The sequence below is a fragment of the Methylobacterium sp. B4 genome (assembly GCF_003201865.1).
Lineage (GTDB): Bacteria > Pseudomonadota > Alphaproteobacteria > Rhizobiales > Beijerinckiaceae > Methylobacterium.
Genome location: NZ_QJJJ01000028.1, coordinates 1 through 55,021, shown reverse-complemented (window position 1 = coordinate 55,021; position 55,021 = coordinate 1). Strand labels below are relative to the sequence as shown.

The window sequence follows — 55,021 nt, the reverse complement described above, 5'->3', positions numbered from 1 at the left end:
TTGTCGCCGATATTGCTGCCGAGGCCGAGATAGGCGCGCGTCATGGCCGCTGCTCCGGGTTGCGCCCCCGCACGATCTCGATGGCCGCGTAGTCGAGCACGGCCGGGATCGGCGCGCTCGGCTTGTCGATCCGCACGCTGAGCGTCTCGATGCGGGCAAACCGCGCGAGGCAGGCCTGCGCGATGGCCTCGGCCAGAGCCTCGATCAGCGCGAAGCGGCGGTTGGTGGCGATGTCGAGGGCGATCTCGGCCAGATCGGCGTAGCTCACGGTCGCCGCCACGTCGTCGCTGCGGCCGGCCTCCGACAGGTCCAGCCGGCAATCGAGCGAGATGTAGAAGCGCTGGCCGAGCCGCTCCTCCTCCGGCAGCACGCCGTGGCGGGCGAAGACCGCGAGGCGGTGGACGAGGATGCGGTCAGCCATGGATGCTCCCGGGACGCATCACCGCGTCGAGCACGCGCAAGGCCTCGACATGCGGCGCCACGTCGTGGACGCGCACGATGTCGGCGCCGAGCGTCCCGGCCAGCACATGCGCGGCGAGCGAGCCGACCAGGCGATCGCTGGGCGCGGTCTCGCGATCGTGCAGGCGCCCGACCAGGCTCTTGCGCGAGACGCCGACGAGGAGGGGAAAGCCGAGCGCGCGAATTTCAGGAAGACGGCGCAGGGCCTCCAGATGCTGCTCCCAGCTCTTGCCGAAGCCGATGCCGGGATCGAGCACGATGTCGCCGTCCGGGATGCCGGCGCGGCGGGCGATGTCGAGGGAGCGCTCGAAGAAGCGCAGCATGTCCGCGACGATGTCCAGCGACCCGTCGATCGTCTCGCGATTGTGCATGACGATGACCGGGGCGCCGTGATCGGCCGCCACCCGGGCGATGTCGGGCTCTCGCTGCAGGCCCCAGACATCGTTGACGATGCGCGCCCCCGCCTTCAGGGCGACGGCGGCGGTCGAGGCCTTGTAGGTGTCGATGGAAACCGGGACGGCGAGGCCCGGCGCCACGGCCTCGATCACGGGCAGAACGCGGGCCTGCTCCTCCTCGGCCGGGACCGGAGTGTGGCCGGGCCGGGTCGACTCGCCGCCGACGTCGAGGATGTGCGCGCCGGCCTGGGTCAGCGCCGCGGCCTGCTCCCGCGCCTCGGCCACGCCCTGGAAGCGACCGCCGTCCGAGAACGAATCCGGCGTCACGTTGAGGATGCCCATCACCAGCGTACGCCGGCCGAGTTCGGGCAGCAGGGCTTGCAGAAGGGTGGTCGGGGAAGGGGAGGGCGGCATCGGATGTCGTCGCTCGTCGGGGCCGGGCCTTTCGGCCGGGCCCCTCGCCTAGCCCCTCGCCTGTCGTTTAGCCAGTTCCATTCCGTCGGGTGCGGGGACGGCCGTCGCGGAAAACCTCACGACGCGCCGCGATAGCAGCGGATCTCCGCCTCGGCCTGAGCGCGGCGCAGGTCGGCCACCCGGTCGTCGAACATCTTGGTCGACTTGAAGGCCGTGGTGCGCTGGCCGATACCTTGGCGCATCGAGAGGATGGTGCTCGCCTGCACGTACTTGTCGTAAGGCAGGATCGAAGCGAGCGCGTCGAGGGAGCAGGAGCATTTCTCCAGCGCCTCACGGGTCTGGCCGTTGGCCGCCATGCAGCCGAACACGTAATCGGCGCGCGCATCCGTCGGGTAGTCGTTCTCCTCGGCGCGCGCGGGCGCAGCGATCACCGCCGCGGCCACGAGGGCGGCGAGAAGCGCCTCAGGAATCCTTCTGGTCATAGTCCAGTCTCTCTTCGAGAAGTTCGCCGCCGTCCGGCTTCAGGGCTCGGGCCTCGATCGAGACGATCTCGCCCGGCACCTCCGGCGAGGTGACGAAGGTGTAGGTGAGGCCCTCGAAACCGCGCATCCGCTCGGTCTGCGCGTCGCCCACGAAGGGTTTCATCTCGACCCGCCAGCCCTCGACCTTGCGGCCCTTGAAATCGACCTGGACCGGCGTGACCGTCGACTTCTCGCGCAGACCCTTGCGGATCGCGTTCTTGATGTAGCGCGGGTTGGCCTCGAGCAGGCTCGCCAGGCCCTTCAGGTGGTTCTCGAGAAACAGGCTCAGAACCGGGTTGCCCGGCATGTCCTGGAAAGGACCGGCCGGCACGCGATAGCCGCCGGAGAACATCTGCACGCGGATGTCGCGGCTCTCGGCGCTCTTGCCCGGCTCGACGGTCAGCTTGATCTCGTCGTTGAGCGGCGGGCCGTAGGGCCCCTTCACGATACCGCTGCGGCGCAGGTAATCGTAGGTCAGGGTGCTGCCGGGCGTCGTGTTCTTCATCTGCGGCTGCTCGAACAGCAGGTCGCCGGCATTCGGCGCCGCAGCCGCCTTGGCGGTGTCTTGGGCGGCATCCTTGGCCGCTGGAGCGGGTCCGCTGTCCGACGCCGCCCAGGCGAAGGGGAGGGGCGCGAGAAACGTGGTCGAGAGAGTCGCCGCGAGGGCGACCGCCAGCGTAGTCCGTCTCAAAGGGGTGCCTTTTCGTTCAGCGGGTTTTGCACATTCGTCCCGATGCTGCGGTATATATAGTCCGGCGGGGTCTCGGCAGCCTCTTCCTTGGCAAGATCCCGCATTTTCGCGTGCAGCGGCGAAAGGGAGCAGGCCGGGTCGGTGTTGGCCGCGTCCCCCGTGAGGGCGAGCGCCTGACAGCGGCAGCCGCCCCAATCCTTCTCGCGCCGGTCGCAGGAGCGGCAGGGCTCCTTCATCCAGGACGTGCCGCGATAGGCGGCGAAGGCCGGTGACTTCGTCCAGATGTCACCCAGGGAATGGTCGCCGACATACCAGAATTCGAGGCCCGGAATCGTTTCGGCGGCGTGGCAGGGCAGGACCTTGCCCTGGGGCGTCACGTTCATGAGCTTGCGGCCCCAGCCGCCCGCGCAGGCCTTGGGGTACTTGGCGTAGTAGTCCGGCACCACGAGGTCGATGACGAGCTGACCTTTGAGGCGCTCGCGAGCGGCCTCGACGATGCGGATCGACTCGTCCACCTGCCGCTTGTCCGGCATCAGCGAGGCGCGGTTCACGTAGGCCCAGCCGTAGTACTGGGTGTGGGCCACCTCCAGCCGCTTGGCGCCGAGCTTGACTGCGAGATCGATGAAGCCCGGCACCTCGTGGATGTTGCCGCGGTGGATCACCGAATTCAGCGTCAGCGGCAGACCGAGTTCGGTGACGCGCGCCGCGAACTGCATTTTTTGGGGTTGAGCGTTCTTCAGGCCGCCGATCTTCTCGGCGTTCGCCGCATCGACCCCCTGCACCGAGAGCTGCACGTGATCGAGCCCGGCATCGTAGAGCGCGTCGAGCTTGGTCAGCGCCCCACCGACGCCGGAGGTGATCAGGTTCGAGTAGAGGCCGAGTTCGGCGCATTTGGCCGTGATCTCGACGATGTCGTTGCGGGCGGTCGGCTCGCCGCCCGAGAGGTGGACGTGCAGCACGCCGAGCCCCGCAGCCTCCGTCAGCACCCGCAGCCACGTCGCCGTATCGAGCTCGGCCGAGCGCCGGTCGAGTTCCAGCGGGTTCGAGCAATAGGGACAGCGCAGCGGACAGCGGTGGGTCAGCTCGGCGAGCAGACCCACGGGCGCCGGAATCACTTCCGCGGGGGAGGGGGCGGGGGTCGGTGCATTCATCGCTCCAGAACCCTTTTTTGCGCGAGGTCGGCCAGCATCACGAGGATGTCGGCCTCGATGACGGCCGGATCGGCGTCGTAGGTCTGACCCAGTGTGCGGGCGATCTGCGAGACCGAGGCTTGGCCGTCGACGAGCTTGAGGACCGCGACGGCATTGTCGTCGAGGTCGAAGGTGCGCTCGGGAGCGAGCAGCACATGCTTGGAGCGCACCTCATCGTAACGCAGGCGCACGCCGCGAGGCAGGCGCGGCACGTCGCCACCCGAGAAGGCGGCCGGCGCACCGGTCGGTGCCGCGGCAGGGCTTGCCTCGGGAACGAGGCCCTCGCCCGGCTGCCACGCATCCGGCGGAATCATGCCCGGCGCCACGTAGGCGAAGTAGAGCGCGTCGAGCTGAGTCCAGAGCACGTTGCACTTGAAGGTCAGCGCAGCCATGGCGGCGCGCTGCATCTCCGGCGTGGTGGCGTGGCGCTTGACGTAGTCGAGGGCGAAGTCGGCGTCGCGCGGGGCCTGGGTGAGGCGCTTGTCGAAATAGGCGAGCGTCTCCTTGGTGATGAAGTCGTAGTTCTTCAGCATCCCGGCGACGCGCTCCGAGATGATGGTCGGCGAGAACATCTCGGTCAGCGAGGAGGCGATGGCCTCGAGCAGGCTGCGCTCGGAGACGAAGTGGACATAGGCATCCACCGAGAAGCGCGTCGCCGAGAGGATGCCCTGGGTCGAGAGCACGTAGTCGCGCGCGAAGCCGACCCCTTCCGCCAGCTTCAGCCAGCGCTCGATGCCGCCGTCGCCCTCGTGATCACCGTCGTGATCGACGATGCGCTGGCGCCAGATCCGGCGTAGCTGCGCGTCCGGCAGGCGGGCCAGAAGCGCCGCGTCCTTCACCGGGATCATCGCCTGATAATAGTAGCGGTTGAGCGCCCAGGCCCGGACCTGATCCTTGTTCAGCTTGCCGTCGTGCAGCAGGCGGTGGAACGGGTGCAGGTTGTGGTAGCGGCGGGCGCCGATGTCGCGCAGGGCCGCCTCCAACTGCTCGTGGCTCAGCAGGCGCTGCTCGGCTTCTCCGACGGGGGGCGGAAATTGGGCGGTCATGGCGTTCGGTTTCCCCGACTTTGGTCGCGCTTCCTGGAGCTTTTTCGAGATGGGGTGCGGCCCGCGTGACGGACAGTACGCCCACTGCACGATTGTATCGTGCAAAAGATATTGGGTCCGGCATTAAATTGCTAGGCCGGGTGTCGGCGCCGCTGCGCATCCCGGGCTCCGACCCGCTCAGAGGTGGAGGGTCAATCCGTCATGGGCGACCGTCCAGCCGCGGGCCTCGACGCCCGCGCGCTCTGGCGAATCCTCGACCAGGACCGGGTTGGTGTTGTTGATGTGGACGAAGACCCGCCGGCCGATCTCGACGCCCTCGAAGGAGGCGATCGAACCCGTCTCGCCGTTCATCTGGATATGGCCCATGCGCCAGCCGGTTTTGGTGCCGACGCCCGCACGGATCATGTCGTCGTCCTCCAGCACCGTGCCGTCGAACAGGAGCGCATCGACGCCCGCGACGCGGGCCTTCAGATCCTCGGTCACCCGGGCGCAGCCGGGAATGTAGGCGAGGCGCTTGCCCCCGGCCTCGATCATCGTGCCGACGGTGGTCTCGGTCTCCGCCCCGATCTCCATGGAGGCGTCCTCCAGCCAGAGCGGCACCTTGCCGGGTACCGCAAACAGCGTGACGGAGAGGCCGGGCACCGGCTCGAAGGTCTCGCCGAGGGCGATGGTCCGCCGCTTCACCACGTCGGCGGCCATCACGTCGAACACGCGGTTGTCCGAGACGGAGGCCAGGATGCCGGGCGTGGCGTAGAGCGTGAAGGGCTGGCCCTCGCGCAGCGTCAGCAGACCCGCGACGTGATCGACGTCACCGTTCGTCAGCAGCACCGCGTGGATCGGCGAGTGGCGCAGGCCCTCGCGCGGATGCATCTGCGGATTGGCCTGGATCTGCTGGCGGATGTCGGGCGAGGCGTTCAGCAGGAGCCAGCGTTCCCCGTCGGGGGAGACTGCGATGCTCGACTGCGTGCGCGGCTTGACCCTGGCGTCGCCCGCCCAGGCCAGCGAACAGATGGAGCAGCGGCAGTTCCATTGCGGAACGCCGCCGCCCGCGGCCGAACCGAGGATCACGACATGCATGGTTGGAACCCGCTGATGTCTGCGCCCTGCGGCCCGGCTCCAAACACCTTAGTTGAAGGTGTCGATCTCGGCCGACTCGTAGCTCGTGACTTCCATGCCGACGCAGATCTCGGAAACGATGGGGGCAGCCCACTTCATGGTGTCTCTCCTCGACTTTATGGAACGCCGGAAGCCCACGATCTCCTTCCTTAAGAAGATCGTAAGATGCTGACGGCGCACTCGTTTTCGTGCGCCGGAGGTATATCGCCAATTTGGGCGCGCCCCGCAAGAGCTACCTTGCCGTTTCCTCCCAAGTTCGCGTGAGCGCGGCCATGGACTTTGGTCGTTCCTCGGCTCACGGCGCGGGACACAGATCATGGGTGCGTCGATCCGCCTCCGGGCGGACACCGCTCAAGATCGAACCCGCCGCGCGGCGGAGCCCGTGCGACGGCGTTCGATTCCGCGGACGCCGCCGCGGGAGGCACCGGGGTCTGTATGCCGGATCAGGCGGCGCGCACCGTTCCCAGGAAGCGGGCCACCTCCCGGCCGAGGTGATCCGATTGCCGCGCGAGTTGGGTGGCCGAGGCGAGCACTTGGCTGGAAGCCGCCCCGGTCTCCTCGACGGTCCCTGCGACGCGGGCGATGTTCGTCGTCACCTCGCCGGTGCCCTGGGCCGCCTGGGCGACGTTACGGACGATCTCCTGGGTCGCCGCACCCTGCTCCTCCACCGCCGCCGCGATCGAGGTCGTCAGGCCGGAAATCTCGCGGATGCGGTCGGTGATCGAGATGACGGCCTGCACGGCCTCGTCCGTCGACCCCTGGATCATCGCGATCTGCTGGGAGATCTCCTCGGTCGCCCGCGCGGTCTGGGAGGCGAGCTCTTTGACCTCCGCCGCGACCACGGCGAAGCCGCGACCGGCCTCGCCCGCGCGGGCCGCCTCGATGGTGGCATTGAGCGCGAGAAGGTTCGTCTGCCCGGCGATGCTGGCGATCATCCCGACGACGTCGTTGATGCGGGTCGCGCCATCCTTGAGAGCGTTCACCAGTTCGGCCGTCGCGTCGGCCTCCGTGACCACGACGCGGGCGAGATGGGCCGACCCGTCGACCTGCCGTCCGATTTCGAGGACGGAGGCGCCGAGTTGCTCGGCGGCGGCCGCAACCATGCCGACATTTGCCGCCGCCTGATCGGCGGCCACCGCGACGGTGGACGACTGGCTCGCGGTCTGGCTGGCGATGGTGCTCATGCTCCGGGCCGTCGCCTCCAACTGCGTCGCCGAGCCCGAAACCTCGGTCAGGACGCCGCCGACGGCGGCCTCGAAGGCGTCGGCCATCTTCCGCATGCCGACCTTGCGCTGCTCCTCGGCGGAAGCCCGCGCCGCCGCGCTCTCCTCTTCCAGCGCGCGGGTGCGCAGCAGGTTCTCCTTGAACACTTGGACGGTCCCGGCCATCGCGCCGATCTCGTCGCGCCGCCGACGGAAGGGGATGTCGAGGCCGGCATCGCCATTGGCGAGCCGGGTCATGATGCCGGTCATCGCGACGAGGGGATTCGTGACGCCGCGCACCACCCAGACCACGCCGCCGACGGCGAGGGCCAGCGCCAGCACGCTCAGGAGCCCCTGCAGCAGAAGCCGCTGCCGAGCGGCCTCGGCCGTGATCTGCGCCATGTCGTCGAGTTCGGCGACGGCGACGAGGACGACGTCCGCCAGGGCGTCGAGCCCGACATTGAACTGCTTGCGGTAGGCGGCCACGCCGGGGCGCGCGAGCGAGCGATCCGCCAGGGCCGGGTTCACCACCCGGATGCGCTCCGCCAGAACCCCGTCGAAATAGCTCGTCTGCGCGGCCTTGATCGTCGCCTTGAGCGAGGCCGCCCCGGCTTCGCCCTCCGCGATCGACTGCACGAGCTGGAAGACGAATTTCGTCTCCCGATCGAGCGCCGCGTATTCCGTCGCCTGCGCGGCCGAGATCAGCTTGTCCTGAGCCAGCACGTCGATGACGATCAGCGTGGCGTCGCCGGCCAGGTTCCGGGTCGTCCAGGAGAGACCGCGCGCCCGGAGCAGGTTGGACATGCGGGGATCGGCCTGCCGCAGGCGCATCTCGGTCGTGTCGATAAGCGCCTCGAGCGCCCGCAACAGGGCGACCGACTGCTCGGCCATACGGCGCGAGAGGGCCTTGTCGCGCTCCGCGACCGGCTTGGAGAGGGCGGTGTCGACCTCGATGCGGATGCGGCGCAGATCCTCGTAGCGCTCGCTGACGGCCTTCAGATCCAGTTCGGTGGCGGAGACGAGTTCGCCTGCGGAGGACAGCGAACCGTCGACGGCCTTCCGGCGGGCCGTCATGTCGGCGAGGCTGGCACCGAGATTGTCCTGTTCGAGAGCCAGGGCCGAGGTCGTGGCGCCGCGCTCGTAGCGCAGGCCTTGCATGCCGCGTGTCAGCGTCGAGACCATGCCGGCGAGCTGCTGGGCGTAGCGCGCCTTTTCCGACTCTCTCCAGGCATCGAAGCTGCCATGGCCGGCGAAAACAAAAATCGTCAGGCTGAGCAGAGTGATAAGGCCCACCAAGCGGGTCTTGATCGTCATCGTCCCTCGCAGGAAGTCGCGGCTTGTCCGCGAAAACCTACGCTGGCAGAATTAATAAACTACACTATATTGTAAGGACGGCCGCACGCTTGGGGGCCTCCAATGGATCCTGCGCGAGCCCGCGTGATGCTGCCGCGAAGCGGCCCACGAGGATTTCTCCGAGCCGGTTCTCGGTGGATGGTCCGGAGGTTCAGGCTGTTACGCTCGGACGCGTGTCCCCTGCGGGCTTGCGTGAAGACAGGTCTTTGGGGCGCGACGCCGAAAGGCGCCGGGAAGAGCACGCATCCGATGCAGTGAAGGCTCCGCTCCTGAGTTTCGCTTCAGTGGCGGAAATCCTGGCCGCGCAGGTCGAGCATGAAGCCCTTGCCGCGCACCGTGACGATCACGGGCCCGCCCAGGCGCACGAAATCGGAGAGCTTCGAGCGGAGATAGCCGACATAGACATCGACCACGTTGAGCGAGAGGCCGCCCTGGCTCGCCCAGAGCCGGTCGAAGATCTCGCCGCGCGAGATCGGGCGGTTGACCTCCTGCATCAGCAGGGCGAGCAGTTCCGCCTCCCGCGGGGTGAGCCGGGCGGAGGCCTCGCCGAAGCTGACCTGACGGATGTTGACGTCGAGGGTCAAACGGCCGGCCGTGAAGACGGTGCGCGGGGTGTCCGCCTCCCGCCGCCGGAGCAGATGCACTTGGAGCCGGGCCAGAAGCTCGTCGAAGACGAAGGGCTTGACGATGTAGTCGTCGGCGCCGAGCGCCAGCCCCTCGGCCCGGTCGCGCACCTCGTCGCGAGCGCTCAGGAACAGGATCGCTCCGGGATAGCCCCCTTCGCGCAGGGAGCGGCAGACGTCGTGGCCCGAGCCGTCGGGCAGGGTGATGTCGAGCACCACCGCCTCCGGGGCCTCGTCCCGGGCGGCACTCAGTGCGTCCTCGACCCGGCCGGCCACGCCGACGGAGAAGCCTTCCGCCTCCAGCCCACGAGCCAGAATGCCGCGGATGTCGATGTCATCCTCGACGATCAATACGCGCGTCGTCATGCGGCGGCGATCCTCTCCTGCCCCGCCTCGTTCCGTTCCGGCACGGCGCCGTCATCGAGCGCGGGCAGGTCGAGAACCACCCGCGCGCCGCCATGCTCGGCCCTGCCGAGGCTGATCGCGCCATCATGGCGCTCAACGACCCAGCGCGCCAGGGCCAAACCGATGCCGAAGCCGGCTTCCCCGGGCCGGGCCTCGCGGCGGAAGCGCTCGAACAGTCCCTCGCCCTCCTCGGGGAAGCCGGGACCGTCGTCCTCGATCACGATCCGGGCGCGGCTGCCCTGCGCTGTGCCGCGCCCGCTCAGGGAAACGACGATGCGGGTCAGGCCGGTGGCGTGGCGCAGGGCGTTGTCGATCAGGCTCTCGACGACCTGACGCAGCCATTCCGGGTCGGCGCTGATCTCGATGTCGCGGTCGCCGGGCTCCAGGCTGAGCTCGACCCGGCGGCGGGCCGCCTCGGAGCCCGCGCTGTCCACGGCGTCGCCGAGCACCGCGACCGCGCTCACGCTACGCCGGTCGAGTTCGATCTGGCCGGATTCCGAGCGGGCCACGCGCAGGAGATCCTCCACCCGCCGTTTGAGCCGCTGCGCCCGCTTGCGGATGGTGGCGAAGACGGGTCCGTGATCGACGGCCCGGCCGCCCGCGCGCTCCGCCGATCTCTGGGCGAGGTCGCACTCGCCGAGGATGACGGTGAGCGGCGTGCGCAGCTCGTGGCTGACATCGGCGAAGAAGCGGCGGCGCGAGCGGTCCACCATCTCCAGCCGCTCGTTGGCGGCACGCAGATCGGCGGTGCGGGCCTGGACCGTGTCCTCCAGCGCGGCCCGGTCGGCGGCGAGCCGGCCCTCGCGGCGGGCGAGCCGCGCCGCCATCCGGTTGAAGTTCGCCACCAGGAGCCCGAGCTCGTCGCGGGTCTCGACCGAGAGCCGGGTGTCGAGCGCCCCGCTGCCGACCGCGCCGGCAGCCCGGCGGATCTCCTCGATCCGCGCCAGGGTCGGCCGCGTGACCGAGCGGTAGAGCACCGCCACGAAGGCGAGCGCCAGCGCCACGGCGGTGAGGGAGACGGCGGTGAGACGCTGCGACAGGGTGCGGGCATCTTCCGAGCCCGCATTCATGCTGCGCCGCTCCGCCTCGATCAGCAGGGAGAGCGGCGGGCCCGTCATGGCACCGAAGGCGTTGAGGGCGCCCTGCATCGCCGTCTTGCGCCGGTCGGGATCGGTTTCCCGCCGCACCAGGGTGACCTGCCGGTCGAGCATCGCCCGAGCGGCGCGCACGTTGGCGAGCGGCCGGGTGCGGGCGACGTACTGGATGCGATCCTCCAGGCGGCTGCTCAGGGCCATGCCGCTGCCGATGGCGTCGTCGACCTGGGTCAGCGCCTGATCGACCCGGTCGCGGGTCACGGAGAGCGCTTCGGGCGGCGCGTCCGGGTTGCCGACGCTCTCGATGGCGGCGAACCCGTATTGCGCGAGCCGGCCGGAGAGTTCGGCGAGAAGCTCCATCCGGTGCTGGGCCGCCAGCGTGCGCTCGATGACGTTCTCGGTGAGCCGGATCGACCAGAGCACGCCGGCCGCCGCCAGCAGCGCGAGCAGGGCCGTGCCACCGAGCAGCAGGGCAAACCGGGCTTTCAGCGAGCGCATGATCTCCGTCTCCGCCGCAGGACCGGCAGCCGGACCATGTCACCGCCCGCGCGGTGCCTCAAGGGACTCCGAGCCGGCTTCAGACCCGGCCTACAGGTCCTTGGGCAGACTGCCCTTCGGGGCGCAGCGCCAGCTCTTCACGTGATAATCCGGATGCTCCTCCTGCCATGCCGCGAGCGTGCTCTGCGAGTTGCGCAGACACAGGAAGGGGTTCGGATTGTCGTAGTTCAGGTTGATCCGCTCGTCGTGGCACTTCGCCGGCTGGGCGATCAGGCAGACGGACAGGAGCAGGAACATGCGCGCGGCCTCGGTTCGGAGAGGACGCCGCGGCAGGAACGGATCGCTGCCGTGCGCCTCGGTCCGAGGCAAGGTGGGAGGAAACGGCAGGCCGGCAAGTCATTTTCCTGCGACCTGCCGTGCCAAGCCGGAAAAATCCTGCCGATCAGGCCGGCACGAACATCTCGCCCTTGCCGAGCGTCGCCAGATCGCCGGAATAGCGCCGGAGCGTCCCGCCGAGCAGGCCGGCCTGCGGCACGCTGAGGCGCTTGAGGCTCTGGGCCAGCAGCCGGGTGAAGACCAGATCCGGCGTTCCCGTCTCGACGAAGGTCGGCAGCAGCGCGCCGTGGCTCCCGGCGATCAGCGTGCCGCGGCGCATGCCGTAGCCCGGATGGTCGCCGAGCGCGCCGGAGACGAGGATCGTACCCGCGATCATGCGGGAGGCCGCGAAGGCCCCGGCGGAACCGGCCAGGATCATGCCGCGGCGCATGCGGTCGCCGAGATGGTCGCCCGCCTTGCCCCCGATCACGAGCGTGGCCCCGTCGAGCCCGGCCTTGGCGGCGTAGACCGCGCCGCCCGCGTGGTCGCTGGCATCGCCCTGGATCGTGATCGTGCCGCCGGTGGCGCCGGTGGCGGCGTAGGGGCCGGCGGAGCCCGTCACCGTGAGCGCGCCGCCTGCCATGCCCTCGCCGAGGCGCTGGCCGGCATCGCCCTCGACCCGGATCGAGCCCTCGGACAGGGCCGCGCCGACCCGGTCGAGCCGGGACGAGCCGCCCTCGATCACGAGGCTGTCGGAGCCGTCGAGGCGGATCTCGAACACGTCGCCGAGGGTCAGGCCGCGGCGGCTCGTGCCGATGGCGAGCTTGCCCGCCTCGGCCTCGGACAATCCGCTTAAGGCGAGGGGAGTGATGTTGAGAAGGTCGACCCGCTCCGGCAGATCACCGCGCAGTCTCAGCGTGCTCATGCGGCGGGTTTCTCCAACAGGTCGCGGAGGTGGTAGTGGTGCCGGCCGAGGTTGCCGCCGTAATTGCCGGCGGTGACGGCCACGAGCCCGTGCTTGGCGCCGATCTCGGTGGCGGCGTGCAGCGCCGCGCGCATCGACTCGGCGACGGCCGCGGACGTCAGCGCGTCGATGACGATCTCCAGCACCACGCCGCATTCGGGCGGCAGCGCCGAGCCGGCCCGGCCTTTCAGCGTCGGGCAGTAGGCGTCGTTGGTGGAGGCCATCATGCCCTTGGTGCGCCCGCCGACCTTCGAGCCGGAGCGGACGATGCCGCCGGGGAAGGGCAGGATCGCGCCGGGCACGGCCTTGGCCGCCTCGACAGCGATCTCGGCGACGACGAGCGTGTCGGCGTGCTTGCGGCCGAGGAACAACAGGTTGCCGCCGCCGACCGCGCCGTCCACCGCGCGCACCGAATCCTCGCACAGGAACTCCCCGTCCATGACGGGGATGCGCCAGTAGCGGCGCATCTTGCCCTCATGGTCGGGCAACCGCTTGGCGACCGCGAAGCCGTCGCCGAAATAGCGGATCGCGCCGCCGAGCTTGATCTTGGTCGGCCCCTCGACGCCGGCAAAGCAGGCGGTGCCGGGGCAGGTGAGGATGCACTGGCCGACGCGCTTGAGGAGTTGGTCCTTGAGCCCGTTCGGCTCGAAGCCGAACAGCAGGATGCGCACGCCGGGGCGCCCGTCGGGCGTTTCCTCGGGAGACAGCTCGGCGTCGATGCCGGCCTCGGCGCCGCAGCCGATCACCGAGGTGGCGAAGCCCGTCATCACCGTCGCCGCGATCATCGCCCATTTCGGCGTGTCGTTGGTGACGATGATCGCGGTCCCCGCGACGTCGAAGGCCTCGGCGAAGGTGTCCTCGACCTTGATGCCGTTGAGGGTGAAGTCGCTCATCGATTCCGTCCCATCACCCTCGACATCATGCCCGACACGCCACGTCTTCGAACGTCCCGGTATTCTCCGGGAAGGCGGCATCCGGCACCGCGAAGGTGTCGAGCCCGGCGCCAAAGCGGTCCTGCAGGTAACTCTCGGCGCGCTTTTCCATGCCCGCATCGGCCTCGACGTCGAGGCTGAGCGTCTTGCCCGAGAACCAGGCGACAACTTCGCCGTCCTCGACGATCGGTTGGCCGTCCTTCAGCACCAGCTTGGCGCGGGAGAACATCGCCGTGCGGTCCCGCTCGTCGCGGTAGATCGCGACGTCGGCCTTGGCGCCCTCGCGCAGGTGGCCGCGATCGGTCAGGCCGAGGAGCTTGGCCGGACCTGAGCGGGTGAGCTGCGCGATCTCGCTGAACGTGTACTCGCGCTCGATCTTCGGCAGGCCGGAGCGCTCGCCGACGATGGCCGGCAGCGTCGCGATCTCCTTCGCGCGCTCCTCGGTATCCATCAGCAGGTGGATGATGCGCGGATACTCGGTGAAGACGCCGCCGTTCGGGTGATCCGTGGTCAGGATGGTGCGCTCGGGATTGCTTGAGAGCAGCATCAGTTCCAGGCCGATCGCCCATTGCAGGGACGAGACGGGGCCGCGCGGCCGGTAGAGGAACGGCACCACGCCGCCGCCCTCGGCATCGCCCGCCGTCAGCACCCACTTCTTCGGCTTGGCGCCCTTGCGGCCGCCGAACTGGCGCAGGATGTCGAGCGAGATCGTCACCGTCTGGCCGAACACCACCTGACCCACGTCGTAGGTCGCGTTGGGGTGCTCCTCCATCGCCGCGTTGATGCGCTCGGCCGCCGAGCGGAAGCCGCCCGTCATAGGGTTCTCGGGATCGACCACGCCATAGGCGTAGAACTGGGCGTGGGCGAAGTGGATGCGCCGGCCTTCGGCCGCCTCCAGCGTCGCGACGAGCGAGTCGTCGGCGCCGGGCAGGCCGAGATTGTTGCAGTGGACGTGCAGCGGGTGCGGCACGCCGATCTCTTCCACCGCGTCGAGCAAGGCCGACATGATCTTGCGCGTGGAAAGACCGTAGCAGGGGATCTCGTCGTCGAGGCTGAGCTTCAAGACGCCGTCCTTGAAGGCCGAGGCGCCGCCCGCGTTGATGCACTTGACGCCCAGGCCCCGCGAATGGGCCAGGGTCTGCTGCACGAGATCGCGAACGGCTTGGCGGCCCTCGCCGTCGCGCAGGAGCTGGAGCAGGTGGTCGTCGTTGCCCATCACCGCGAGCCCGCCGCGGTCGAGCAGCGGGATGTCGGCGAGTTCGAGATGGGTCGCCAGCGCGTTCGAGGGCGGCAGGGCCGGCTCGACCGCGGTCGTGTAGCCCATCCGCGCGTAATTGGCGCCGATCCAGCTGCCCGAGCCGCCGGCATGGGCGAAGGGGTGGCCGTTGGGCGCGGATTCGCTGACGTAGAGGTCTGGCAGCAGCAGGCGGCTCATCACGACGTTGCCGCCGGCGATGTGCGAGTGGACCTCGACGCCGCCGGCCATCACCACGCAGCCCGTGGCGTCGATGGTCCGGTCGGGCGCGCGCTCGCTCGGCGCGACGACGCGGCCGTCCTCGATCCAGACGTCGCCGATGGCGTCGCGCCCGGCCGTCGGATCGACGACCCGTCCGCCGTGGATGCGGGTCAGCATGAGACACCTTTCTCGATGAGGCGATCACGGATGCGGGCGAGCACGCCCGACGCGGTCAGCGCTTCGGCGGTCTTCGACGGGCCTTTGGGCTCGGTATAGGCGATGACGCCGCGCCGCTCGTTCCAGAGCGCGCCGCCGACGCCCTCGCCGGGCACGCCCACGGTGATGACGATGTCGGCCGTCTCGCCGGCCGCCTCCGTCGAGCCCTCCCCGACGATGGCGATCGTGGGCAGGCTGCCGAGCCAAGCAGGGCGCGGAGCGGGCAGGGAGGCGAGCCAGAGGGCGGCGTCGGCCTCGCCCGCGGCGATCTGGCGGGCGCTGTCGAAGCGCCAGGGATCGTGTTCCGGCTGATGTCGGCCGAAGCCGACGCGGGGCGCCTGGCCCGTGGTCCAGGCCGAGAGCTGCACGGCGGCCCGGCCCTGGAACGGGTCGGCGAGCGTGAGCGCGAAGAAGCGGGTGGTTTCGTTGAGGTCGCGGATCAGGCCCTGGAGCATCTCCACGCCGAGTTCGCCGACCTCCTCCGGGTCGTAGACGACGACGCCGTACCGCGCGGCGAACAGGCGCTTGGCGAGATCGGCATAGGCGGCCTCGCCCGCGAGATGGCCTTTGGCGAAGGCGCGCAGATGCCCGAGCGAGACGGCAAGGCCTCCGGCTTCGGCTGCGTAGGCGACGTGGCGGATCGCGCCGTTCTGCGGGCCGCCGAGCGAGAGCAGGGCGCGCTCGGCGCCCGCCGCGCGACCGCGGCTCGGGGCCGCGGCGGCGATCTCTCCGATCAGGTCGCCGTCCCAGGGGCGATTGCCGAGGACCAGCACCACGTCGGCCCGGCCGATCGTCTCGGCGCGGGTCGTGGTCATGACGCCGCCCGCGCTGAGCGCGCCGAGTTCGGCGTAGACGCTGGGGCCGGAAACCGGGTCGAGCGAGGCGCCGAGCGTTTCGGCGAGACGATAGGCGGCGCGCAGCGCGGAGACGTCGGCGCTCAGGCCCGCCAGCACCGGAACGCGTGCCGCGGCGAGCAGGTCGACGGCGGCCTCGACCGCCGCGTCCACATCCGCCGCGCCTCCCTTCACCCAGGCTGCCATGCTTCCTCGCCGTCGTTTCTTCGGGCATCCCCGCGTCAGGGCGGGGCGAAAGACGGTCATGTCCGAAGAGCGCCGCGGGCACTCCTGGTGGAGCCTCGATGACTTCGAAAACCCGGTTCGGGTTCGAGGGCAGGGGCTCGGACCGGCTCCGCAAAGGGAGCGGGCTGGTTTTGCATTCCTGTGCAGGAGGCCGCAAGCCCCCGGCGAAGTTTGGGCCGAGGATTTCGTGGGGCGACGGCCGGGATCGGCTCCGGCGCCGATGCGCGCGGACGAGGTTGTCCCGGGCGCCGCCACATGGGACAAGCCGGCCGCCCCGAGGGGCGCGTCTCCGCCGGCCGGAGGCGTTGGCGGAAGGGAAAGACCGTGGCCGAGGTCCCGCAACCGACGGGTCAGACCGTGAGCACGACCGCGCAGCCCGCCGGAGCCGGCGTCCGGGTCCGTGCCCCCGCGCGCCTGCATTTCGGCTTCCTCGATCTCAACGGCGGTCTCGGACGCCGCTTCGGGAGCATCGGGCTGGCCCTCGACGCGCCGGCCGTGCAACTCGTCGCCCGTCCCGCCAAGCGCGTCTCCGCCCATGGCCCGGAGGCCGAGCGCGTCCGCGCGAACCTGCTCGCGGCGGCCTCCTATCTCGATGTGCCGGACAACGTGGCGGTGGAGGTCGAGGAGACGATCCCGCCCCATGCCGGCTTCGGCTCGGGCACGCAGGTGGCGCTGGCGGTCGCCGCCGCCCTGGCCCGCCTCAACCGACGTCCCTTCGCACCGGCCGATTTCGCCGACGTGCTCGACCGCGGCAACCGTTCCGGGGTCGGGCTCGCCGCCTTCACCGAGGGCGGCCTGATCGTGGACGGGGGCCGCGACGATTCCGGCGCGCCGCCTCCCGTGATCGCTCGGCTGCCCTACCCGGAGGACTGGCGGATCGTGCTGATCCTCGACGAAGCCATGACCGGGGTGCATGGCTCTCGGGAGACGGAGGCGTTCCGCGACCTGCCGCCCTTCGCGGCGGCCGGTGCCGCCGAGATCTGCAGGATCGTGCTGATGCAGGTGCTGCCGGCCGCCGCGACCGCCGAGCCGGACGGCTTCGGGGCGGGCATCACCGAGATCCAGAAGCGCGTCGGCGATCATTTCGCCCCGCACCAGGGCGGACGCTTCGCGAGCCCGGCCGTGGCCGAGGCGCTGGGCGCCATCGCGGCCATGGGCGTGCCGGGCTACGGACAGAGTTCCTGGGGGCCGACCGGATTCGCATTGCTGCCCTCGCAGCGGGAGGCGGAGGCGCTGGTCGCGTCCCTGGAACGGCCGGGCCGCCTGCGTTTCGTCATCGCCCGCGGGCGCAATGTCGGCGCCTCGGTGACCGAACTGTAGAGCTTTTCTTTTCGGCGCTGCAAAGAAACCTGCGCTTGACCGGTGCCGGCCGTTCCGGCTTTGCACCTGAACGGGTCTCGCGGGAACGCGCGGCCGCCGGCCGAAGACCCTTCGGCCTCGGCGGCGCGGCGGATGTTTCGTGAAGAGAGACTTGGCGCCCGCAAAGGGCGCGCTCACGGGAGGACGAAGATCATGGCCCGCTCGATCCTGCACATGCTGACGCCGCTCAAGCACATGAGCCCGTTCGACGTGAACATGGCGATCGATGCCGGGTTCGAGACGCTGATCCCCTATACCGGCGTCGATCTCGCCGATGTCGTCTCGCTGACGCAGGACTCGATCTTCTCCCGGGCGCCGCAGGATGGCGTGCGCACCGGCCTCTTCATCGGCGGCAAGAACGCCGAACTGGCCCTCGACATGGTGGACCGGGCCAAGAAGGCCTTCGTGCCGCCCTTCGTGAATCACGTCTTCGCCGACCCGGCCGGCTCCTTCACCACCGGCGCGGCGATGGTCGCCGAGGTCTCCCGCGCCCTGAAGGCGAAGTTCGACACCGACCTCAAGGGCAAGCGCATCGTCATCTTCGGAGGCGCGGGCGTCGTCGCCTACGTCGCCGCGGTGATCGGCGCACTGGAGGGCGCCCAGAGCGTGCTCGTCGGCCATGACGGCGAGGAGCGCGTCTCGAAGATCGCCTTCACCATGAAGTGGCGCTTCGGCATCGAGGTCGGCGCCGTCGACGGCACCCTGCCCGAGGCGCGCCGCGCGGCCATCGCCGATGCCGACGTGATCCTCTCGGCCGGACCCGCCGGCGTCTCGATCCTGACGGCCGAGGATCTCGAATCCGCGCCCAAGCTCTTGGTCGCCTCCGACGTCAACGCCGTGCCGCCTGCCGGCATTGCCGGCATCGACGTGAACGCCACGGACGTGCCGCTGCCGGTCGGCAAGGGCGTCGGCATCGGTGCGCTCGCGGTCGGCAACGTGAAGTACCAGACCCAGTGCCGCCTGTTCCGGAAGATGCTGGAGGCGCAGGAGCCGCTCTGCCTCGATTTCCGCGACGCCTACAAGCTCGCCGTCGAGATTGCCGGCTGAGGCCGACGCTGATCCCGCGACCCATGCCCGAGGGCGGCGCGGTCCTGATCGCCGCGCAGTCCGGCCGGGCGCTGGCCCAGGCCGCGCGGCGGGCGGGCCTGCGGCCGTTCGTGCTCGACCTGTTCGGCGACGAGGACACGCTGGCGCTGGCCGAGAGCCATCGCACGCTGCCGGGGCGCTTCGGCGCCGGCACCCGCGACCGGGCCGGCGTGCTGTCGGCGCTCTCCGCGCTGTCGCAACAGGCAGGTGGGGCCGAATTCGGAATCGTGCTCGGCAGCGGCTTCGAGGGCGCGCCGGACCTGATCGCCGAGATCGGCGCCCGCCACCGCCTTCTCGGCGCCGCCCCCGAGACGGTCGCGGCGCTGAACGACCCATTCCGCCTTGCCGCGCTCTGCGCGCGCCTCGCGATCCCGCACCCGGCCATCACCGCCGGCCCGGTCGCGGATCGGGATGCTTGGCTCGTCAAGCGGATCGGCGGCTGCGGAGGCTCGCATATCCGCGCCAGCGCGACGGGGTCGACCCCGCCCGGCCACTACCTCCAGGCCCGCATGCCGGGCCGTGCCTTCGCCCTGAATTTTCTGTCCGATGGGCGCCGCATCGAGCCGCTCGCGCTGACCGAGCAGTGGCAGGCACCCTCGCCGCTCCGGCCGTTCCGCTATGCCGGCGCCCTCGCCCGCGGCCGCGACGAGGCGGAGCCGATCCCGCCGGCGATCGAGGCGCGGATCGCGGAGGCCGCCCTTCGGCTGGCGCGCGAGACCGGGCTGACGGGGCTGGCCAGCGCCGATTGCCTCGTGGAGGGCGAACGCTGGTGGCTCCTGGAGATCAACCCGCGCCCCGGCGCGACCCTCGACGTGCTCGACCGCCGCCCGACGCCGTTGCTGCTCCAGCATATCGAGGCGAGCCTCGGCCGCATGCCTGCCATCGAAGCCTCACCGACGGATGCGACAGGCGCCGAGATCTGTTACGCGGCCCGGACCTGCCCAGCGATGCCGCCGCTCGATTGGCCCGACCACGTTCACGATCGGCCGCGGGTGGGCAGCCCGGTGGCCCGCGACGCGCCGCTCTGCACGGTCACGGCCTCCGGGCCGGAGGCCGTGACGGTCAAAGAAGAATTGCGGAGCCGGACCGCCCAGGTCCGCACTCTGCTGGAGGAGACGGAGAACAGTCATGAGTTCCAACACGAGCGCCCCGAGCCTCAACGCCCTGGCGGCACCGCTGGTCGAGAGCCTCGTCGCTGACGCGGCCAAGCTCCGGCTCATCGTCGCCCAGGAGAACGGCGCGCGCACGGTCGATGCCGGCGCCAACGCCCGCGGCTCCATCGAGGCCGGCCGGCGCATCGCCGAGATCTGCCTCGGCGGCCTCGGCACGGTCACGATCGCGCCGATCGGCCCGGTCGCCTCCTGGCCCTACACGGTGGTGGTCCATTCCGCCGACCCGGTGCTCGCCTGCCTCGGCTCGCAGTATGCCGGCTGGAGCCTCGCCGACGAGGAGGGCGATTCCGGCTTCTTCGCCCTCGGATCGGGCCCCGGCCGCGCGGTCGCCGTGGTGGAGGAGCTCTACAAGGAGCTCGGCTACCGCGACAACGCGACCAAGACCGCCCTGGTGCTCGAATCCGCGAGCGCCCCGCCGGCCTCGGTGGTGAACAAGGTCGCCGCCGCCACGGGCATCGCGGCCGAGAACGTCACCTTCATCTACGCCCCGACCCAGAGCCTCGCCGGCGCGACCCAGGTCGTGGCCCGCGTGCTGGAGGTGGCGCTGCACAAGGCGCACACCGTCGGCTTCGACCTGCACAAGATCCTCGACGGCATCGGCTCGGCGCCGCTCTCGCCCCAGCATCCGGACTTCATTCAGGCGATGGGCCGCACCAACGACGCCATCATCTACGGGGGCCGGGTGCAGCTCTTCGTCGATGCCGACGACGCGGACGCCAAGCAACTCGCCGAGCAGCTTCCCTCCACCACCTCCGCCGACCACGGCGCGCCCTTCGCCGAGATCTTCTCGCGGGTGAACGGCGACTTCTACAAGATCGACGGTGCGCTGTTCTCCCCGGCCGAGGCCATCGTCACCTCGGTCAAGACCGGCAAGTCGTTCCGCGGCGGCCGGCTGGAGCCGCAGCTCGTGGACGCCTCGTTCACGTAAGAGGCGCGCGGAAAACCCTCCCCCCTCCGCGGGGAGGGTGCCTGCGGAGCAGGCGGGAGAGGGGAGCGACGCTTCCGGAGAAGGCTGAGCCGGCCCCTCACCCGACCCCCTTCGGGAGCCACCCTCTCCCGCGGAGGGGAGAGGGAAGCAAAACGGAAAAGAACGCATGCGCATCGGGCTCGCGGCCGACAACGGCAATTGGCACAAGGCGCGGCTGCGGGAGGCCCTGCGCGGCTTCGGCGTCGAGCCGGTGCTGTTCTCGCTGGCCGACGTCGCCGTGGTGACGGCTGGGGCTGAGCCCCTGCGGGTGCCGGGCTTCGCCGACGGCCTGCCCGACGGCGTCCTGCTGCGCACCATCGCCGGCGGCACCTTCGAGGCGACGACCATGCGGCTCGGCGTGCTCCACGCCCTGGTGGCCGCGGGCGTGACCGTCTGGAACGGGCCGACGGCGATCGAGCGCTCGGTCGACAAGGCGGCGACCTCGCTGCTGATCGCCCGCGCGGGCCTTCCGACGCCGGACACCTTCGTCGTCTCGAAGCGCGAGGCCGCGGCCGAGATCGTCGCCCGCGAGGCGCGGCCCGGAACGCCCATCGTGCTGAAGCCCCTGTTCGGTTCGCAAGGCGAGGGTCTGATGCTCCTCGAGACCCCCGAGGATCTGCCGGCTCAAGAGGCGGTGAGCGGCGTCTACTATCTCCAGCGCTACGTGCCCCGCGCCGACGGGCTCTGGCGCGACTACCGCGTCTTCGTCTGCGAGGGCCGGGCCATCGCCGGCATGATCCGCGAGGGCGACGGCTGGATCACCAACGTCCACCGGGGAGGCCGGCCCTTCGCCTGGGACGTGCCGGCCCGCGCCGCCGAACTGGCCGAGGCCGCGGCGGCGGCGATCGGCGTCGATTACACCGGCATCGATCTCGTCGAGGACGGGGAGGGCAACTTCCTCGTGCTGGAGGTCAACTCCATGCCCGCCTGGTCCGGGCTGCAGCAGGTGACGGAGGTCGACATCGCCGGTGCCGTCGCCCGCGGCTTCCTCAACGCGGTCCGCGCGGCGCGCCCGCCGCGGCTGGTCTCGGCACTCGGATGAGCGCGGCGGCGCCCCGCGGCCTGCCGGCGGCGACGGTGGCCGACCTCTACCGCGCCGCCTGCCTCGCCGAACTCGATGCGCTGAAACCCGGCAACGTCCACGGTTACGCCCCCGGTCACCGCATGGTGGTGGCCGATTTCGTGACCAGCGCCGACGTCTCCGCACCAAGCCTCGCCGCGCCGGGCGCCCGGGTGGGGAAGCGGGTGCGCGGCGGGGTCGAGGCGACCTTCGCCGCGGTCGCTCAGAACACCAATCTCGGCATCCTGCTGCTCTGCGCGCCGCTGGCCCGCGCCGCGGAGCAGGCCGGGCCGCTGCGCGAGCGCCTCGACGGCGTGCTGGCGAATTTCGATGAAACGGATGCGCAGGACGTCTTCGCCGCGATCCGTCACGCCAATCCCGGCGGGCTCGGGCGTGCGGAGCGCCACGACGTCGCCGCCGAAGGGCCGGTCCCGTCCCTCGGCGACGCGATGGCGGAAGCCGCTCCCCGCGACCGCATCGCCCGCGCCTATACCGACGGGTATCGCGATCTCTTCGCGATCGGGCTTCCGGCGCTCGCGGGTACTCGGGCGCGGGGGCTCGCGCCGCCCTGGACCACCACGGCGGTGCATCTCGCCTACTTGACCGGCGTGCCCGACAGCCACATCGCCCGCAAGTTCGGGCCGGAGCGGGCGGAGGCGGTGCGGGCGGAAGCCGAGACGCGGCTGTCCCGGATCGACCTCGCTGCGGCGCCCGTCGCGGCGCTGCTCGCCCACGACAGGCTGCTGAAAGAGGCCGGCCTCAACCCGGGCACGAGCGCCGATTTCACGGTCGCGACGCTGTTCCTCGACGCGCTTCTGGCGGCACGCGGCGAGGGGGCGTGAGCCCTCGCCCGCGAGGGGATGAATTCTTCTCCGTCAAGGCCCCGAGACTTCCAAAAAATCGCGGATTTCAGGGTCTTGCGCGGGTTGTTCGGCGGAAGGGCCCGCTGTAGGGTCCGCCCCGCTATCCGGGCAAACCGGCTCGGCTCTCAGCCGGGCGCCGCAAACAAGGATGGCTTCCAGGCCCCGCCTCCTCTCAGGGCGGGCCTTTTTTCAGGAATCCAGGGAGAGACCCCGAATGGCAAAGATCACCAAGGTTCAGGTCGGCGAGGCCCTCGTCGGCGACGGCAACGAAGTCGCCCACATCGACCTCATCATCGGACCGCGCGGTTCGCCGGCCGAGACGGCCTTCTGCAACGGTCTGGTCAACAACAAGCACGGCTTCACCAGCCTGCTCGCCGTGATCGCGCCGAACCTGCCGTGCAAGCCGAACACGCTGATGTTCAACAAGGTCACCATCAACGACGCCCGTCAGGCCGTCCAGATGTTCGGCCCGGCTCAGCATGGCGTCGCCATGGCCGTGCAGGACGCGGTTGCCGAAGGCATCATCCCGGCTGACGAAGCCGACGACCTGTACGTGCTGGTCGGCGTGTTCATCCACTGGGAAGCGGCCGACGACGCCAAGATCCAGAAGTACAACTACGAGGCCACCAAGCTCTCGATCCAGCGCGCCGTGAACGGCGAGCCGAAGGCTTCGGTCGTCACCGAGCAGCGCAAGTCGGCGACCCACCCCTTCGCCGCCAACGCTTAGATCGGAGGCAGTCCTGGGCAGAGCGAGCCTCCGCCCGCACCGCGGGGTCTGCTCCAGCGACTGGCTTCAATCTTCCTTGGACGCTAACGGATCGGGACGGCTTCGGCCGTCCCTTTCTTTTTGGGCGATGCCGATCTCGCGGCTCCAGGCCGGGAGCGAGCTTGCTTCGTCATGGCGAGGCAAAGCCGACGCCATCCCGTGCTCCGCATGATCCGGAGAGGTCGCACCCCCGGATCGCTGCGCTGACGCGCGCGAGGACGACGGGGCCGACACCGATCGACCCGACAACGCACTCAGCGCAGCCGTCCGTCGTGGATGGCCGAGGCGACGAGCGCACCGGCCGCGCCGGCTTCGATGAGCTGCGCCACGTCGTCCGGGCCCCGCACGCCGCCCGCCGCGTAGATCCGCCGGCCTCCGCCCGCCGCGATGGCTCGTGAAATTCCGGAAAGATCGGGACCGCTGCCGGTGCCGACCCGGGCGAGCGTCATCACGATCACATCGTCGGGCCATGCCCCCGCATCGTCGTGCAGGGCATCCGGCCCGAGCCGGGTCTCGCCGCGACTGTCGAGGGAGAGCACGGCGCGGTGTCCCAGCGCGCGCACGAGATCCGCGTCCCTCTGACTCTCGCTGCCGATCACCGGACGCCCGAGCCCGAGCCCGCCGAATCGCTCAATTCCCAACAAATCGGAGAATCCGGCATCGACCCAGAGAGCGACTCCGGGACAGGCCCGGGCCACCGCTTCCAGGCTGGCGCGGTCGGGCTCGGTGCGCTCCATGATCGCGTCGAGATCGGCCACGTAGAGAAGATCCGCCTCGACCGCGTCGATCAATGCGCGGGCGATGTCGGCGGGGGCGGAGCCCCTGGCCAAGGGGGTGTCGATCGGGGCATAGCCGTCGCGCTCGCCCGCGCGGGCGCGCACCACTTGGCCCCGGCGCAGATCGATCACCGGGATCAGCCGGAAGGGAACCGGGCGCTCCTCGAAACCTTGGGACATCGCGTGAACCGGAAATTGACCAGGGTCGTCGGGTGGGATCTCGGCGGGGTGCATGTCAAGGCGGCGCTGATCGAGGAGGGCCGCGTGGTCGAGGCGGTGCAGGCCCCCTGCGCCCTCTGGCGCGGCGTGCGCGCCCTCGACGAAAGCTTCGCGACGCTGCCGGACTGGGCGCGGGACGAGGCCGCTCACGCGGTCACCATGACGGGCGAACTGACCGACTGCTTCGCCGACCGCAACGACGGCGTCGACAAGCTTTCGACCTGGGCCGCGGCGACGCTCAAGGGGGCGGTGCGCATCTATGCCGGCCACTCCGGCTTCGTCGCGGCGGACGCCGCCCGCGCCCATGCGGCCGACATCGCCTCGGCCAATTGGCATGCCACCGCCGCGCTGGTCGGGCGCCACGCGCGCCACGCCCTGCTCGTCGATATCGGCTCCACCACCGCCGACTTGATTCCGATCGTGGACGGGCAGCCCGCCGCCCGCGGCTACAGCGACGCCGAGCGGCTGGAGACGGGCGAACTCGTCTATACGGGCGTGGTGCGCACGCCGCTCCTGGCCTTCGCGACCCACGCGCCTTGGCGCGGCCGGCGCACGGCGCTGATGGCCGAGACCTTTGCGAACACCGCCGACATCTACCGCCTCATCGGCGACCTGCCCGAGGGCGCCGACCAGCAGCACAGCGCCGATCTCAAGGGGAAGTCGCTCCCCGAGACCGAGACGCGGCTCGCCCGCATGGTCGGCCGCGACCGGGGAGAGGGCAGCGCGGACGAGTGGCGGGCGCTGGCCGGCTGGTTCGCGGAGGCGCAGATACGACCCCTGCACGACGCTGCCGCGACCCTGCTCTCGCGCCCCGATCTGCCCGCCGACGCGCCCCTCATCGTCTGCGGCGCAGGGCGCTTCCTGGCGGAACGCCTCGCCGCGCGGCTCGGACGCCGGCCGCTGCCGCTTACGGAGGTGATCGCCGGGCGTCTTGCTGGGACGGGATCGGACCGGGTCTCGACCTGCGGGCCGGCCGTCGCGGTCGGGTTGATTGCGTGAGGAACGGGGCCGCCCCCGCGCGTTGACGGGGGCGACACGGAACGAGGAGATGCGAATGACCGCAGGCAACAAGCTCGCCCGGATCCTGGCGGCCCGGAGCGGCGAGGCCATCGAGCTGGCCTTCGTGACCGAGGATGGACGGACCACCAAGGTGCTGGCGAGCGAGGATCAGATCGACCGCCTCGTGGACGAATTGGAGGATGTCCTCAACTCGCCCACGGAAGGCGGGTCCGGCGAGCCGCCCGCGGCGGCCTGAACCGGTCCGGGCGCCGCCGATCAGCGCAGGAAATCCCCGAAGGCGCGGGGACCGTCACCGGTCTCGATCGTGCCCGTGACCTTGAGGGTCGAGGGGTCGATCAGGCTCAGGGCGTTGTCGCCCCAGTTGGCGACGACGACGGTCTTGCCGTCGCGGGTGGTGGCGATACCCTCGGGGTGGTCGCCGACATCGATCGCGGCGAGCGTCTTCAGGGTCGCGGGGTCGAACACCGTCACGGTGTTGGAATACTGGTCGGTGACGAAACCTTTGCCGCCCGCGAGCGCGATGACGTAGGGGCGCTGGCCGGTGGCGACCCGACCGGTCTCGCGGCCCGCGGCGACATCGATCGCCGAGACATCGTTCGAGGTCACGTTGGCGGTGTAGGCCTGCCGACCGTCGGCCGAGAGGGTCAGGCCGAACGGATGCCCGCCCACGGCGATGCGCCGTGTCTCCCGACGGCTCGCCAGATCGACCACGGACACGGAATCCGCCTCCCGGTTGGCCACCAGCAGCGTCGCGCCGTCCGGCGTGACGGCGAGGCCCGAGGGCGATTGACCGGTGGCGATCTCGCCCTCACGCTTCAGGCCTTCGCCGTCCGGGCGCAGCACGAAGACGCGCGCCCCGTACCAGTCGGCGACGTAGACTTCGCCGGAGACCGGGTTGACGCCAATGCCGAGGGGGCCGCCGGGCAGGTCGAGGCTCGCGCGCATCGTTCGGGCATCGAGATCGATCACCGCGACGCCCTTGCCCTCGGGGCGGGTGACGTAAGCGGTCTTGCGATCCGGGGAGAGGGCGATGCCGGCGGGCGCGCCCGGGACGGGGATCGAGCCAAGGACCTTCTTCGAGGCGAGGTCCACGATCTCGACGGCGTTGCCGAGCTGTGCCGTGACGATCGCCTCCTGCGCGAGGGCAGGGGAGCCGGCGAGCATGAGGAGATAGGCGAGGCGCGGAAAAGCTCTTCCCCCTCGGCGGGGGAGGGGGCCTGCGGAGCAGGCGGGAGAGGGATCGGCCCCGCATCGTCCGGAAGCGGCGCTCTTCTCAACCTTTCGAGGAACGCCCTCTCCCGCGGAGGAGAGAGGGTTCGGCCGGCGTGCCCGGCCAAAGGATCGCAGCACGCCGGCGTCCCGCATCATCGACCCCTTACGAGCCCTTCTCGGCCTTGGCCTTCACGTTCTCCAGGCCGGCTTTGTAGAGGCCCTGCACGGCCTTCTTGGAGGCCTCGTCGTTCAGATCGGGCGGCGGATCGTTGTTCATGTAGCCGCGATAGAACGCGCCGCGCCACGTCATCTTGGTCTTGGCACCGTCACCCTCGACCTCGATGGTGGAGGAGTAGTCGTTCACCGGCAGGGTCTTCACGTCGACCTTGGTGATCCGGTACATCAGGGTCTTCTTTTCGGCGTCGTACTTGGCGAGTTCTTCCTCGACCGTAGCGCCGCCCTTGAGCGTCAGTGTGCGGGTCGCCTTGACCTCGTTGCCGCCCTTGCCCTCGGTCTTCTCGACCACGGGAATCCAGCTGCCGTCCTGGAAGTTGCCGACCATCGCCCAGACCTTGTCGGCGGGTGCGTTGATCTCGATCGACTCGGACACCTTCTGGCGCGTGGGGCCGTGAGCCTGCGCCGAAAAGGTCACCGTGGCGAGCGCCGCCACGGCGGCGAGCGTTCTGAACTTCATTTTTTCTCTCCTCCCATCGAAGCCGCCGGAGGGCGGCGTCCTCACCCCTCGTTCGCGGACGGCTCCCTCGTCAGGAGCCGCCCTTCTCAAGCCGGGCCTTGAGGTTCTCAAGGCTGGCATGAACCCAGGCCCGCACGGCCTTCTCCGAATTCTCGTCGTTGAGTTCGGGCGGCGGGTCGTTGTTCGGATGGCCGCGGTAGAAGGCGGCCTTCCACGCGACGGTCGCGGCGTGGTCCCCCTCGGGCTGCACCGAGATCGTCGCCGAATAGGCCTTGGCCGGCAGGTCCGAGACCTCGTTCTGCAGGATGTAGTAGGCGAAGCTCCTGCGCTCGGGATCGATCTTGCGGGCCTCCTCGACGATGGCGTGGCCGTTCTTCAGCGTCAGCCGGTAGGCGGGCTTCTCGGGCGTGCCCGTCTGCTCCGCGCCCGCCACGTTCTCGATCCAGCCCGCATCCGCCGGATTGCCGACCACCGCCCAGACCTTGTCGGCGGAGGCGTCGATGGTGATGGTCTCGACGATCTTGCGCCGGGTCGGCGCGTGCTGGGCCTCGGACGTCACGGCGGTCAGGGCGAGTGCCGCGGCGGCGAGAAGGGCGATCCGCATCGAAGCAAGCATCTCCTGCGTCACGAAGGGCGGCTGGCGGGGTCGAGCACGCGCTCGCTGCGCCCGAGCGCTGCCGCGACCTTGTCCTCGATCCAGTCCCAGGCCTCGAGTTCGGCCGGGCCGGCGGTCTTGGCGATGGCTATGGCATGATAGGCCATCTCCGTCAGGACCTTTTCCGGGCTCAGCATGTGGAGCCGCGTGGACAGAATCGCCGCCTCGATCACCGCACCCTGCGCCCGGTTGTAGCCGATGAACGGCACGTGGCCGGCCGCATGCACCATCCGCCCCCGGTAGCGCGGACGCTGCGGGTCCTCGTCGATCGCCGCCACCTCGAACTCGGCATGACCGAAGCATTCGGCCAGCCGCTTCCCGGGAATGTGATCGCAATCCACCACCGGCCAGTCGCGCCGTCCGGTGACGACGCCCGCGATCACCCTCACGTCGCTCGGCGCGGAGGCCGCGAAATACGGCCGGTCCGCGAGGTTCTCGATGGTGGGCGAGGGGCGGAACGGGGCCAGCACGAAATCCTCGCCCTCCCGGATCAGGCCGAAGGGCACGAGGTGCATCTCGCCCGCCGCCGAGAGGGTGGTGACGACGGTCTCCAGGATCAGCGGCATCTCAGCTCCGGTCCCCGTTCGAACCGTCATCCGGGACCAGCCGGCCGCAGACGATGCGCCCGCCCTTCGCCTCGGAGAGCGCGTCCCGCGCCTCATCCGAACCGCGTCCGGTCTCCGTTTGCGGCGGCTCCGCGTCCTGCTCCGGCGGCGTCGCGGCGGCGCGCGCCGCCTCGGACGCCTCGGGGCCGCTATGCTGTGTGTGGGCGGACTTGGTCTTGCTGGGTTTGGTCGGCCCGGCCGCCTTGAAGGCGGTGGTGTCCTCCTGGGTGCGGTCGGCGGCGCAGCCCCAGTCGAGGGGCTCGTCCTGCACGTAGCGCTTGCTCAGGCGGAAGGCGGTCTCGGCCTTGGTCAGCTCGCCCCCGAGATAGAAGGCGTGCGCGCCGTCGCTCTCCACGCTCAGATCGGGGAAGAAGGCCATCGCGTCGGTGCCGGTCCGGTGGATGTCGCGGTTGTAGACGTGGATGCCGTCCTCGGCGACGGCGATGCGGTAATTGGGGTCGCGCACTTCCGCCGCCAGGGCCGCGATCTCATCGGAGGTCTGCACGAAGGGGCGCTTGTCGTGAAGCGCCAGAAGGTCGCGGCCGTAGCCCTTGGGCAGGGCCGCGTCCTCCTTGGCCGCGTACATCACCCGGCGGGCCGCGTCGTGCTCCTCCACGGTGCGGCGCGTGTGGTTCGAGACCTGCACGATCAGCACGTTGCGGATAGCGAGTTCCGAGCACATTCCGACGAGCAGGGCCGTGACGCCGAGGCTGTCGGCCTCGGTGAGTTCGGTGAGGTTGCCGGTGCCCATCATCATCTCGATGTTCGGCCAGCGCGCCCGGGTGTCGCGGTAGCGCGCGATCGAATCCACGAAGCCGAAATGGATCGGCTCCAGGATCGGGTCGGCCATGTAGGGGCGCCCCGCCCGCTCCATACGCTCGATGGCGCGGTCGAGGGAGGGCAGGTCGTCGGGCCGCATCGGCACGAGGACCGGCACCGCGTCGGTCTCGAAGGCGAGATCGAGCGTCTCCTCGTTGAGGCTGAGCAGGTAGTCGGCCCCTGCCCGCGCGCCGCGGGTCAACTCGTCGAGAGAGAAGGAATCGACGCTCACCCTGAGCCCGGCCTGTTTCAGCGCGCGCACGCATTCCTCGAGATGCGGGAAGGGCGTGTCGGGCAGGCCGCCGAGGTCGATCACGTCGGCGCCGCGCCGGGCGAGGTCGAGGCCCTTGGCCAGAACTTGGTCCGCCGTCATCTTCGAGGCGTCGACGATCTCGGAGAAGATGCGCAGGTCGTGGCGGGAGAGATCGACCTTGCGGCCGCTCAGGCCGAGATAAGCCGGCAAATCGACGATCTCGTCCGGGCCCCGCTCGACCGGTAGGCCGAAATGTCGGGCCAAAGCCTCCGGGTTGGCGCGGCAGCGCCCGGGCAGGACGATACGGGTCGCCCCCTCCGGCATCGTCACCCGGCGCTTGATGATCTCCTCGGTCATCAGCGCGGCCACCTTCACGCCCGCATCGGCGATGCTCCAGGCGTAGCGCTCGGGCGGAAGGGTCGCGGCGACCTTCTCCAGCCGGGCATGGGCCAGCTTGCCGGTGACGAAGACCAGATGTTCGGGGACGATGTGTTCGGGCGCGCTCACGCGGCGTGCCTTTCCGGCGATGGGCCGCGGATCACGATCTCGCCGGGAAAGGCGGCCGCGAAACGAGCGAAGGCGGCATCGACGAGGCCCGAGCGCACGAGCGCCGGCAGATCGGCGGACGGATCATGGTTTGCCGACTTCACGAAGATGCAGCGCCCGGCGCCGAGCCTGCGGGCGAGCCAGAGGGCGAGGCTGTCGGAGGTGACATCCCAGCTCTCCGGGATGTCGGGATGGCCGGCCTTCAGCGCGACCGGATCCCAGATCGCCGAACGGCCCCGATCCAAGGCATCGGCCACGGCGTCCGGGCTGGCGGCGACGGCGAGCCGCGGTTCGATCGCGGAAAAGATCTCGGCCATGCGGCCCATGGCGTCGATGGCGAGGCGGTGGGCGAGACGGTCCTCGAAGCCGAGGGCGGCCTGCGCCGTGCGCACCGCGTCGGCGAAGGGGCCGCCGCCCGGGACCACGGCGACCGGTCCCCGCTCGACGCAGTCGGCGAGCACGGCGTGCAATCGCGCTCGATCGGAGATCAAGCTGCCGCCGACCTTCACGACGGCGGCGGTCTTCCTCTCCCCTACAGAGGGGGGCGGGGAGCGTTCGGGATGCGTCATCGGTGTCACGCGGCGTCGGCCCGCAGGCCGGCTCGCAACGCCGCGACGGCCTGCGCCACCCGCGCCCCATCGAGACTCTGCCGCCGGTCGCTCGCCCGGCACAGGCCGCCGCGGAAGCCGAGATAGTCCGGGTTCAGGGCCGCCAGGACCGGGATGTCGGAGAGAGCCAGCGAGCCGGCGAGTCCACTCATCAGTTCCCGCGCCCGGCAGGCCGCGACGAAGGCGGCGAGACGCGGCGCGGGCAGGAGGGCAGCTAGGGCCACGCCGCTCTTGCCGCTCGTGTCGATCATCGCTCCGCAGAAACCCGCCGCGGCGAGGCGGCCGGGCGCGTCCTCGATCAAGCCATCCTGAGCCACACCGTCCTCGGCGAAGAGCACGCCGATGACCCGGCCCGGCGCGCGGGAGGCGGCCCTCTCCAGCGCCGCGTCCCCGGCGGCGCCGACGGCGATCTTGATGAAGTCGATGCCCGTCTCGGCCATGGCCGCGATGGCCGCGGCGATCTCTCGGCCGGTGCCGTCGCCCGCCACCGCGCTCGTGATCGCCCGGCCGCCCACGCGGGCGACGATGGCGCGCACGGTCTCGGGCGTAAGGGCGCCGAGCGCGCCGCGCTCCGGGTCCTTGGCGTCGATCAGGTCCGCGCCGGCATCGAGGGCGGTCAGCGCCTCGTCGGGCGCGCGCACGCTGACGAGCAGCCGGGGTCGCGGGTGAAAAGTCGGTTCAGCGTCGGACACGGGGAACGCTTTTGCTCAGGCCTCGCGACCGCGCAAGCCCCACCCTCAGGATCGGCCGGGCAGCGGCTCGGCCAGCAGGCGGTTCTTCACGATCCAGCGCACGGCGTGGGACCAGTCGTCGTCGGTGTTGGCTCGTATCACGACCTGGCCCTGGCGCACGACCTTGCCGGTCTCGGCCTCGGCGATGACGACGACGAGGCTGAAGAGCTGGTTGGCGCCCTTGTCGGCGAACGCGGTCACGGCCAGCTCCGCCCCGAGCGCCTTGGCGATGGGTCCGGTGCAGCCGTTGCACTTGTAGAGCGGGCTCTCCTTGCGGATCTCCTCGGCCTGGGGCCCGAGATCGACGCTCTCGAGGCCGCCCTTCTCGACGAGTTGCTTGCGCAGACCGTCGGTCACGAGTTCGAGGCGCTTCTGGTCGGCGGGAAGGGGCTTGCGGCCGTAGGCGAGGGTGGGGTCGTTGACCTCGGCCGGGAAGATCGCGGCCTTGCGGGCAGCCTCCTCGGCCACCGCCGCGCTGCCGGAGGCAATCGCGAGCGCGGGCGCCAGGGCGAGCGCGGCCAGCGCGGAGCGGAGGCGGGACGGAGAGGCGCGAAGTCGCATGGGGCTCAAGCCTGGGGTCGGGCGCGGGGCCGCGCGAACCATCCCTAAACTCGCGTCCCCGGAGGATTTGGCAACCTCACGACCCTTGCCGTCCGATCGGCGGCGCCGCCTTCGTTAGCCGTTCGGGCGGGAGTCGGGAGGGCGCATCCGCCTCTGAATCTTATAAAAATCTTATGCTTCCGTCGTTGAGGCAGGTGGCAAGATGTTGCTAGCCTGCCTGGCAATGCGCTCGTCCGCCCCGCTCCTTCTCGCCCTCGCCGCCGGCTTCATCGCCGGTCCGGGCATTCCCATTTCCGCCCAAGCTCAGGAGCCGAAGGCCGCGACCGGCGAGCCGCCGGCCGCGGGGGCGCCCGCGCCCGCGTCCGAGACCCGCGTCGCCATCCTCTACCGGCCGGTGCCCGCGCCCTCCTCCTACGATGCGGAGGCCGAGCCCGAGGATCTCGGGGTCGCCGGCGCCCGCATGGCGGTGAAGGACAACAACACCACCGGCCGCTTCACCAAGCAGACCTACGCGCTGGACGAGGTCGCCCTCGACGGCGAGCGCAGCGCTGTGGAAGCGGCCAAGGAACTGGCCGACAAGGGCGTGCGCTTCTTCGCGCTGGCGCTGCCGGCCGACGAGGTGCTGGCGGTGGCCGACGCGCTGAAGGGAACGGGGGCCGTCGTCTTCAACGCCGGGGCGCCGGACGACCGCCTGCGCGGAGCCGATTGCCGGGCCAACCTGTTCCACGTGCTGCCGAGCCGCGCCATGCAGACGGACGCGCTGGCGCAGTACATGACACTGATGCGCTGGCGGAAGATCTTCCTCATCGTCGGCCCGAGCGAGCGCGACAAGGCCTACGCGGAGGCCATGAAGAACTCCGCCCGCAAGTTCGGCCTCAAGATCACCGCCGAGAAGCCCTGGACCTTCGGGCCGCTGGCCCGCGCACGCGGCGACACGCCGACCCGGGCCGAGGCGATGGTGTTCACCCGCGGGCTCGACTACGACATGGCCGTCGTCGCCGACGAGGAGGGCGACTGGGGCGAGTACGTGCCCTATCGGACGGTCGATCCCCGCCCTGTGGCCGGCACGCAGGGCCTGATCGCCACGACCTGGCACCCGACCCTGGAGACCTGGGGCGCCGCCCAGGCGCAGAACCGCTTCCGGCGGTTGGCCGGGCGCTTGATGAAGCCGCTCGACTATCAGGTCTGGTCGGCTGTCCGCAGCGTCGGCGAGGCGGCCACGCAGACCCGAAGCACCGACCCGGCGGTGATCGCCGCCCACCTCGTCACGCCCGAGTTCTCGCTGCCGGCCTACAAGGGCGTCTCACTGACCTACCGCCCCTGGGACCACCAGCTGCGCCAGCCGATCATCGTGGTTCAACCCAAGGCCATGGTCTCCGTGGCGCCCGAGCAGGGCTTCATCCACCAGCGCACGCCGCTCGACACCCTCGGGGCCGACGAGCCCGAGACCGCGTGCAAGCTGAAGTGATGGTTTGCAAATGCCGTCGGCGCCGGAACGGGCAAGGTCCCGGCCCATCGGAGGGCGGGCGGGGATGATGCGGCAATCGACCGCCCGCCGCGGAGCCGTCCCTCACCCGTTTTTCCTTTGAGACGCCGGGTCGTGAGGGCCATGTCGCCCTCAAGACGAATTCATCCGCGGCGCATCCAAGCGCCAGTGACGACAGGGAGGATGCCGATGGTCGCTCGCGTCAGAGCAGGGCTGGGATGTGCGTTGCTCGCGGGCGCGTTACCCGTGGTCGCTTGGCTCGGGACGGCGGGGAGTGCCCAGGCCTTCACCGCCTACGTCACCAACGAGAAGGCCAACACCGTCTCGGTCATCGACACGCAGACGATGGCGGTCACCGGGACCTGGAAGGTCGGGCGGCGCCCGCGCGGCGTGACGCTGTCGAAGGACGACAAGGAATTGTTCGTCTGCGCCAGCGACGACGACCGCATCGACGTGCTCGACACCGCGACCGGCAAGGTGGTCCGCTCGCTGCGCTCCGGGCCGGACCCGGAGCAGTTCATCCTCGATCAGAGCGGCAACCCGCTCTACGTCGCCAACGAGGACGACAGCCAGGTCACCATCCTCGACATCGAGAAGAACAAGGTTCTGGCCGAGGTGCCGGTGGGGGTCGAGCCGGAGGGAATGGGGCTCTCGCCGGACGGCAAGATCCTCGTGAACACCTCCGAGACCACCAACATGGCCCACTTCATCGACACCAAGACCTTCGAGGTGATCGATAACGTGCTGGTCGATGCGCGGCCCCGCTTCGCCGAGTTCTCCTCGGACGGCAAATACCTCTGGGTCTCGGCGGAGGTCGGCGGCACGGTCTCGGTGATCGACGTGGCCACCCGCAAGGTCATCAAGAAGATCACCTTCAAGATCCCGAGCGTCACCGACGAGCAGATCCAGCCGGTGGGTGTGCGCCTGACCAAGGACGGCACCAAGGCTTTCGTGGCGCTGGGTCCGGCCAACCGCGTCGCCGTGGTCGATGCCAAGACCTACGAGGTGCAGAAGTACCTCCCCGTGGGCCAGCGCGTCTGGCAGCTCGCCTTCACCCCGGACGAGAAGCAGCTCTACACGACCAACGGCACCTCCAACGACGTGTCGGTGATCGACGTGGACGGGCTGAAGGTGGTGAAAAGCATCCCGGTCGGGTTGCTGCCCTGGGGCGTGGCGATCTCGAAGAAATAACCGACGGACCGCCTTTCAAAGGCGGCGCAGGGAGGAAACGGACATGAAATGGACGACGCGCCTCGGCCTCGCCGCCGCGGCCCTGATGCTCGCGAGCGCCCCGGCTGGCGCCCTCGACCTCACCAAGAAGCGCCAGAACCTGCCCGACCTCGTTCTCGGCAACGAGGAGGGCAACGACTTCGTGGTGGAGAACCGGGATATCGAGCTGGAGGCGGGTAAGGCCTACCGCCTGCGCATCGTCGCCAAGGGGCGGCAGGAATACAAGTTCTACGCGCCCGAATTCTTCCGCTACATCTGGTTCAACCAGATCGTGATCGAGCACAAGGAGATCCACGGCGGCGGCCCGCCCGATCACCTCGAATTCGACGATCCCGGCGAGATTGCCATCGAGTTCGTCGCCATCAAGCCGGGTGCGTACAAGTGGTACGCGCAAGGTCTTGAGGAGAAGGGCATGGCCGGCACGATCACGGTGAAGTGAGATGAGCGATCTCATGAAGCGCAAGCACAACCCCCTCTCCCCTCTGCGGGAACGGGTGGCCCCCGAAGGAGGTCGGGTGAGGGGGGCGCCGCTTCCGGATGGTGCGGAGCCGGCCCCTCTCCCGCCTGCTCCGCAGGCACCCTCCCCGGCGGAGGGGGGAGGGCTTTGGGTGGGCCCCCTCCTGGCCGCCCTCCTCCTCGCCACACCCGCCCTCGCCGACGACAAGGCCGCCTGCGCCGACGGCATCGCCACGGTCAAGGCGCAGGCGGAAAAGCTCGCGCCCGACGCCGTGCCGCCAAAGCTCAAGCGCGCCTTGAAGATCGCCGAGCGCGAGCAGGGTGAGGGCGAGTTCGACGAGTGCCTGGAAGCCCTCGACGATGCGCGGCGGGCGCTGCCGAAATGAGCGCCGCCCTCGAGGTCGCCGGCGTCAGCCACCGCTTCGGGCAGCGTGCCGCGCTCGACGACGTGTCGCTCACGGTGGAGCGCGGGCATTTCATGGCGCTGCTCGGCCCCAACGGCGCGGGCAAGACCACGTTGTTCTCGGTGATCACCCGGCTCTACAACAATCAGGAGGGCCGGGTCTCGATCCTCGGCCATCCCCTCGACCGGGAGCCCTCGCGGGCGCTCGCCCGCCTCGGCGTGGTGTTCCAGGCCCGGACGCTGGATACCGACCTCACCGTCGCGCAGAACCTGCACTACCACGCGAGCCTGCACGGCATCGCCCGCTCCGCCGCGCGCGCGCGCATCGCGACCCTGCTCGCCCGCGTCGGGCTGGCCGAGCGGCGCGATGACAAGATCCGCACCCTCTCCGGCGGCCAGTCGCGGCGCATCGAGATCGCCCGCTCGCTGATCCACGCGCCGCGCCTTCTGCTGCTCGACGAGCCGACCGTGGGGCTCGACCTCGAATCCCGCGCCGATATCGTCGCCATCGTCCGCGCCCTGGTGCGGGAGGAAGGCCTCTCGGTGCTCTGGGCGACCCACATCTTCGAGGAAATTTCGCCCGAGGACGACGCCGTCGTGCTCCACAAGGGCCGCATCGTCGCCCGGGGCCGCGCCGGGGAGATCGCCGGACCCGGCGAGAGCTTGGAAGCCGCCTTCCGCCGCCTCGTCGCCGAGCCCGGCCGCGAGACCGTGAAGTCCGCCGCATGAGTTTCCGGTCATGAGTTCTTCGTCGCAATCCGGCGTCGCAGCCCGCACCGAGGAGGCCGCGACACCGGTTCCCCATGCGGGCCGGCTCGATGCGGTCGGCTATCTCATCGCGCTCGGCGGCATCGTGCGCCGCGAGTTGCTGCGCTTCTTCCACCAGAAGGAGCGCTTCTTTTCGGCGATGGTGCGCCCGCTGGTCTGGCTGTTCATCTTCGCGGCGGGCTTTCGCAACACGCTCGGCACCTCGATCACGCCGCCCTACGAGACCTACGTGCTCTACGAGGCCTACGTGGTGCCGGGGCTGGCCGTGATGATCCAGCTCTTCAACGGCATGCAATCCTCGCTCTCCATGGTCTACGACCGCGAGGTCGGCTCCATGAAGGTGCTGCTCACCTCGCCCTATCCGCGCTGGTCGCTGCTGCTCGCCAAGCTGATCGCCGGCGTCAGCGTCTCGATCGTGCAGGCCTACGCGTTTCTGGCCATCGCGTGGTTCTGGGAGACCGGCATTCCGCCCGTCGGCTACCTCGCCGCTCTGCCCGCCTTCCTGGCCTCGGGACTGATGCTGGGCGCGATCGGTCTGTTCCTATCCTCGCTGGTGCGACAACTCGAGAACTTCGCAAGCGTCATGAATTTCGTGATCTTCCCGATGTTCTTTGCCTCTTCTGCCCTATATCCGCTCTGGCAGGTCCGGGCCTCGAGCGAATGGCTCTACTGGATCTGCCAAGCCAACCCGTTCACCCACGCCGTCGAACTGGTGCGCTTCGCCCTCTACGGGCGTTTCGAGCCGCTCGCCTGCGCCGTGGTGGTGGGAACCGGCCTCCTGTTCTTCGCGCTCGCCGCGATCGCCTACGATCCGGGCCGAGGCATCATGGCTCGGCGGGGCGGACCGGCCGGCGAAGCCGCCTGAGACATCCCCGATGAGCTTGCCCATGCCCCCTCACAGCGTTCGCCTTCCGCTCGTCCTCCTCTTCGCCCTCGCCGCGAGCCCTGCTCTGGCGCAGCCCAAGGCCGATCCGGATTGGCCCTGCCCGCAGCGCAAGGTCACGACGCTCGGCTACGGCTCGGTCTGGACCGGCCCGGATCTCGCCGAGGCCGGGGAATGGGGCAACGACCGGGAGGCGGCCCAGCTCGCCCGCAAGCTCGCCTCCCGCCGTACGGAGCTGCGGGAGGTCGACACGCTGCTCGACGAGTTCGCGGCGAAGGTCGATCCGGCCGAGAAGGGCAAGCGCCTCACCCGCGTCTTCGCCGGCGTGTTCGAGGTCATCAACGGCGAGCGCAGCACCGTGATGAACGGCATCACGCGCTACGCTCAGGGCCAGCGCCGTCTCGCCGAGCGCATCCGTGACGAGGCGGACAAGGTGAGCGAGCTCAAGGACAGCCCGGAATCCGATCCGACCAAGGTCGCCTCCAAGGAAGCCACGGACTTGGAGACGCAGTTCAACTGGGACCGGCGCATCTTCGACGAGCGCAACCAGTCGGTCTCCTACGTCTGCGAGGTGCCGACGATCCTTGAGCAGCGCCTGGGCGAGGTCGCCCGCCGCATCCAGTCGCGCCTCTGATCCGGACGGAAGCGGACGTTCCGCGCGTGCCCCGGCATCGGCCCGGGGCACGGCTGGCGATCATTGTGAAGTCTTCCGACAACGCTCCCCGTGCCCGGGGTATCGACTTGCAGGCTAAGTTTCTACTTTAAGTCATCTTGCCGGCTGCGTTCAGCCGCAGTCGAATCGTGTTCCATGCTTCGGCCATGTGTGTTTTGTATTATTGCCGAATGATCCCGGATCACTCTGCCTTTTTGTCCGTAAGTGTCTGAAGAACAGCGAGAAATATGTTGCCGTAACAGCACGCGGCTTCGGTAAGCTTGAGTGTTTCATCATAAATAATCCCCCAGAGGCGCTGCGGCGATTGTCGCGGCCTCCGGCCTCCAGCAACATCCGGCAACCGTCCCATCCAAGGGGCGGCAAGCACGAATGATAAGGGCTGGGGAATGACTATGCGGGTGCTGCGAGGCAGCCTCATCGCATCGGTTGCGCTGCTTCCGGGACAGGTGATGGCGCAGGGCGCGGGCGGCCAACAGGCCGTGACGCTGGACGAGATCAGCGTCGTTTCGAATACGCCGGTCGCGGCCTCGCGCCGTGTGGTGACGACCCCGACCCCCTCGGGTCTGCGCGAGGTGACGGTGCTCGACGGCATCGACCGCAACAAGCTGCCGCAGAACACGAGCGTTCTGACCGCCGGCGACGTCTCGCGGGTCGGCTTCCCGAGCACCGTGCGCGCGCTCGACGAGCGTGTCGGCTCGATCAGCATCAACAACGCGCAGGGCAATCCCTTCCAGCCGACGATCACCTATCGCGGCTTCGAGGCCTCGCCGCTCGGCGGCTCGCCGCAGGGCGTGGCCGTCTACCTGAACGGCGCCCGTTTCAACACCTCCTTCGGCGACACGGTGCAGTGGGATCTCATCCCCGACATCGCGGTCGACCGGATCGAGCTCGAGGGATCGAACCCGGCCTTCGGCCTCAACGCGCTTGGTGGCTCGCTGGCGGTGACGCTCAAGAACGGCTTCACCTACCAGGGCACCGAACTGAACCTGCTCGGCGGCTCGTTCGGCCGCGGCGCGGTAGCGTTCCAGCACGGCCAGCGCATCGACAATATCGGCCTCTACGTCGCCGGCACCAAGCTCGGCGAGGACGGCTGGCGCAAGCACTCGCCCTCGCGCCTCAACCAAATCTACGCCGACCTCGGCGTCCAGGCGGAGCGGGGCGAGTTCCACTTCAACGTGATCGGCGCCAGCAACAGCCTCACCGGCAACGGCACCGCCCCGGTGGAACTGCTCAAGGCCAACCGCGCCGACGTGTTCACCTATCCCGACCAGACCAAGAACGACTTCCTGCGCTTCCAGCTCTCGGGCACCTACGACGTCACGCCCACCATCAGCGTGCAGGGCAATGCCTATTACGGCCTGTTCCGCCAGCGCACCGCCAACGGCGACGCCGCCGACGTGGAGAACTGCGAGGTCGACGAGCGCTTCGTCTGCTCCGAGGGCGCGGACGACAACCAGTTCTTCCTGCGCGACCGCACCGGCAACCCGGTCCGGGTCGACCGCCTGCGCACCTTCAACTTCGGCGCGGTCAACCCGGTCTTCGCCGACCGCTTCGACGAGGGCGGCCCCTACGCCTTCCTGAACCAGACCCGCACCGACACCGACAATTTCGGCGCCACGGTCCAGACGGTGGTGCGCGAATCGCTGTTCGGCCTGCCGAACCGCTTCGTGCTCGGCGGTTCCTATGACGGCGGTCGCACCCGCTTCACCGCGGACAACTCCATCGGCGGCCTCACCTTCGACCGCGGCTTCTCGCTCCCCGGCGTGGTCGTCTCCAGCGATGACGGCATCATCACGCCCGTCTCGGTGCGCACCTCGAACGATTACGGCGGCATCTACTTCTCGAACAACACCGACCTGACCGACCGGCTGACCCTGACGCTGCAGGGCCGGTTCAACATGGCCAAGATCATCCTGCGCGACCAGATCGGCACGGCGCTCAACGGCGACCACTACTACCAGCGCTTCAACCCCGGCATCGGCGCCACCTACAAGATCATCCCGGACTACCTCGTCGCCTATGGTGGCTACACGGAAGCCAACCGCGCGCCCACCCCGGCCGAGCTGTCCTGCGCCGACCCGCAGGCGCCCTGCTCGCTCACCAACTTCTTCGTCGGCGATCCGCCCCTGAAGCAGGTGGTGGCGCGCACCGTCGAGGCCGGCCTGCGCGGCCGCATCCCGCAGCCCGACGACGTCTTCGGCGGCATCTTCTCGTGGAAGGCGGGCTTCTTCACGACCCGCAACGACGACGACATCCTGTTCGTGCCGGCTCCCGACACGATCGGTCGCGCCTATTTCCGCAACGTCGGCTCGACCAAGCGGCAGGGCGCCGAGGTGAGCCTGTTCTACAACACGCCGACCTGGAGCGCCTTCGTCGATTACGCCCTCGTCAACGCCACGTTCGAGTCGCCGGTCGAACTCGCGGCACCCGGCAACCCGTTCAACAGCGCGGGCGGCGACGAGAGCGGCGTCGTGCTCGTGCGGCCGGGCAACCGCCTGCCCGGCGTCGCGCCGCATCAGCTCAAGGTCGGCCTGCAGTATCAGGTCACGCCGGAATGGCGCGTCGGCGCGCTCGCCCGCTTCGCCACGGGCAAGTTCCTCGTCGGCGACCCGACCAACCAGAACAAGACCACCGGCGATTTCGCGGTGTTCGGCTTCAACACCAGCTACCGCATCGCTCCGAACATCGAGCTCTACGGCTACGTCGAGAACGCCTTCAACACCAAGTACGCCACCTTCGGCACCTTCTCGCCGGTGAACGAGGTTCCGATCATCTCGGTGCCCAATGCCACCTCGAACCGCAGTCTCGCGCCCGGCGCGCCGGTGGCGGCCTTCGGCGGCCTGCGCATCCTGTTCGAGCCCCCGCCGCCGGCTCCGATCATCGAGCCGCTGGTCCGCAAGGGCTAAAGCCCCGCGCGACCCCACACCACGCTCCCGGGCCCACAAGTCCCGGGGCACCCGAACCCTGAAAGGCGGCGCGGTTCTTGATTGAACCGCGCCGCCTTCACATGTGTGGGACTCGGCACAGGGCAGGTAGGGCAAAAGGCGCCCGAATAGGGGCCCTTCCTATTGCCAAACTTTCCCGGGCAAGTTACGCAAGTCGAAGCGAGGCCGGATGGCCGGGGCGCTCGATGCACCTCGTCCTGCCCGCCGCCCTGCGACTTTGCCGTCCGCCCGGTCCGACCGGGCCCTTCGACCAGGAGTTTGCCGCCGATGGCGTTCCGTCTTTCCTCTGCCGTTCTTCTCGCCGCGCTCGTCGCGGTTCCGGCCTACGCCGCGCCGACCACGACCAAGGTCGACATCGCTGCCTTCGATCCGGACAAGGACGGCACGATCGATCTCAAGGAAGCTCAGACCGCTGCGTCGGCCGCCTTCGACAAGCTCGATCCGGATAAGGACGGCACCCTCGACGCCAAGGAGTTGCAGGGCCGCCTCACCGAGGCCGACCTCAAGAAGCTCGACCCGGACAACGACGGCACGCTCGACAAGAAGGAATATCTCGCCGCCGTCGAGATGTACTTCAAGGCCGCCGATCCGGATAACGACGGCACGATCGACGCCCGGGAGCTGACCGGTCCGGCCGGTCAGGCGCTCGTTCAGCTGATGCGCTGAATTCCGGAAGACATCGGGACGAAAGAAGGGTGCGGATCGCGAGATCCGCACCCTTTCTCATGTCGGAAGCACCCGGGCGAAGCGTCGCAGCGGCGGAACCGCGGGTGGGTCCCATCGGCTTTCTCCGGCCAAAGCGGACGGCATCACAGCCGGCTCGCGCGGATCGATCGGAGAATGCAAGCCCATGCGTAAAGCCTTCAGCCTGCCCGTCGCCCTCGGCCTGATGGTCGCGGCGGGACCCGCCCTGGCGATCACCTGTAAGGACGACATCGCCGCGGTGGAGCGGCGCCTCAACAGCGCCGGCGCTGAACAGGTGACGGGCAAGGAGCCTCCGGGCGGCCCGACCTCCTCGGGCTCGTCCAAGGCCCTCGACAAGCCGCCGGCCGGCGCCCCCTCCGACCCCTCGACCAAGCCGACCAAGGCCGGTGTGGAAGAGGCACGCAAGCTGCTCGCCAAGGCCAAGGAGCAGGACAAGGCCGGCCAGGAGGCCGCCTGCCAGGATACGATGACCCAGGTGAAGGAGAAGGCCGGCGCGCTGCCCTAGCGCCGGACGCGCGCCGTCGGCAGGTGGCGCGCCCTGAAATGACGAGAGCCCGGGATGGCGCGACGGCGCATCCCGGGCTCTCTCCCGTTCGAAGTCCCGAAGATCCTCAGTACGCGTTGTCGGTCTTGAAGAGCGCGAGCGGCGTGGTGAGCAGGATCTTGAGGTCGAACAGGATCGACCAATTCTCGATATAGTGCAGGTCGTGCTCGACCCGGCGCTGGATCTTCTCGCTGGTGTCGGTCTCGCCGCGCCAGCCGTTGATCTGAGCCCAGCCCGTGATGCCGGGCTTGACCCTGTGGCGGGCGAAGTAGCCGTCCACGACCTGATCGTAGAGGGTGTTGGCGGCCTTCGCCTGGAGGGCGTGCGGGCGCGGACCGACGAGGGAGAGGTCGCCGCGGATCACGTTGAAGAGCTGGGGCAACTCGTCCAGCGAGGTCTTGCGGATGAAGCGGCCGACCGGCGTGACGCGGGAATCGGACTTGCTCACGAGCTGCGCGGCGCCGGCATCGCACTGATCGACATACATCGAGCGGAACTTGAAGACCTCGATCAGCTCGTTGTTGAAGCCGTAGCGCTTCTGCCGGAACAGCACCGGACCGGGCGAGGTCAGCCTCACGGCCATGGCCACGGCGAGCATGGCCGGAGACAGCATCAACAGCAGGGCGAGGCCGACGAGACGGTCGAACATGCCCTTGAGGATGACATCCCAGTCGGCGAGCGGCTTGTCGAACAGGTCGAGCAGCGGCACGCCGCCGAGATAGGAATAGGCCCGCGGGCGCAGCCGCAGCTTGGCCGCATGTGCCGAGAGGCGGATGTCCACCGGCAGCACCGAGAGCTTGGCGAGCATCTGCAGGATGCGCGCCTCGGCCGAGATCGGAAGGGTGAACACCACCAGATCGACGGTGTTGCTGCGGGCATAGGCGACGAGGTCGCTGACATTGCCGAGCTTCGGATAGCCCGCCACCATGGTGCCGGCGCGTTCGTCGCCCCGGTCATCGAAGATGCCGACGATGCGGATGCCTTGGTCGCCGCCGGCCTCCAGCGCCCGGATCATCTCCTCGGCGGCCGGGCCGCCGCCGACGATGGCGGTGCGGCGATCGAAACGGCCCTTCGCCATCTGCTGTCGCACGAAGAGGGAGACCGCCGTCCGGCTCGCGAACAGGAAGGCGAGGCCGGCCGCGTAGTAGCCCAGCAGCCAGATTCGCGAGTAATGGTCGGCGATCTTGCCGAGCACCATGGCTGCCGCGACCATCAGGAAGGCGATCGACCAACCGGTGGCGAGCTTCGCTGCCGTCTTGGAGAAATCCCGTAGGGCGCCGATCCGGTAGCTGCCGGAGGCCTGAAACAGGCCGAGCCCCGCGAGGGTGACGGCGAGGATGGCTGCGGGATAGCGCGGTGCCAGGGGCACGATCCCACGCAGCAGGATTTGATGCAGGGCAAAGCCGAGCAGCATCAGCCCGCAGAATTCGAACAGGCGCACGCAGCCCGTCAGCACGACCGGCGAGAGCCAGGGGCTGGTGGGACGTGGCGAGGACGCGTTTTGGATGACCCCGGAGGCATTCGCCTCGCCGAGCCCCAGCGGTGCGGGGACCGGCGTTGCCGAGCCGGCCTGCCCGGCTGCTTTGAGCAGGTCACGGACGTCGATGGCACTCATCGCAGTGTTCCACGTGAAAACTGTCAGCCTCCGGCTTCGACCGTACCGGCGAACCGACAAGAAACTCTTAATGCGACGCTGTCCCGGCCCAGGAATTTGGTCCTGCGCATGCAAGCCCACGAAGCAGGGCTCGTCGCGCCGGGTCAGGCCGAGGCGGGGATCGCGAAGGGCCGTGGCGCGCGCGCGCGCAAGGCAGCCGCGTAGCCGCACAGCACGTCGGCCGCCATGCGATCCATGGAGAAGCGGGTCCGTAGTGAGGCGCTGAGAGCGCGGGCGCGGCCCTCCCGCGTCTCCGGCGTCTCATCGAGGATGCGGGCGATGGCGCGGCTGAGTGCGCTGCAATCGCCCGGCGGAACGAGATCGCGGGAGAGGCTGCCGAAAATCTCGGGAATGCCGCCGACATTGGTTGCCACGAGCGGCTGAGCGGCGGCTGCGGCTTCGAGGACGACGTAGGGCAAGGACTCCGCGAGCGAGGGAACCACCATGACGCGGCCGCGGCCGAGCACCGGGCGGATCGCCTGAGGCGGCTCGAAGGCGATGGCCTGGGCAAGCCCGAGGGCTCCGGCCATGGCCGTGAGGCTCTCGGTATCCGGTCCTGAGCCCACCATCAGAAGCCGCAGGTTACGGCCCTCGGAGTGGAGGCGGGCGAGGGCCCGCAGCAGCACCGGTAAGCCCTTTGCCTCGCGCAACTCGCCGACATAGACGAGGTCGAACGGATCGGGCACCGTTCCCACCGGGGCGAACTCGGCCTCGGCGATGCCGTTATGGACGATTCGCGCGAGCCGCTGCGGCCCGCCGGCATAGGCATTGTGGCGAGATGCGACGTACTCGCTCTCGAACAGGAACAGATCGGTCGAGCGGGCCATGAGCCGCTCCGCCGCCATGTAGAGCCGGTGCAAGGCAGTGCCGGGCCGGTAATTGTAGCTGCCGCCGTGGGGCGTGTAGGCGCGGATCACCCCGTGTCCCGCCGCACCGAGAGGCGAGAGCCGGGCGAAGACGCCGCCCTTGGCCCCATGCCCGTGCAGGACATTCGCCCCCACCGCCAGAGCCCGTTCGCGCACGGCCTTCATCGCCTGAAGGTCGCGCGGATGTGGGTTGCGGCGCATCGGAACGCGCACGACGCCAAGGGCGAGATGAGGCGCCAGATCGGCCAGCACCCGTTCGGCCCGTTCGCCTCCGGTCGAGGCATCGCAGACGAGGCCGACCGCGTGCCCTGCCGCTGCCTGGAGGCGGGTCAGGTCGACCACGTGGCGGAACAGGCCGCCGACGGGCGCCCGGAAGACGTGAAGGATGCGGTGACGCTCACCGCCCGTGCCGAGGGAGGGCAGGTCCGCCACCGGGGGCACGGCGGGATTGGCGGTCAGTGAGGCGGCGATGGGGGCGGCCACGGCGTCGGTCTCCGCGCGGGCGATCCCGAGAGCGGGGCCCGATCCGACGCGAAGATGGCGTCCGTCCCGTCAGTGCAGGGTTAAGAGGCCCGCTCGAAAGCGCCTCGAACGGCGCTCGTGAGGCCCGCATCCGCAGTTTTCGCGGATCGCGGTTAGGCGTCCATGAACGCTGCCGTCCGGGCGAAGCTGTGATCCGCCGAGGCGCGCAGCTTCAGGATCAGAAGAACCGCTCCTTGACGACGATCGTGTCGCCCGGTCGCACGGGGTAGGACATGGGCACGATCCCGTTGATGAGGCCGCCGGGTCCGTCGCGGGTGAGGACGGCGTAATCGCGTGCCGCCCGCGGCCCGAAGCCCGCCGCGATCGCCACCGCCGTCTCCACGGTCATGCCGTTGACGTAGGGATACTGGCCGGAGGTCGTCACCTCGCCGAGGATGTAGAAGGGCCGGTAGGCGTCGACCTCCACGGTCACGTGCGGCTCGCGCACGTAGCCGGCGGCGAGCTTCGACTCGATCAACCGTGCGGCCTGGGCCGTGGTCTGACCGCCGACCTGAACCACGCCGATCAGCGGCATCGCGATCCGCCCGCCGCCATCCACCGCGTAGATGTTGGACAGGTTGTCCTGCCCGAACACGATCACGCGCAGCTTGTCGCCGGCCGCGAGGGCGTAGCGTGCGCCGATGGAGCCCGTGCCGGTGGCATCGAGATCCGTAGTCCGGAAGTCCGGACGAAGGCAGCCACCGAGGGTCAGGACCGACGGGAGGGCCAGAAGGAATGCGCGCCGCTGCATCGCCATCGCTGTCGTGAGAAACCTCGTTCTTCCTTTAAGGCGACATGGTTAACGAAAGCTGATCCAACCGGCCGGCGGATGCGCATCGCAACATTTGCAAGGATCGATGCTGATTCCGGTTTGACGCCCGCAGAGCAGGGGGCGGCCCGCGTCTTAACGCGAAGTCAACCTTAACGCTTTCTACTGATCAGCGACGGGTCGCCTGCCCAGGCCCGCGCCCTGCCTTGCGTAAAGACTGCCCATGCCTCGCCTCCGGCTGTCGACCGATCCGTCCTCCATCCCGCCCGGCGGCCCAAAGGGGCCCGGGGGCCCCGGCGACGGCTTGGCCGTCTCGCAGATCGCAGGCGTGCTGCGCCGCTCCTGGGCCTGGATCGCGCTGCCGACGCTCATTGCCGCGCTCGGCGCCGTGGTGTTCGTTCAGGTCGTGACCCCGCGCTACACCGGCGAGGCCAAGGTTCTCCTGGAGAGCCGCGACCCCGCCTTCGCCCGAACCGCGGCGGAACGGGCGGACCAAGCACAGCCGATCGACGAGCAGGCCGTGGCGAGCCAAGTGCAGGTGGCGATGTCGCGCGATCTCGCCCGGCAGGCGATCCGCAGCCTGAACCTGATCGGCAATCCGGAATTCGACCCGCAGGCCGAGGGCAGCTCGGCCATCCGGCGCACGCTGATGATGCTCGGACTCGCCTCCGCCCCGATGGAGCGCGCTGCCGAGGACCGCATCCTCGACAATTACCTCGAACACCTGCTGGTCTACCCCGTCGGCAAGTCGCGCATCCTCGCCTTTGAGTTCCGCTCGCGCGATCCCGATCTCGCGGCGCGGGGCGCCAACACGGTGGCCGACCTCTACCTCGCCTCCCTGGCCGCGGCCTCCGTCGATACGGCGCGCTACGCCTCGACCTGGCTCGGCAACAATATCGAGACCCTGCGCGCCCGCGTCGCCGATGCGGAGGCGAAGGTGGAATCCTTCCGCGCCAAGAACGGCCTGATCGGCGTCGGCACCAGCAATGCGGCTCAGCCGCTCTCGTCTCAGCAACTTTCCGAGCTGTCGAGCCAGCTCTCGCAGGCCCGCACCATCCAGGCGGATCTCAGCGCTCGCGCCAAGCTCCTGAAGGACATGATCAAGGAGGGTCGGGCCTTCGAGATCCCGGATGTCGCCAACAACGAGCTGATCCGGCGCACCGTCGAAAGCCGCATGGCGATGCGCGCGCAACTCGCGCTGGAATCGCGCACGCTGCTGCCGGCCCACCCCCGCATCAAGGAATTGACCGCGCAGGTCCAGGATCTGGAGGGTCAGATCAAGGCTGCGGCCGAGCGGATCGTGCGCACCCTCGAGAACGACGCCAAGATCGCGGGAGCGCGGGTCGAGAGCCTGCGCGCCGCCGTCGAGGGCCAGCAGGACGTGGTGGCCAAGGGCAATACCAGCGAGGTGCAACTGCGCGCCCTGGAGCGCGAGGCGAAGTCGCAGCGCGAGCAGCTCGAATCCTACCTCGCCCGCTACCGCGAGGCTGCCGCGCGCGACGCCGAGAATGCGAGCCCGGCCGATGCCCGCGTCGTCTCGCGCGCGATGGTGCCCGATCTGCCCTCCTTCCCCAAGAAGCTGCCGATCATCGCCTTCGCTACCGTGCTGGCCTTCCTGCTCTCCGGCGCGGGCGTCATCGGCCGTCACCTCCTCGTGACGCCGCCCGCCGGACCGGGCGAGGATCGTACCGAGGACGAGGGCGAGACGGCCTCCGTCCGTCCCGCGCGCCCCGGTCCCGATCTCTATCCCGAGCCCGAACCCGCCGCGCGCCGACGGCCCGTCCACGAACCCGTCTACGGCGCGGCCTACCCAGCCTCCGCGGCCGAGCGCTTCGCGCCGGCGCTCGCCTTCGCCAATTCCCTGCGCGCCACCGCCACCGTCCATCATCCCGTCTTCGCCAGCCCGGTGCCGGTGGGCGCCGATGCGCCGGCTCAGGGCCGCTTCAGCGTTCCCGCGCGATCCTCCGCCTCCTACGCCGATCTCGACGGGCTGATCGCCCGGCTTGCCGGCAGCGCCGAGCATGGCGGGGGAGGCTGCGTGCTCGTGGTCGAGACGCTGCGCTCGGGCGAGCCGGGCCTCGCCTCCGACCTCGCCCGGGTGCTCGGCCCGCGGGGGCAGACGCTGTTGATCGACGTCAACGGTGCGGCCACCGGCCTTGCCGAGCCGGGCCTGACCGACCTCGTGGCCGGCGCGGCCAAGTTCCCCGACGTGATCCAGGCCGTTCCCGACTCGCGGTTGCACGCGGTCAAGCGCGGCTTCGCATCCCTGGACGTGCTGGTGGAGGAGCCGCAGGGGCTTGCCATCGGCCTCAACGCCCTGTCGCAGAGCTACGATTGGGTGCTCTGCCGCCTCGACGCGGCCGCGGGCGGCGACGCGGCGGACCTCGTCACCGCGGTCGGACCCTGCATGGACTCGATCGTGATCGCCTCGGATGCCGCCGCCGACGATCCGGCGCTGGTCTCGCTCTACCGGCTGGCCAAGGAAGCGGGCGTCCGTCAGGTCGTCGTGGCGCGCAAGGCCGCCGAACGGCTGGAGGCCACTTCCCTGCGGCTCTCCGCCTGACAGATCGGCGGCGACGGCATCGCGTCGGCGACCTGGCTCTCGCTCTCGTCGGCAGCCGCCATCGAGGCCGCACACCGCAGCGCCCCGAGATGGGCGCCGACGACCGTCGCGAGAAGGAGCGCCGCGATCGGGGTTAGGGAAGATGGGACCGTCATCACCTTGCCCCGGAGCGCGGCGGTGGTTCCGCCGGCGCTGATCGGAGAAAGGCCGACGGAACCGCCGAGCCTCGCTAAGGGGGGCCGCGTTCGGCCCGGCCAACATGTCGTACCGGATCGGCGAGTTATCTGCCTTAACATAATTTTGAGTTGCGTTCGTCGCTTGGACGCATCTTTGAGCCACAGGCCCGTAAGCCGTGGACGCAAGGCCGGCGAGTTAAGTCTATGTAGCTGATAGTGATCAGCTTTTCCGAAAAACCCCGAGCGCCAGGGTTTCGGGAAAAAGACAATCAACAAGCGATAGCGGCAGAGTGACGCAGGAATGAGCTTGCCGCGAGCTCAGAGCGAGGTCAAAATACAACCTATGACAGCGGCACCGCGAGGGAGCCGGCGCTGGCAGCCAGCTCCTCAGGGACCGCGCTAGAACGGCAGCTTCATCCCGGGAGGCAGCGGAAGGCCCTCGGTCAGCTCGGCCATTTTCTCCTGTGCGGTCGCCTCCGCCTTGGTGCGTGCGTCGTTGCAGGCAGCGACGATCAGATCCTCCAGGATCTCGCGCTCGTCGGCGACCATCAAGCTCGGATCGATGGCGACGCCGAGCACTTGGCCCTTGGCCGTCATGCGCACGCTCACGGCGCCGCCGCCGGATGCGCCCGATACCTCGACCGAGTCGAGTTCCGACTGTAGCGAGGCCATCTTCTCCTGCATGGCCTGGGCCTGCTTCATGATGCCCATGAGGTCGCGCATGGTGGGGTCCGCTCCGGTTCCGGTCGAGGTCAGGTTCGCCTTCGGCACTTAGGCAACCGCGCCCGGGCCTGCCAGGGCAATCGCGACGGTTCGTGCATCATCCCCCACGGAGGCCGCCGGCTTTCGAGAAGCGACGACGCGCTAAGCGTCGTCGTCCGTCTCGTCCAGCAGCGGCTCCACTGGTCCGGCCGCCTCCGTCGCCACATCGGCTGCCGCATCCGGCACCTTGTCGCGCACATCGACGATCTGCGCGCCGGGGAAACGGGTCAGCACCTCGCGCACCAGCGGGTGGGCGGCGGCGTTCTGGTGACGGGTCTGCTCGGCCTGCCGGGTGTTCTGCTCCAGCGTCGGCGCACCCTCCTCCTTGGAGAGCGCGACCACCCAGCGCCGCCCGGTCCAGGCGTCCAGCGCCCGGGCGAGATCGTTGGCGAGGCTCGTCCGGCCGCCGGCCGCAAGGCGAAACTCGATCCGCCCCTCCTCGAAGCGCACGAGGTGCACGTCGCGCTCCAGGGCGACCTTCAAGGCGATGTCGCGGGCGGCCTCGGCCTGGGCGACCACGTCCTCGAAGCGTCCGAGGCGCGGCCCGGCGGGCGCGGCCGGAGCGGGGCGGGGCGCCGCCTCGGGCGCTGTGGCGGTGACGGGGACCGAGGTCAGGGCCGGGCGCGGCTGAGGCGAAGGCACCATCTGCAGCGCCGCAGAACCCGCCTCGCGCGCCATCATGGCGCCCGACCCGCCGTCGCGGGGCGGGATCGGCCGGGAGGCGTTCGCCGCGCCCCCCTCAGCACCGGCGCCATCGCTTCGGAGCCGGCGCAAGGCCTCGTCGGGCGTCGGCAGGTCGGCGGCATAGGCGAGGCGAACGATCGCCATCTCGGCCGCGGCGAGCGGCCGGGGCGCGGCCTGCACCTCGGGCAGCGCCTTGAGCAGGATCTGCCACGCTCGCGACAGGGCCCGCACCGGCAGGCGCTCGGCGCAGTGCGCGCCGCGCAGGCGTTCCGCCTCGCTCAGGGTCGGGTCGGCCCCCGCCCCGGGCACGAGCTTGAGGCGGGTGACGAGATGGGTGAAGCCGGCCAGATCCGAGAGCACCACCGCCGGGTCGGCGCCGGAATCGTACTGCGCGCGCAACTCGGCGAAGGCGGCCGGCACGTCGCCGCGCATCACCGCCTCGAACAGATCGACGATGCGCGAGCGGTCGGCGAGGCCGAGCATGTCGCGCACGCTGCCCGCCGTCACCGCGCCCGCGCCGTGGGCGATCGCCTGATCGAGCAGGGAGAGCGCATCGCGCACCGAGCCCTCGGCGGCACGGGTGATGGCAGCGAGCGCCTCGTCCTCGACCGCGACGCCCTCCGCGCCGCAGATCTTTTCCAGATGGGCGGAGAGCACGTCGGCCTCGACTCGGCGCAGGTCGAAGCGTTGGCAGCGCGACAGGATCGTGACCGGAACTTTCCGGATTTCAGTCGTCGCGAACACGAACTTGGCGTGGGGCGGCGGCTCCTCCAGCGTCTTCAGGAAGGCGTTGAACGCCTTCTCCGAGAGCATGTGGACCTCGTCGACGATGTAGACCTTGTAGCGGGCCTCCGTGGGCGCGTAGCGGATGCCGTCGATGATGCCGCGCACGTCGTCGATGCCGGTATGCGAGGCGGCGTCCATCTCCAGCACGTCCATGTGCCGGGATTCCATGATCGCCCGGCAGTGGCGGCCGAGTTCGGGCATCGCCACCGTCGGCCCGGTATCGGGCTGGCCGTCGCGCAGATAGTTCAAGCCGCGGGCAAGGATGCGGGCGGTGGTCGTCTTGCCGACCCCGCGCACCCCGGTCAGCATCCAGGCCTGGGGAATGCGGTTGGCCGAAAAGGCGTTGGCCAGCGTGCGCACCATGGCGCCCTGGCCGATCAGGTCGTCGAAGGTCTGGGGGCGGTATTTTCGCGCCAGCACCCGGTAGGGCGTCGCGGCCGGCGCAGCGGCGGGCATGCCGGGCAGGCCCGGCTCGTCGGTGAGCGTGCCGTGCGTCTCGTCCATGCCGCCGTCGGATTTTTCGGAAGAGGCCGGGCCGTCCGGCTCAAGCGGACGGCAAGGGTGGGAGGCTGGACAAAGACCCGCTCGGTCTCGTTAGGGCTGCTTCCTTCCGGACCTGACCCAGTTGGCGAGTGAAACGTCCCTCGCCAACCTCCCAAGCCGTATATGACGGCAGGCGCGGGCGGATGCAAGCCGGGTCGCGGGCCGGGTTGTCTCGGCCGGCGTCGGCGGCCATGCTTCGCCCTCTCGAAGGGAGAGGCCATGCGGACGACCAGGATTTCGAGCGTTCTCGCCGCACTCGCCGGCCTGTCGGGGGCTGCCCTGGCGCAGGAACCGGCGCAGGACGGCGCGCTCAAGGATTGGCAGGGCCGCTACCGCTACGAGCACGCGGCCGGACGCACGGCCGGCGGCACCGGAATCGTCGTGAACTACGACCTCGTGCTGCTGCCCCCGGATGTCCGCAACGGCTGCGTTCTCACGATCAAGGGCTTCCAGAGCGACGAAAGGATCCGCTGCCGGACCCGCCGCGAGGGACAGGATCTCGCGGTCGAGTTCCACCGCTACGGCGACGGCGGGACGGTCAACAAATACGGGGTGGCGGTCTACAAGCCGGACCAGCCGCTGTTCACCCTGACGAAGGGCACCCGGCTGACCACCCGCTGGCAGGGCCTCAAGCCGGACGGCGAGGGCGTCGCGCAGAGCGGGGCTTACTTCACCCGCGTGAAGTAGCCCCGGGAGACGGCCTCCCAGGGCTCGCGGACTACTCCGCCTTGCGCTTGACGATCTCCATGGTCTTCGGATCGAGCTTGAGATCGAACTGCTTGCCGTTGGCGTCGATGGCGTCGTCCACCTCGATCATGCCGTCGTCGAGTTCGATCTCCTTCCACTTCGTGAAGCCCTCCTTCTTCAGGATGCCCTCGACCTGGGTCTGCTGCTCGGGCGGCAGCTTCTGGTCGGCGAGCGCCGGGCCGGCGAGCAGGGCGAGGCCGAGCGCGGCGGCGGCGAGCGGGCGGGTGAACATGCGAGTCTCCTTCGGCAAATCGGTACCCGGCGAACGAATCATATCGCCGGTGGTTCCTGCCCGGCCATCCTGACTGGCCACGCGAACGGCCGAGCTTTCGATTGCTCTTGCGGGTATCGAGGCCTAGTCTGCAACCTCCGGCATCGGGGTTGGCACGGGAAGAATGGTCACGCGTGTCGCCACCGTCGCCTTCGAGGGGAAGCAGGGAGCCGTTTTCCGAAGCTTCCGCCGAGCATCCCAGCGTCGCCAGAAGTTCTACGGATCAAAGGGTTAGCTCGTCTCAGCCTGTTGATATCTGCCACCGGTAACGACGGGAAATTTCGCTCATTGGCCGATCTGCGGTGACACTGCGGTGACACCAGCAGGCGAGGCGGTGACACAGAATGCCGAAGTTAACGAAGCGCGTCCTCGATGCAGCAGAGATCCGTCCGGCCCCTTACTTCCTCTGGTGCAGCGATCTGAAGGGCTTCGGCGCCCGCGTCTTCCCGAGCGGCCGGCGCGTCTACTACGCCGACTATCGAACCGCAGCCGGTGTGCGCCGTCGCATGTCGCTGGGCGAGCATGGCAAGCTCACGGTTGACGAGGCGCGCCGACTGGCCATCACCACAGTTCTGCACTTTCGATGAACTGGTCGCGGTCGCGCCGGAGCACCTTCGGGCGACCCATGCCGCCTACATCGAAAACATGGAGGCCCGCGGGCTCGGGGCGCTGACGCCGCGTCAAGCCGAGTTCGTCATTGCCGGCCACTCGCAGGGCCGAGACAGCCTCGAGGGCTACTTGCTGAGGACGTCGCCCGGGAGTGGCCTGGAAGCCTGGACACTCTACCCGATCCCGGACGACCTGATCTCCCCCATCAGCGACCGGATCATCGAGGCGGCCAGCGAGATCGCCGCGGACGTGGGCGCCCCCGGCGAAGCCCCGGAGGCTTGGGCGATGCGCTTGGTCGAGGCGCAGCGCACCCACCCACTCATGATGGAGAATGGTCGCGAGGTCGTCGTCGCAGGAGTCTTCTGTCAGCTCACCACGCTCACGCGCTCCGACATCTCCACGAAGATCCTTCGGCGATGGCCCGAAGGGATGCGCTGAGGGGGACCGCATGCAGATCGCAGTGAAGCACAACCTGCAACTCTACGAGCCGGACAACATCGAGAACCCCGGAGATCCGGGCATCATCTTGCCGATCGCTGACGCGCAGGCCGTCATGGGGGAGACCATCGCCGCTTACCTTGCCCGTGTCGCATGGCGGTTTGAGCTTCCAACTGTCCTGACCATCAACGGCGAGTTCTATGGCCGGGCCGAGTGGGAAACGCGGGCTGTGGCCGCGAACGACCACGTGGAGTTCATCAGCCGCCCGCTCGGCGGCGGGCGCGGTGGGTCGGTCGGCAAGAGTATCCTCTCCGTTGTCGCTCTCGTCGCGCTGACTGCGGCGGCAGGACCAGCCGGGCCGCTCGGCGCGGCGCTTGCTACTTCGCTCGGTAGCTTCGGCGGGGCTGTCGCTTCCGCCGCCATCGTCGGCGCCGGCGCTCTGGCGATCAGCCACTTTCTCGCTCCGAAGGCGGGCGGGAAAACTAGCAGCACCGACGCGCTGCACTCCTTCGGCCTGCAGGGCAACGCTGCCCGGCCGATGCAGCCGATCCCGGTGCTGAACGGCCGCCTCAAGTTCGCCCCCGACTACGCCGCGCCGAACTACTCGGACAGCATCGGCGACACCCTCACCGACCATGGAGACGGCTTTGACGGCCCTTCACGCCTACGTGCGCGAGAGCGCAGTACACGTGCTCACCGATGGCTGGCTCCGTGGCCCCGAGGGGCAGGTGTTCGGCACGGCGCAGAAGGTGCGCATCCTTGGGCACCTCCCGGCCGTGGTCTCAGGTCGTGGGCCAAGCGAGCTGCCCGAGTACTTCGCGGATCGGGCGCGCTGGCGCTTCGCCTCGTTCGACGAGGCGGTCAGCAACATGCATGAGACCTACACCATCGCCCTGGTGCAGTTCGGCACGGCAAACCCGCAGGCACGGGCCCGGTCGAACATGATCCTGATGGCGGGCTGGTCGGAAGCACGCGGCCGGCCTGAGTGCTGGGTAGTGGACTCAGGCGACGAGGCCGCAGGCGCGCAGCAGATCATGAACACCTGCGCCCCGTCGTCGCCCGAACTGATGCGTCGCCTGGGCGGCATGGGCCTGACGGGCGGCATGGCCTCGTTCAATCCCTCGCGCGACGGTCTGCGCATCATGCGGGCACAGCGGGATCTCCGGTTTCCGCACCCGGTCAGCGGCGAGATGCAGCCGGCCGTGGGCGGCTTCTGCCAGCACACCGTCATCACGGCACAGGGGATCTCCACCCGCATCGTGGAGAGATGGATGGTGCGTGCACCGTGCAGCGGCCGCGCGCCATAGAAGGTTTCAATGTGCGCCGGCAGCTGCGTTTCTGTGTTGAACACGTTTGAATATAGCAGGGCATAAAGCAGCGGGCCGGCGCAGGATTTTGCACAACACGAACCGGCCCGCCGACCGTGTGCCACGTGGCTGGAGGGCCTACGACATCCGGTAACCTTTTGTGTGCTAAAGCCAGTATGTAAAGCTGGCTTCATGGCGATGTTCCTAAGGCAGCCGTTTCCAAGCGCTGGAGCCTGAGACTTGGGGACGAAACGCGCAGTGTCTGCACCTTCGTTCCAATCCGAACACTC

Annotated in this window: 57 protein-coding genes and 1 other RNA gene (1 of these 58 cut by a window edge); 25 read left to right on the top strand and 33 right to left on the bottom strand. The window is 69.6% G+C overall.

Annotated features, from left to right (window positions below):
• The 17 genes from folK to BY998_RS21470 form a co-directional block, all read right to left on the bottom strand.
• Positions 1-44, bottom strand: partial view of a 2-amino-4-hydroxy-6-hydroxymethyldihydropteridine diphosphokinase gene (gene folK, locus BY998_RS21550; protein WP_110353743.1) — the start only. The gene continues 433 nt to the left of window position 1, outside the view; the window shows 44 of its 477 coding nt (coding positions 1-44); it begins with the start codon at positions 42-44; its stop codon lies beyond the left edge, outside the window.
• A complete protein-coding gene (gene folB / locus BY998_RS21545; RefSeq protein WP_110353742.1) occupies positions 41-421 on the bottom strand; it encodes a dihydroneopterin aldolase in 381 nt (126 codons plus the stop codon). The genes folK and folB overlap by 4 nt, the downstream gene beginning before the upstream one ends.
• Positions 414-1,268: a dihydropteroate synthase gene (gene folP, locus BY998_RS21540; RefSeq protein ID WP_110353741.1), complete on the bottom strand. Its 855-nt coding sequence runs from the start codon at positions 1,266-1,268 to the stop codon at positions 414-416. The genes folB and folP overlap by 8 nt, the downstream gene beginning before the upstream one ends.
• Positions 1,269-1,384: 116 nt before the next feature.
• A complete protein-coding gene (locus BY998_RS21535; protein ID WP_110353740.1) occupies positions 1,385-1,750 on the bottom strand; it encodes a hypothetical protein in 366 nt (121 codons plus the stop codon).
• Complete coding sequence (locus BY998_RS21530; RefSeq protein ID WP_110353739.1) at positions 1,731-2,480, bottom strand: hypothetical protein; 750 nt, start codon at positions 2,478-2,480, stop codon at positions 1,731-1,733. Before BY998_RS21530 ends, BY998_RS21535 begins: the two co-directional genes overlap by 20 nt.
• Positions 2,477-3,631 carry a pyrroloquinoline quinone biosynthesis protein PqqE gene (gene pqqE, locus BY998_RS21525; protein ID WP_110353738.1) on the bottom strand — a complete coding sequence of 385 codons (1,155 nt, stop codon included), beginning with the start codon at positions 3,629-3,631 and terminating at the stop codon, positions 2,477-2,479. Before pqqE ends, BY998_RS21530 begins: the two co-directional genes overlap by 4 nt.
• Positions 3,628-4,716, bottom strand: coding sequence for a pyrroloquinoline-quinone synthase PqqC (gene pqqC, locus BY998_RS21520; protein WP_110353737.1), 1,089 nt, complete (start codon positions 4,714-4,716; stop codon positions 3,628-3,630). The genes pqqE and pqqC overlap by 4 nt, the downstream gene beginning before the upstream one ends.
• 177 nt (positions 4,717-4,893) lie before the next feature.
• Positions 4,894-5,793: a pyrroloquinoline quinone biosynthesis protein PqqB gene (pqqB, locus tag BY998_RS21515; protein WP_110353736.1), complete on the bottom strand. Its 900-nt coding sequence runs from the start codon at positions 5,791-5,793 to the stop codon at positions 4,894-4,896.
• A gap of 48 nt (positions 5,794-5,841) precedes the next feature.
• Positions 5,842-5,931 (bottom strand): pyrroloquinoline quinone precursor peptide PqqA, encoded by a 90-nt coding sequence (pqqA, locus tag BY998_RS21510; protein ID WP_012317526.1) that lies wholly within the window; start codon positions 5,929-5,931, stop codon positions 5,842-5,844.
• A gap of 344 nt (positions 5,932-6,275) precedes the next feature.
• A complete protein-coding gene (locus tag BY998_RS21505; RefSeq protein ID WP_245421693.1) occupies positions 6,276-8,348 on the bottom strand; it encodes a methyl-accepting chemotaxis protein in 2,073 nt (690 codons plus the stop codon).
• A gap of 320 nt (positions 8,349-8,668) precedes the next feature.
• Positions 8,669-9,376: a response regulator transcription factor gene (locus BY998_RS21500; protein WP_003597598.1), complete on the bottom strand. Its 708-nt coding sequence runs from the start codon at positions 9,374-9,376 to the stop codon at positions 8,669-8,671.
• On the bottom strand, positions 9,373-11,007 hold the full coding sequence (locus BY998_RS21495) for an ATP-binding protein (RefSeq protein ID WP_110353735.1): 1,635 nt from the start codon (positions 11,005-11,007) through the stop codon (positions 9,373-9,375). Before BY998_RS21495 ends, BY998_RS21500 begins: the two co-directional genes overlap by 4 nt.
• A 90-nt stretch (positions 11,008-11,097) precedes the next feature.
• Positions 11,098-11,304 carry a hypothetical protein gene (locus BY998_RS21490; RefSeq protein WP_110353734.1) on the bottom strand — a complete coding sequence of 69 codons (207 nt, stop codon included), beginning with the start codon at positions 11,302-11,304 and terminating at the stop codon, positions 11,098-11,100.
• A 145-nt stretch (positions 11,305-11,449) separates the two neighbouring features.
• Positions 11,450-12,247 carry a formylmethanofuran dehydrogenase subunit C gene (locus tag BY998_RS21485; protein WP_110353733.1) on the bottom strand — a complete coding sequence of 266 codons (798 nt, stop codon included), beginning with the start codon at positions 12,245-12,247 and terminating at the stop codon, positions 11,450-11,452.
• Positions 12,244-13,179, bottom strand: coding sequence for a formylmethanofuran--tetrahydromethanopterin N-formyltransferase (fhcD, locus tag BY998_RS21480; protein ID WP_110353732.1), 936 nt, complete (start codon positions 13,177-13,179; stop codon positions 12,244-12,246). Before fhcD ends, BY998_RS21485 begins: the two co-directional genes overlap by 4 nt.
• Before the next feature lie 25 nt (positions 13,180-13,204).
• Entirely contained in the window at positions 13,205-14,851 is a 1,647-nt protein-coding gene (locus BY998_RS21475) for a formylmethanofuran dehydrogenase subunit A (RefSeq protein ID WP_110353731.1), read from the bottom strand.
• Entirely contained in the window at positions 14,845-15,930 is a 1,086-nt protein-coding gene (locus tag BY998_RS21470; protein WP_110353730.1) for a formyltransferase, read from the bottom strand. The genes BY998_RS21475 and BY998_RS21470 overlap by 7 nt, the downstream gene beginning before the upstream one ends.
• 396 nt (positions 15,931-16,326) lie before the next feature.
• On the opposite strand from BY998_RS21470, the gene BY998_RS21465 reads away from it, so the two are divergent.
• The 7 genes from BY998_RS21465 (at position 16,327) to fae (ending at position 23,203) form a co-directional block, all read left to right on the top strand.
• Positions 16,327-17,289 carry a beta-ribofuranosylaminobenzene 5'-phosphate synthase family protein gene (locus BY998_RS21465; RefSeq protein WP_110353750.1) on the top strand — a complete coding sequence of 321 codons (963 nt, stop codon included), beginning with the start codon at positions 16,327-16,329 and terminating at the stop codon, positions 17,287-17,289.
• Positions 17,290-17,481: 192 nt separating this feature from the next.
• Positions 17,482-18,375, top strand: a complete 894-nt coding sequence (mtdB, locus tag BY998_RS21460) for an NAD(P)-dependent methylenetetrahydromethanopterin dehydrogenase (RefSeq protein ID WP_110353729.1) — start codon at positions 17,482-17,484, stop codon at positions 18,373-18,375.
• A 110-nt stretch (positions 18,376-18,485) separates the two neighbouring features.
• Complete coding sequence (locus tag BY998_RS21455) at positions 18,486-19,613, top strand: ATP-grasp domain-containing protein (protein ID WP_110353749.1); 1,128 nt, start codon at positions 18,486-18,488, stop codon at positions 19,611-19,613.
• Positions 19,543-20,514 carry a methenyltetrahydromethanopterin cyclohydrolase gene (gene mch / locus BY998_RS21450; protein ID WP_110353728.1) on the top strand — a complete coding sequence of 324 codons (972 nt, stop codon included), beginning with the start codon at positions 19,543-19,545 and terminating at the stop codon, positions 20,512-20,514. The genes BY998_RS21455 and mch overlap by 71 nt, the downstream gene beginning before the upstream one ends.
• 166 nt (positions 20,515-20,680) lie before the next feature.
• Positions 20,681-21,595 carry a RimK family alpha-L-glutamate ligase gene (locus BY998_RS21445; RefSeq protein WP_110353727.1) on the top strand — a complete coding sequence of 305 codons (915 nt, stop codon included), beginning with the start codon at positions 20,681-20,683 and terminating at the stop codon, positions 21,593-21,595.
• On the top strand, positions 21,592-22,455 hold the full coding sequence (locus BY998_RS21440; RefSeq protein WP_110353726.1) for a triphosphoribosyl-dephospho-CoA synthase: 864 nt from the start codon (positions 21,592-21,594) through the stop codon (positions 22,453-22,455). The genes BY998_RS21445 and BY998_RS21440 overlap by 4 nt, the downstream gene beginning before the upstream one ends.
• A gap of 235 nt (positions 22,456-22,690) precedes the next feature.
• Positions 22,691-23,203: a 5,6,7,8-tetrahydromethanopterin hydro-lyase gene (fae, locus tag BY998_RS21435; RefSeq protein ID WP_003604760.1), complete on the top strand. Its 513-nt coding sequence runs from the start codon at positions 22,691-22,693 to the stop codon at positions 23,201-23,203.
• A 293-nt stretch (positions 23,204-23,496) separates the two neighbouring features.
• On the opposite strand, the gene BY998_RS21430 is transcribed toward fae, so the two are convergent.
• On the bottom strand, positions 23,497-24,198 hold the full coding sequence (locus BY998_RS21430) for a HisA/HisF-related TIM barrel protein (protein WP_110353725.1): 702 nt from the start codon (positions 24,196-24,198) through the stop codon (positions 23,497-23,499).
• A gap of 3 nt (positions 24,199-24,201) precedes the next feature.
• On the opposite strand from BY998_RS21430, the gene BY998_RS21425 reads away from it, so the two are divergent.
• On the top strand, positions 24,202-25,236 hold the full coding sequence (locus BY998_RS21425; RefSeq protein WP_110353724.1) for a hydantoinase/oxoprolinase family protein: 1,035 nt from the start codon (positions 24,202-24,204) through the stop codon (positions 25,234-25,236).
• Positions 25,237-25,291: 55 nt separating this feature from the next.
• Positions 25,292-25,492, top strand: a complete 201-nt coding sequence (locus BY998_RS21420; RefSeq protein WP_110353723.1) for a hypothetical protein — start codon at positions 25,292-25,294, stop codon at positions 25,490-25,492.
• A 20-nt stretch (positions 25,493-25,512) separates the two neighbouring features.
• Here the strand turns inward: BY998_RS21420 and BY998_RS21415 are convergent, their stop codons facing one another.
• The 8 genes from BY998_RS21415 to BY998_RS21380 all read right to left on the bottom strand — a co-directional run bounded on the left by BY998_RS21415 (position 25,513) and on the right by BY998_RS21380 (position 31,941).
• Complete coding sequence (locus BY998_RS21415; protein WP_110353748.1) at positions 25,513-26,622, bottom strand: YncE family protein; 1,110 nt, start codon at positions 26,620-26,622, stop codon at positions 25,513-25,515.
• A gap of 10 nt (positions 26,623-26,632) precedes the next feature.
• Positions 26,633-27,163, bottom strand: a complete 531-nt coding sequence (locus BY998_RS21410; protein ID WP_110353722.1) for an SRPBCC family protein — start codon at positions 27,161-27,163, stop codon at positions 26,633-26,635.
• A gap of 70 nt (positions 27,164-27,233) precedes the next feature.
• A complete protein-coding gene (locus BY998_RS21405) occupies positions 27,234-27,767 on the bottom strand; it encodes an SRPBCC family protein (protein ID WP_110353747.1) in 534 nt (177 codons plus the stop codon).
• A 20-nt stretch (positions 27,768-27,787) separates the two neighbouring features.
• Complete coding sequence (locus BY998_RS21400; protein WP_110353721.1) at positions 27,788-28,384, bottom strand: DUF447 domain-containing protein; 597 nt, start codon at positions 28,382-28,384, stop codon at positions 27,788-27,790.
• A gap of 1 nt (position 28,385) precedes the next feature.
• Positions 28,386-30,002: a DUF6513 domain-containing protein gene (locus BY998_RS21395; protein ID WP_245421692.1), complete on the bottom strand. Its 1,617-nt coding sequence runs from the start codon at positions 30,000-30,002 to the stop codon at positions 28,386-28,388.
• The gene (locus BY998_RS21390) at positions 29,999-30,610 is read right to left on the bottom strand and encodes a uridylate kinase (RefSeq protein ID WP_110353720.1); all 612 of its coding nucleotides are present in this window, start codon (positions 30,608-30,610) and stop codon (positions 29,999-30,001) included. The genes BY998_RS21395 and BY998_RS21390 overlap by 4 nt, the downstream gene beginning before the upstream one ends.
• Before the next feature lie 5 nt (positions 30,611-30,615).
• The gene (locus BY998_RS21385; RefSeq protein WP_110353719.1) at positions 30,616-31,341 is read right to left on the bottom strand and encodes a (5-formylfuran-3-yl)methyl phosphate synthase; all 726 of its coding nucleotides are present in this window, start codon (positions 31,339-31,341) and stop codon (positions 30,616-30,618) included.
• Between the two features lie 45 nt (positions 31,342-31,386).
• Positions 31,387-31,941, bottom strand: coding sequence for a DUF3280 domain-containing protein (locus BY998_RS21380; RefSeq protein WP_110353718.1), 555 nt, complete (start codon positions 31,939-31,941; stop codon positions 31,387-31,389).
• A gap of 223 nt (positions 31,942-32,164) precedes the next feature.
• Between BY998_RS21380 and BY998_RS21375 the strand changes: the two genes are divergently transcribed.
• The 10 genes from BY998_RS21375 to BY998_RS21325 all read left to right on the top strand — a co-directional run bounded on the left by BY998_RS21375 (position 32,165) and on the right by BY998_RS21325 (position 41,995).
• Complete coding sequence (locus tag BY998_RS21375) at positions 32,165-33,409, top strand: ABC transporter substrate-binding protein (RefSeq protein ID WP_110353717.1); 1,245 nt, start codon at positions 32,165-32,167, stop codon at positions 33,407-33,409.
• Between the two features lie 207 nt (positions 33,410-33,616).
• Complete coding sequence (locus BY998_RS21370) at positions 33,617-34,618, top strand: YVTN family beta-propeller repeat protein (RefSeq protein WP_110353716.1); 1,002 nt, start codon at positions 33,617-33,619, stop codon at positions 34,616-34,618.
• 43 nt (positions 34,619-34,661) lie between these two features.
• On the top strand, positions 34,662-35,096 hold the full coding sequence (locus tag BY998_RS21365; protein WP_110353715.1) for a hypothetical protein: 435 nt from the start codon (positions 34,662-34,664) through the stop codon (positions 35,094-35,096).
• 169 nt (positions 35,097-35,265) lie between these two features.
• Positions 35,266-35,499: a hypothetical protein gene (locus BY998_RS21355; RefSeq protein ID WP_110353714.1), complete on the top strand. Its 234-nt coding sequence runs from the start codon at positions 35,266-35,268 to the stop codon at positions 35,497-35,499.
• Complete coding sequence (locus BY998_RS21350; protein ID WP_110353713.1) at positions 35,496-36,245, top strand: ABC transporter ATP-binding protein; 750 nt, start codon at positions 35,496-35,498, stop codon at positions 36,243-36,245. Before BY998_RS21355 ends, BY998_RS21350 begins: the two co-directional genes overlap by 4 nt.
• Before the next feature lie 10 nt (positions 36,246-36,255).
• On the top strand, positions 36,256-37,149 hold the full coding sequence (locus BY998_RS21345; RefSeq protein WP_110353712.1) for an ABC transporter permease: 894 nt from the start codon (positions 36,256-36,258) through the stop codon (positions 37,147-37,149).
• Positions 37,150-37,171: 22 nt separating this feature from the next.
• On the top strand, positions 37,172-37,801 hold the full coding sequence (locus tag BY998_RS21340; RefSeq protein ID WP_110353711.1) for a hypothetical protein: 630 nt from the start codon (positions 37,172-37,174) through the stop codon (positions 37,799-37,801).
• A 431-nt stretch (positions 37,802-38,232) separates the two neighbouring features.
• Complete coding sequence (locus BY998_RS21335) at positions 38,233-40,746, top strand: TonB-dependent receptor (RefSeq protein ID WP_110353710.1); 2,514 nt, start codon at positions 38,233-38,235, stop codon at positions 40,744-40,746.
• 306 nt (positions 40,747-41,052) lie between these two features.
• Positions 41,053-41,451: an EF-hand domain-containing protein gene (locus tag BY998_RS21330; protein ID WP_110353709.1), complete on the top strand. Its 399-nt coding sequence runs from the start codon at positions 41,053-41,055 to the stop codon at positions 41,449-41,451.
• Positions 41,452-41,635: 184 nt separating this feature from the next.
• Positions 41,636-41,995, top strand: a complete 360-nt coding sequence (locus BY998_RS21325) for a hypothetical protein (protein ID WP_110353708.1) — start codon at positions 41,636-41,638, stop codon at positions 41,993-41,995.
• Between the two features lie 106 nt (positions 41,996-42,101).
• On the opposite strand, the gene BY998_RS21320 is transcribed toward BY998_RS21325, so the two are convergent.
• The 3 genes from BY998_RS21320 to BY998_RS21310 form a co-directional block, all read right to left on the bottom strand.
• Entirely contained in the window at positions 42,102-43,649 is a 1,548-nt protein-coding gene (locus tag BY998_RS21320; RefSeq protein WP_110353707.1) for an undecaprenyl-phosphate glucose phosphotransferase, read from the bottom strand.
• Between the two features lie 143 nt (positions 43,650-43,792).
• On the bottom strand, positions 43,793-44,986 hold the full coding sequence (locus BY998_RS21315) for a glycosyltransferase family 4 protein (RefSeq protein WP_245421694.1): 1,194 nt from the start codon (positions 44,984-44,986) through the stop codon (positions 43,793-43,795).
• Between the two features lie 268 nt (positions 44,987-45,254).
• Entirely contained in the window at positions 45,255-45,833 is a 579-nt protein-coding gene (locus BY998_RS21310) for a polysaccharide biosynthesis/export family protein (protein ID WP_110353705.1), read from the bottom strand.
• Positions 45,834-46,068: 235 nt separating this feature from the next.
• Here BY998_RS21310 and BY998_RS21305 point away from each other — a divergent pair, with 235 nt between their 5' ends.
• Positions 46,069-48,408 carry a GumC family protein gene (locus BY998_RS21305; RefSeq protein ID WP_110353704.1) on the top strand — a complete coding sequence of 780 codons (2,340 nt, stop codon included), beginning with the start codon at positions 46,069-46,071 and terminating at the stop codon, positions 48,406-48,408.
• 575 nt (positions 48,409-48,983) lie between these two features.
• Here the strand turns inward: BY998_RS21305 and BY998_RS21295 are convergent.
• From BY998_RS21295 to ffs, 3 genes are all read right to left on the bottom strand, one after another.
• The gene (locus tag BY998_RS21295) at positions 48,984-49,307 is read right to left on the bottom strand and encodes a YbaB/EbfC family nucleoid-associated protein (RefSeq protein WP_110353702.1); all 324 of its coding nucleotides are present in this window, start codon (positions 49,305-49,307) and stop codon (positions 48,984-48,986) included.
• Between the two features lie 141 nt (positions 49,308-49,448).
• On the bottom strand, positions 49,449-51,320 hold the full coding sequence (locus BY998_RS21290; protein ID WP_110353701.1) for a DNA polymerase III subunit gamma/tau: 1,872 nt from the start codon (positions 51,318-51,320) through the stop codon (positions 49,449-49,451).
• A 55-nt stretch (positions 51,321-51,375) separates the two neighbouring features.
• Positions 51,376-51,474: signal recognition particle sRNA small type (gene ffs, locus BY998_RS21285), an RNA gene on the bottom strand.
• Between the two features lie 104 nt (positions 51,475-51,578).
• Here ffs and BY998_RS21280 point away from each other — a divergent pair.
• Positions 51,579-52,046, top strand: coding sequence for a DUF5991 domain-containing protein (locus BY998_RS21280; RefSeq protein WP_110353700.1), 468 nt, complete (start codon positions 51,579-51,581; stop codon positions 52,044-52,046).
• 31 nt (positions 52,047-52,077) lie between these two features.
• On the opposite strand, the gene BY998_RS21275 is transcribed toward BY998_RS21280, so the two are convergent.
• A complete protein-coding gene (locus tag BY998_RS21275; RefSeq protein WP_110353699.1) occupies positions 52,078-52,338 on the bottom strand; it encodes a PepSY domain-containing protein in 261 nt (86 codons plus the stop codon).
• Between the two features lie 383 nt (positions 52,339-52,721).
• Between BY998_RS21275 and BY998_RS21270 the strand changes: the two genes are divergently transcribed.
• The 4 genes from BY998_RS21270 to BY998_RS21255 are packed head-to-tail and all read left to right on the top strand — an operon-like array spanning position 52,722 to position 54,731.
• A complete protein-coding gene (locus BY998_RS21270) occupies positions 52,722-52,964 on the top strand; it encodes an Arm DNA-binding domain-containing protein (protein ID WP_245421690.1) in 243 nt (80 codons plus the stop codon).
• Positions 52,915-53,424, top strand: a complete 510-nt coding sequence (locus tag BY998_RS21265) for a hypothetical protein (RefSeq protein ID WP_146221825.1) — start codon at positions 52,915-52,917, stop codon at positions 53,422-53,424. The genes BY998_RS21270 and BY998_RS21265 overlap by 50 nt, the downstream gene beginning before the upstream one ends.
• A gap of 10 nt (positions 53,425-53,434) precedes the next feature.
• A complete protein-coding gene (locus BY998_RS21260; RefSeq protein WP_181425583.1) occupies positions 53,435-54,301 on the top strand; it encodes a hypothetical protein in 867 nt (288 codons plus the stop codon).
• Positions 54,294-54,731: a hypothetical protein gene (locus BY998_RS21255; protein ID WP_110353697.1), complete on the top strand. Its 438-nt coding sequence runs from the start codon at positions 54,294-54,296 to the stop codon at positions 54,729-54,731. The genes BY998_RS21260 and BY998_RS21255 overlap by 8 nt, the downstream gene beginning before the upstream one ends.
• Positions 54,732-55,021: the final 290 nt, after the last annotated feature.

Coding starts and splice junctions, on each gene's coding strand:
- folB (WP_110353742.1), bottom strand. CDS start 421: ATGGCTGACCGCATCCTCGTCCACCGCCTCGCGGTCTTCGCCCGCCAC.
- folP (WP_110353741.1), bottom strand. CDS start 1,268: ATGCCGCCCTCCCCTTCCCCGACCACCCTTCTGCAAGCCCTGCTGCCC.
- BY998_RS21535 (WP_110353740.1), bottom strand. CDS start 1,750: ATGACCAGAAGGATTCCTGAGGCGCTTCTCGCCGCCCTCGTGGCCGCG.
- pqqE (WP_110353738.1), bottom strand. CDS start 3,631: ATGAATGCACCGACCCCCGCCCCCTCCCCCGCGGAAGTGATTCCGGCG.
- pqqC (WP_110353737.1), bottom strand. CDS start 4,716: ATGACCGCCCAATTTCCGCCCCCCGTCGGAGAAGCCGAGCAGCGCCTG.
- pqqB (WP_110353736.1), bottom strand. CDS start 5,793: ATGCATGTCGTGATCCTCGGTTCGGCCGCGGGCGGCGGCGTTCCGCAA.
- pqqA (WP_012317526.1), bottom strand. CDS start 5,931: ATGAAGTGGGCTGCCCCCATCGTTTCCGAGATCTGCGTCGGCATGGAA.
- BY998_RS21505 (WP_245421693.1), bottom strand. CDS start 8,348: ATGACGATCAAGACCCGCTTGGTGGGCCTTATCACTCTGCTCAGCCTG.
- BY998_RS21500 (WP_003597598.1), bottom strand. CDS start 9,376: ATGACGACGCGCGTATTGATCGTCGAGGATGACATCGACATCCGCGGC.
- BY998_RS21495 (WP_110353735.1), bottom strand. CDS start 11,007: ATGCGCTCGCTGAAAGCCCGGTTTGCCCTGCTGCTCGGTGGCACGGCC.
- BY998_RS21490 (WP_110353734.1), bottom strand. CDS start 11,304: ATGTTCCTGCTCCTGTCCGTCTGCCTGATCGCCCAGCCGGCGAAGTGC.
- BY998_RS21485 (WP_110353733.1), bottom strand. CDS start 12,247: ATGAGCACGCTGAGACTGCGCGGTGATCTGCCGGAGCGGGTCGACCTT.
- fhcD (WP_110353732.1), bottom strand. CDS start 13,179: ATGAGCGACTTCACCCTCAACGGCATCAAGGTCGAGGACACCTTCGCC.
- BY998_RS21475 (WP_110353731.1), bottom strand. CDS start 14,851: ATGCTGACCCGCATCCACGGCGGACGGGTCGTCGATCCGACGGCCGGG.
- BY998_RS21470 (WP_110353730.1), bottom strand. CDS start 15,930: ATGGCAGCCTGGGTGAAGGGAGGCGCGGCGGATGTGGACGCGGCGGTC.
- mtdB (WP_110353729.1), top strand. CDS start 17,482: ATGGCCCGCTCGATCCTGCACATGCTGACGCCGCTCAAGCACATGAGC.
- mch (WP_110353728.1), top strand. CDS start 19,543: ATGAGTTCCAACACGAGCGCCCCGAGCCTCAACGCCCTGGCGGCACCG.
- BY998_RS21445 (WP_110353727.1), top strand. CDS start 20,681: ATGCGCATCGGGCTCGCGGCCGACAACGGCAATTGGCACAAGGCGCGG.
- BY998_RS21440 (WP_110353726.1), top strand. CDS start 21,592: ATGAGCGCGGCGGCGCCCCGCGGCCTGCCGGCGGCGACGGTGGCCGAC.
- fae (WP_003604760.1), top strand. CDS start 22,691: ATGGCAAAGATCACCAAGGTTCAGGTCGGCGAGGCCCTCGTCGGCGAC.
- BY998_RS21430 (WP_110353725.1), bottom strand. CDS start 24,198: ATGTCCCAAGGTTTCGAGGAGCGCCCGGTTCCCTTCCGGCTGATCCCG.
- BY998_RS21420 (WP_110353723.1), top strand. CDS start 25,292: ATGACCGCAGGCAACAAGCTCGCCCGGATCCTGGCGGCCCGGAGCGGC.
- BY998_RS21415 (WP_110353748.1), bottom strand. CDS start 26,622: ATGCGGGACGCCGGCGTGCTGCGATCCTTTGGCCGGGCACGCCGGCCG.
- BY998_RS21410 (WP_110353722.1), bottom strand. CDS start 27,163: ATGAAGTTCAGAACGCTCGCCGCCGTGGCGGCGCTCGCCACGGTGACC.
- BY998_RS21405 (WP_110353747.1), bottom strand. CDS start 27,767: ATGCGGATCGCCCTTCTCGCCGCCGCGGCACTCGCCCTGACCGCCGTG.
- BY998_RS21400 (WP_110353721.1), bottom strand. CDS start 28,384: ATGCCGCTGATCCTGGAGACCGTCGTCACCACCCTCTCGGCGGCGGGC.
- BY998_RS21390 (WP_110353720.1), bottom strand. CDS start 30,610: ATGACGCATCCCGAACGCTCCCCGCCCCCCTCTGTAGGGGAGAGGAAG.
- BY998_RS21380 (WP_110353718.1), bottom strand. CDS start 31,941: ATGCGACTTCGCGCCTCTCCGTCCCGCCTCCGCTCCGCGCTGGCCGCG.
- BY998_RS21375 (WP_110353717.1), top strand. CDS start 32,165: ATGCGCTCGTCCGCCCCGCTCCTTCTCGCCCTCGCCGCCGGCTTCATC.
- BY998_RS21370 (WP_110353716.1), top strand. CDS start 33,617: ATGGTCGCTCGCGTCAGAGCAGGGCTGGGATGTGCGTTGCTCGCGGGC.
- BY998_RS21365 (WP_110353715.1), top strand. CDS start 34,662: ATGAAATGGACGACGCGCCTCGGCCTCGCCGCCGCGGCCCTGATGCTC.
- BY998_RS21350 (WP_110353713.1), top strand. CDS start 35,496: ATGAGCGCCGCCCTCGAGGTCGCCGGCGTCAGCCACCGCTTCGGGCAG.
- BY998_RS21345 (WP_110353712.1), top strand. CDS start 36,256: ATGAGTTCTTCGTCGCAATCCGGCGTCGCAGCCCGCACCGAGGAGGCC.
- BY998_RS21340 (WP_110353711.1), top strand. CDS start 37,172: ATGCCCCCTCACAGCGTTCGCCTTCCGCTCGTCCTCCTCTTCGCCCTC.
- BY998_RS21335 (WP_110353710.1), top strand. CDS start 38,233: ATGCGGGTGCTGCGAGGCAGCCTCATCGCATCGGTTGCGCTGCTTCCG.
- BY998_RS21330 (WP_110353709.1), top strand. CDS start 41,053: ATGGCGTTCCGTCTTTCCTCTGCCGTTCTTCTCGCCGCGCTCGTCGCG.
- BY998_RS21325 (WP_110353708.1), top strand. CDS start 41,636: ATGCGTAAAGCCTTCAGCCTGCCCGTCGCCCTCGGCCTGATGGTCGCG.
- BY998_RS21320 (WP_110353707.1), bottom strand. CDS start 43,649: ATGAGTGCCATCGACGTCCGTGACCTGCTCAAAGCAGCCGGGCAGGCC.
- BY998_RS21310 (WP_110353705.1), bottom strand. CDS start 45,833: ATGGCGATGCAGCGGCGCGCATTCCTTCTGGCCCTCCCGTCGGTCCTG.
- BY998_RS21305 (WP_110353704.1), top strand. CDS start 46,069: ATGCCTCGCCTCCGGCTGTCGACCGATCCGTCCTCCATCCCGCCCGGC.
- BY998_RS21295 (WP_110353702.1), bottom strand. CDS start 49,307: ATGCGCGACCTCATGGGCATCATGAAGCAGGCCCAGGCCATGCAGGAG.
- BY998_RS21290 (WP_110353701.1), bottom strand. CDS start 51,320: ATGGACGAGACGCACGGCACGCTCACCGACGAGCCGGGCCTGCCCGGC.
- BY998_RS21280 (WP_110353700.1), top strand. CDS start 51,579: ATGCGGACGACCAGGATTTCGAGCGTTCTCGCCGCACTCGCCGGCCTG.
- BY998_RS21275 (WP_110353699.1), bottom strand. CDS start 52,338: ATGTTCACCCGCCCGCTCGCCGCCGCCGCGCTCGGCCTCGCCCTGCTC.
- BY998_RS21270 (WP_245421690.1), top strand. CDS start 52,722: ATGCCGAAGTTAACGAAGCGCGTCCTCGATGCAGCAGAGATCCGTCCG.
- BY998_RS21260 (WP_181425583.1), top strand. CDS start 53,435: ATGCAGATCGCAGTGAAGCACAACCTGCAACTCTACGAGCCGGACAAC.
- BY998_RS21255 (WP_110353697.1), top strand. CDS start 54,294: ATGCATGAGACCTACACCATCGCCCTGGTGCAGTTCGGCACGGCAAAC.